Source organism: Flavobacterium sp. C3NV, assembly GCF_046825355.2.
In the GTDB taxonomy this organism is placed as follows: Bacteria; Bacteroidota; Bacteroidia; order Flavobacteriales; family Flavobacteriaceae; genus Flavobacterium.
Genome location: NZ_JBKQBJ020000021.1, coordinates 1 through 57671 on the forward strand (window position 1 = coordinate 1; position 57671 = coordinate 57671).

A 57671-nucleotide genomic window follows, 5' to 3' on the forward strand; every position below is an offset into this window, starting at 1 on the left:
GTAATTTCTTTGCGAGAATATGTTTCTACGAACTATTTAGCCGCGAATGCACTCTCATCCCTTTTCACTTTAATAATGCAAATTTAAAAAAGTAAAAACTTCTAAATTAACTTTGCAAACATAGGAGTCCGCAAAGGTTTTTTATCTTTTGGATCTTGTAAAAAACATAAAGTTCGCAAAGCTTTGCGTTGATCAAACTTTGCGAACTTTGTAAATTCATCAAAACCTTCAGCATAAAACTTTGTAAACTTTGCGTAAATCTTTGCTGACTTTGCGGTTAAATTTCAATGTAAATCATAAAATTGGCCTTAATTCCAAATTCATTTAACCGCAAAGACCGCAAAGGTTTTTTATCTTTTGGATCTTGTAAAAACATAAAGTTTGCAAAGCTTTGTGTTGATCAAACTTTGCGAACTTTGTAAATTCATCAAAACCTTCAGCATAAAACTTTGTGAACTTTGCGTAAATCTTTGCGGACTTTGCGGTTAAATTTCAATGTAAATCATAAAAAATCTATCTTTGCAAAAAATAACACTACACACAACTACACAAAATGAAGAATACACTTATTGCTCCTTCTGTTCTAGCAGCTGATTTTGCCAATTTACAACGTGATATCGAAATGATCAATAACAGCCAGGCTGATTGGTTTCATATTGATATTATGGATGGTGTTTTTGTTCCGAATATTTCTTTTGGAATGCCAGTTTTAGAAGCAATTTCAAGACATGCTAAAAAAACAATCGATGTACATTTGATGATTGTTGATCCGGACAGATACATCAAGACTTTTGCAGATTTAGGTGCAAATATCCTGAGCGTACATTACGAAGCTTGCACACACCTTCACAGAACACTTCAGGCCATTAAAGCTGAAGGAATGAAAGCCGGAGTTGCGATTAATCCTCATACTAATATCGACTTATTAGAAGACGTTATAAACGATATCGACTTAGTTTGTATCATGAGTGTAAATCCAGGTTTTGGAGGACAATCGTTTATTGAAAATACTTATGCTAAAGTAAAAAAACTAAAAGATTTAATTACTCGTAAAAATGCTTCGACAATTATTGAAATTGACGGTGGTGTAACCAGTAAAAATGCAAAACAACTTGTAGAAGCAGGAGCTGATGTTTTGGTTGCCGGAAGCTTTGTTTTTAAAGCAGAAAATCCAACTCAGACTATTGCAGAACTAAAAGCTTTGACAACTTTCTAATTTTCAAAGACATAAATACCAAGCCGGAGAGAAATCTTCGGCTTTTTTATTGATTCAATTTTCAAAATTAAATTCGCTCTAACCTGTCAAATCTACGTAAAAAAAGACCTTTACAATCCTTTAATCAATTCTGAAAAACGTTGGCTTTTCTATATCCGGTCAAGCTAATATTTCTGTGCTTTTTGAAAAATTTATTGAGATGACTTTCGTCCGAAAAACCAAATTCTTCTACAATTTCATTAATTCTCATATCGCTAAAACGCAATCGATGTTCTATTAATCTTATTTTATAATTTGAAATAAAAGACTGAATCGTCTCTCCGGAATGATTTTTAAAATAACTACTCAGATAAGTATCCGATATATCAAATTCCTTTGCTACAGCCGAAGCTTTTAATTTTTGAGGACAAAAAATATGAGCCTGAATGTAATTGATGATTTCCAGAATTCTTTTATCAGCACTTTCTTTTACTCCTGTTGGTTTTATTTTAGCAATGTTTCTGGCAGCAATTACAATTAGAGCGTTTACATAATGCGTAATTAAATCTTCATCGTAAATATCTTTATTATCTATAGCATGAATCAAGGATTCTGAAATTGATTTTACCAGGAATTCATCTGCTTTTCGCTTTAAAATACAACCCGATAAATGTGTTGCATAATGCAATAAACATCCTATATGATCGATACTTTTTGATTTGTACTCTTTTACGTACTCGCTATTAATTTTAACCAACAAAAATTCTGTCGTGGTTATAATATTAAAATTATGATAATCATTGGGTGTCAGTAACATCAAATTTCCCGTTTGATAAGAAATACAATTGCCATTGATCTTAAGAAATCCATTTCCCGAAATAACATACACCATCTGAAAAAAACTGAATTGCGAATTTACAATTGGGCATTCATCTACTTTTTTATAAAGTACCTCTACCGACTGATGCATGTTTTCTTTTCTCATAACACAAAAGTACTTTTTTATCATTTAATTGTACCGAAAAAATAACAATACTCAGTTTAATTTTGCTAAAAATAAAATATTAAAATGAAGCAAAAATTTTACTCCAGCAAAAACAACATCGCTTTAATCGCTATTTGTCTGGCAACCTTAATGTTCTCTCTTGAAATTTCAAGTGTTCCTGTCATCCTTCCAACACTCGAAAATGTACTGAATGCTAATCTTAAAGACATGCAATGGATCATGAATATTTACACCATAGGATGCACCACTGTTTTAATGGCTGCCGGAACCTTGGCCGACCGATACGGCCGAAAACGTATTCTGATTATTACTTTAATTTTATTTGGTATTTCATCATTAGTCTGCGGTTTAGCTGAGAATGTAACCCTATTGGTAATAAGCCGTTTCTTTCAGGGAGTAAGTGGCGGTGCGATGTTAATTTGTCAGGTTGCTACTTTATCACATCAGTTTCAGGAAGGAAAAGAGCGCAGCAGGGCTTTTAGTATCTGGGGAATTATTCTTGGTGTCGGATTGGGTTTTGGCCCTATAATAGGCGGTTCGATTATAGCGATATTATCCTGGCAATGGGTATTTTTAATACATGTACCAATTGCTGTTCTTGCCGTAATTTTGGTTTACGGTTATGTAGACGAGTCTAAAGATCCTGAAGCTAAAAAAATAGACCTCTGGGGAATGATCACATTATCTGTAGCTGTTTTTGGATTAACATATTATATTACGCAAGGACCTGATCTTGGTTTTACTAGCTCTATAGCTTTGGGTATTTTAGCCATTACAATACTAAGTTTTGTGCTGTTTTTATGGGTCGAAAAAACCAATCCTTATCCCATGTTTGATTTTACGGTATTTAAAATTCGTAATTTTTCAGGTGCTATTTTAGGATCTATTGGTATGAATTTCAGCTTTTGGCCCTTCATCATTTATCTTCCTATTTATTTTCAAAGTTGTTTAGGATACGATGTCGTGACAGTGGGACTTTCTTTACTCGCTTATACTCTTCCCACTTTAATCATTCCGCCTTTTGCCGAATATCTTTCGGTTCGTTATCGCGCAGGAATTGTAATTCCGTTAGGTTTGTTTGTAATAGGATTAGGTTTTATTGTTATGAGATATGGCAGCATTGCAGAAAATGCCAGCTGGCTCACGATGCTTCCTGGTTCTTTACTGGCAGGAATTGGCTTAGGCTTAACGAATACTCCTGTTACGAATACAACTACAGGTTCGGTTCCTTCTAATCGTTCTGGAATGGCTTCAGGAATAGACATGAGTGCCCGATTGATTACTTTATCTATCAATATTGCTTTAATGGGATTTATTCTGGTAAAAGGAATTTTCTTCTATTTAAATAATGCCTTTTCAGGATCTATCGATACAAAAACATTACAATCTCTTTCAGAAAAAATTGCAGCAGGAAACTTTTCATCCCTTAATCAGGATTTTCCTCAGCTGGCAACATTAGATTCGTCTCAATCCATTTTACATACGGCACTCGCCCATGGTTTTGAAATGATATTACTTTATGGCGGAATTGGCGTCTGGATTTTAGCGATTATGAGTTTTATACTTTTCAATCCAGCAAAAGCACAAAGGAATTTATCGATTTAGAAATCCTTACTGCTTTTTAAGTTTTTTAGATTGGGAAAGAAATCAATTCCGGTCATTTTTTCTAAAGTTTCAATAGGAACCACAAAATCATACAATGATTGATCACTATCCTGATTCGGAACCAGAAAAGCGATTGCTTTATGTTCTTTCCCGGTTTTAGCCAAAATAATTTTATAAAAATATTTAGGAACAGCTACTTTTTCTGTTCCTATTTTTTTATCCGAATCTTTCAAAATCCCTCCTGTTACTACATAAATATCATTGTACTTATCCGCCCAATAACGCGTTTTTTGCTCTAGCCTGTTCCAGATTCCGCTATTAAAATCATGATCCTGAGGCGAAATATTCGAGGTATAAAAAGTATCATTATAAGCCTTTTGATCAAATTCCATATCTCCGGCAGGACAAAGATGTCCTTTATCATAACCTGATTTTTTATAATTTCTCCAATCTGCAGAACCCGTCGTTACACTTGGATCTTCAATAAAATAGGGACGTTTATAATTTCCGTTTTTCAAATATTCTTTCTTCAATTCATAAGCCACCCATTCTGCCTGCTCAAATTTTTCATTATAAGAAAGTGTGTAATATTGATGTTTTACAATTTGTTTGGTTGTCGAAGTGGGTAAATAGGCATAAGTATATAACGAATCTGTATTGCTTTGATTAGAGGCAAGAGAAGTTTGTGTTTCCTGACGTAATTCATTATCGTTGCTGATTTCTTTTTTACATGACAATAACACAAAGCCTATTAAAGCTAAAACAATATAATTCTTCATTCTTTTACTATTTATTTTTCTTCTAAAATTCAACTTTAGCAAAAAGCAAGTTCTTACAAAAATACAACCTAAAAGCGTACAAAAAAAACGCTCCAGAAAATTACATTTTCTGAAGCGTTTTCTAACAAATTAATTCTTTAAAGAATTAAGATTTTACTAATTTATCCTTTTTCATTTTAGGAGAAACAGATCCTTTTACTACACCGCCTTTATTAGATTGCAAATCATCCAAAACATTCAATGCTTCTTCAACATAAACGTCTTTAGATAATGCCTGATGCCATGCATCTCTTTTCTCTTTTAAGGTAGCGTCGCTTTTCATTTCAAGTTCTTCGTAAGGCAAAGATTTAAAAACCAGACTGTTTTTGTAATCAGAAATTGGTTTGTATTTTTTACCTTCATTTTCAACTTGTTCCTGAGTAGCTTTAAAACTATTAATATTTAAGCTATAGGTGTTTTCTTTATTTTTAACGTCAATCCATTTTGCATTGTCTTCAATCAATTTGAATTGTGCATTTTGAGCGATTCTATCTTTACTATTTGCAATTGCTTTAGTAAAATTCTCGTTCGATTTCCAGGTGCTATAATCTGCAGGATCTATTTTATCCCATGGCATAGCATTGTCGATATCGCGTTCTCCCATTTTTAAGTAAGCATAACGATCCGGCATCACCACATCACTATGAACACCTTCTAACTGAGTAGAACCTCCGTTGATTCTGTAGAACTTTTGTCCTGTAATTTTCAAAGCTCCTAAATCGCCATAATTTGCATTACGAACAAACTGATTTAAGTCTAAAACGTTTTGAACTGTTCCTTTACCGTAAGTTTGTTTACTACCAATGATAACACCACGTTTGTAATCCTGAATTGCAGCAGCCAAAATCTCTGATGCCGAAGCCGAGAAGCTGTTTACCATAATTACCAATGGTCCGTCCCACTCGATTTTTTTATCTTTATCGTATAAAACTTCTTTCTTTTTACCTGCAGATTTTACCTGAACAATTGGTCCTTCTTCGATAAATAAACCAGCAATGTCTACTACTGTAGATAAAGATCCACCACCATCATCACGAACGTCAAGTACGATACCATTGATATCTTCTTTTTTCAGTCTTTCTACTTCAAGCGCAATATCTTTTCCGGCATCACGACCGTCTTTGTTTTCAAAATCGATATAAAATTTAGGTAAATAAATTACTCCGTATTTCAATCCGTTTCTTTCTACAATACTAGATTTAGCGTATGTTTCTTCAATTTCAACGATATCTCTAACAATCGAAATTACTTTAATTGTTCCGTCTACTTTTTTAACCGTAAGTTTTACTTCCGTTCCTTTATGACCTTTAATTTTTTTCACAACATCATCTAAACGCATCCCCACAACATCTACAGGTTCTTCGTTTCCTTGTGCTACTTTCAAAATTAAATCTCCTGCTTCAAGTTGTTTTCCTTTCCAGGCTGGTCCACCAGAAATTAACTCATCAATTTGAGTAAAATCATTTTTCTTAGTTAATCTTGCTCCAATACCTTCCAGTTTTCCACTGATGTTTACATCAAAACGATCTTTTTCTTCCGGGGCAAAATAACTTGTGTGCGGGTCAAAACGAGTCATGATTGAGTTTACATATACAGAAAACCAATCTTCTTTATTTAGATCTTTAATCAAGCTAAAGTTATCATCCAGCGATTTTAGAGAACTATCGCGTGTTTCTTTTTCTAATGTTTCAAAAGATTTTACTTTATAGTTAGGATCTGCTTTCTTTTTATCTTCTTCTAACTTTTGCTTTGTTACAAGCGAAGAAAGAGTCGATAATTTGATTTGTTTTCTCCATCTTTCGTTGATTTCTGTTGCATTTTTTGCATAAGGCAACTTATCATAATCAGCATTGAAAGTTTCATCAACATCATAGTTGAATGGCTGCGCTAAAATAGTCTTATAACGTTTTTTGCTTTCTTCCATACGTTTCATCAATCTTGTATAAGTAAGATTGAAAAACGTTAAATCCTTATTCAAAAACTGATCATCCAATTGCAGCTCATATTGTTTGAATTCATCAATATCAGACTGCAAAAAGAATCTTTTTGAAGGATCTAATGCATCAACATAATCTTTAAAAATTCCTTTAGAAAACTCGTCATTTATTTCTGCAGGACTATAATGTCCTTTTTCAATAACAAATGCCAATAATTCTAAAAGTGTTTTATCTCTGTTCGGGTCCGGATCTACTGACTTATCTGCATTAATTTTAAAAGCAAATAAGGTTAAAGACAAGCATAATACGGCTATAAGTATTTTATAATTTCTTTTCATAAACTTAATAATAGCATTCATCAAATTTTTTAATCTAAGTTAACGGTAAAAATTGTGCCAACATGCCAAGTTCGCTATAATTTTTTGTTAAAGATATAAAAATGTTTGAACCTCAAAAGTCTTCTTGAATTAAGTTTATAATTTTTGCTTATTTGTTAGTATTCTACCAAAATCAGTTACTACATTTGCTTTTACAAGCTTTAATTTTGATAAATTGAGATAAAAACCACAGCATGGAAAATGAAAAACCTTTAATATTAGTCACCAATGATGACGGAATTCTTGCGCCGGGAATTAGGGCTTTAATCAGCGTTATGGAAACTATTGGAGAAGTTATCGTAGTAGCCCCAGATAAGCCTCAAAGTGCAATGGGTCACGCCATTACCATAAACAATACTTTATTTCTGGACAAAATTTCGAAAGAAGAAGATCCAATAACAGAATATAGCTGCTCCGGAACTCCGGTTGATTGTGTAAAACTGGCGGTAAATGAAATTTTAAAAAGAAAACCTGATTTATGCGTTTCGGGAATTAATCACGGAACAAACTCTTCTATAAATGTCATTTATTCCGGTACCATGAGCGCTGCTGTCGAAGCGGGTATAGAAGGAATTCAGGCTATTGGCTTCTCTTTATTAGATTTTGACTGGAACGCTGATTTTGAACAAATAAAATCATTCGTAAAAAAAATAACTTTAGAAACGCTCAAAAATAAATTACCTCCCGGTGTCGTTTTAAACGTTAATTTTCCAAAACTAAAAGAAAACGAGATTAAAGGAATAAAAATTTGTCGTCAGGCAAAAGCCTATTACGCACAGAAATTTGACAAACGACAAACTCCTTTTGGAAAAGATTATTACTGGCTTACCGGAAAATTCACTAACGAAGACCAGGGCGAAGATACAGATGAATGGGCTTTAGAAAACGGCTACATATCTGTAGTTCCTGTTCAGTTTGATTTAACGGCTCACCATTCTATGCAACAACTTAATACCTGGAATCTAAATGAATAAAAAAGACTTACTTATTGGTTTTATAATCGGAATCTTTACGGCGCTACTTGGGAGTTATTTGTTTGTGACTTTTTTCACAAAATTCGATTTTGCAACGGGAATTCATACCATAAAAAGAGAAGGTTATCTGGGAAAAGTAATTACCATAGGTACCGTTTTAGATCTTGCCGTTTTTTGGATTCTGTTACAAAGAAACGAAGAACTAAAAGCAAGAGGAGTTGTTCTGGCCGTTATTGTTTTGGCCATTTCTACTTTATTTATTTAAATCTTATCTTTGCTTTGCAAAAAAAATGTTGTGTTTAAAAATTGAAACACACTTCAATACCATTAATATGAAATACTACATAATCGCAGGTGAAGCCTCTGGAGATCTACACGGTTCAAATTTAATGAAAGCTTTATACGAGGAAGATCCTCAGGCCGATATTCGATTTTGGGGAGGTGACTTAATGCAAAAAGCAGGCGGAACTTTAGTAAAACACTATCGTGAATTGGCTTTTATGGGTTTTGTTGAAGTAATTTTTAATCTAAAAACGATTTTAAACAATATCAAAATTTGCAAAAAAGACATCTTAGAGTTCCAGCCTGATGTTTTAATTTTTATTGATTATCCCGGGTTTAATATGCGAATTGCAAAATGGGCAAAAGCATTAAATTATAAAACTCATTATTATATTTCACCTCAAATTTGGGCCTGGAAAGAAAACCGTATCAAAGCGATCAAAGAAGATGTCGATAAGATGTTCGTGATTTTACCTTTCGAAAAAAGCTTTTACGAAGACAAACATCATTTTCCGGTAGATTTTGTCGGGCATCCTTTAATTGATGCTATTCAGAATCAGCCTGCGTTTGATGAAGCAACTTTTAGAGCACAACATCAATTGGGCGAAAAACCTATTATTGCCGTTTTACCCGGAAGCCGCAAACAGGAAATTACCAAAATGCTGAGTGTTATGCTAAGCGTTGTAGATGATTTTCAGGATTATGAATTTGTAATTGCCGGTGCGCCAAGTCAGGATTATGAATTTTACCAGCAATTTATAAAAAACAAAAACATTGCATTTGTTTCGAATAAAACTTATGATTTGCTTCGTTCTTCGACTGCAGCATTAGTAACTTCAGGAACGGCAACTCTGGAAACGGCTCTTTTTAAAGTTCCGGAAGTGGTTTGTTATAAAGGAAGTGCCATATCTTATCAAATTGCGAAACGTATTATTACTTTAAAATACATTTCGCTGGTTAATTTAATTATGGATCAGGAAGTTGTAACCGAATTGATTCAGAGTGATTGCAATACAAAACGTATTAAAGAAGAATTACAAAAATTATTAGAACCAACTTATCGCGAAAAATTACTTCAGAATTATGATATTCTGGAGCAAAAATTGGGAGGCGTTGGCGCAAGTAAAAAAACAGCAAAACTTATTGTAGCTGATTTAAAATAATTAAAGATTTTTGGTTTGAAAAAAATACTTCTCATACTTCTTTTAGCCGTTTTTTTTACTTCTTGTAAATCGACATCAACTGCTGTGAGCAAAAAGGAATCGAAGACAGAAAACAAAAAAGAAAACAGATATGTAGTTAATAATCTGATCAAAAAAGCGACAGACAATATTGGTGTAAAATACAAAGCCGGCGGCACTACCAGAAGTGGTTTTGACTGTTCAGGCTTGGTGTATACTACATTTGAGTCGGAGAATATTAAATTGCCAAGGCCTTCTTATGAGCAGGCAAAAATTGGAAAAATAATTAAAGTTAATGATGCTCAAAAAGGCGATTTAATCTTTTTTAAAACCAATAGAAGCAAACAAATTAATCATGTTGGCCTTATTACCGAAGTGAATTCAAATGAAATTAAATTTGTTCACTCTTCAACTTCAAAAGGGGTTATAATTTCTTCTACCAAAGAGGCTTACTATCAAAATTCATTTGTACAAGTCAACAGAGTTCTGGAGTAAATTCAATTAAACGAAATATATCTTTTTTCTTACAAAATATTTAATACTTTTAAACCATGAAAGTATTAGATTTCCCATTAACCAAAATTACAATTTGGTTTCTTTTTGGTATTTTGTTTTGTTATTATTGTCAGCCATCATTAGGCATCGTTATTTCAGCATTTATAGCTGCAATAATTGTGTTTACAATCTCGTATTTTCTTATCAAAAGAAATAAAAGATTCATTCCTTTTTTTGGAATCAATACTTATTTTATTTCGTTTGTTATTGGAATTTTAACCTTGCTGCTTCATACTAATTCCCTTCAAAAATCTAATTATATTCATTGCAAGAAAGCATTTGAAACTCCGCAAATTATAACCTTCACTTTACGGGAAAAACTAAAAAGTAACACTTACAATGATAGGTTTAATGCGATAATAAACACTATTAACGGCAAAAATTATTCCGGCAAAATCATTGTCAACATTCAAAAAGACAGCCTTAAAAATCCGATTATTGGAAATGTAATCAAAGTAAAAACAGTTTTACAACAAAATAGTATAAACAAAAATCCCAACCAATTTGACTACGGTAAATATTTGGCAGATAAGCAAATTTACGCGCAGGTCTATACTAACAAAACAGAAATCACTATTAATAAAAACCTTAAAAAAGACATTTGGTATTATTCCGGACGCTTGCATTCGCGTATTGTTCGTAATCTTGAAAAAGCCAATTTTAATAAGGAAGAAATGAATGTTGCTCTTGCACTTATTTTAGGGCAACAGCAAGAAATTTCATCAGATATTATTCAGGATTATCAATATTCCGGAGCTACGCATATATTATCAGTTTCAGGATTACATGTTGGTTTTATAATGCTTTTTATCAATTTTATTCTAAAACCAATTCCAAATACACGCAAAGGTTCTCTCACAAAATTAATTTCAATTTTAATATCCTTAGGCGCTTTTGCTATAATTTCAGGTTTATCACCATCTGTTTTAAGATCTGTTGTCATGTTTTCCTTTTTAGCCATCGGAAATCATTTACGCCGAAGCGGAAGTATTTATCACACTTTGCTGGTTTCTATGTTACTGATATTACTTTTCGAACCTTATTTTTTATTCGATGTTGGTTTTCAATTAAGCTATCTTGCATTATTTTTTATTGTTTGGCTACAACCTTTATTAAAACAAATCTGGACACCAAAACATAAAATTCAAATAACGATCTGGAATGCCTTAACGGTTTCATTTGCCGCACAAATTGGCACTCTGCCCTTGTGTTTGTATTATTTTCATCAATTTCCGGGATTATTTTTCGTGACCAATATCGTTATTATTCCTATTTTATCTTTTATCATGATCGCAGGAATTATTGTAATGATTCTGGCAATTTTTACCTCTCCTCCTTTGTTCGTTATTGAGATTTTCGAAAAAAGCATTTACCTCTTAAACAAAACGATTCATATTGTTGCTTCGTTTGAGTGGTTCGTAATACGCGATATAAGTTTCAACTCTTATTATCTTCTCACTTTTTATCTGTTTATCATTTCGGCGGTTATCTGGAGTAAAAAACCGAATTACAATAAACTCTTCTTTCTATTAGTCAGCGTAATTTTATTACAGGTTTCTGTACTCTACACAAAAAGAGAAATCGAAAGTAATCAGGAAATGATTGTTTATAATACACGAAAAAACACGCTCATTTCTCAGCGAACAGGAAAAGACATCACACTTTTTACGAATGATACTCTGGCCAAAAATGACGTTTTTAACTCGTACTTGGTTGGCAATTTTAGCCGGTTACAATCCAGTAAGAAAATAAAAAACACTTTATTTTTTAACGAAAAAAGAATACTAATTATAGATAGTTCCGGAATTTATCCAGCCAAAATCCAACCTGATATTTTGATTCTTACACAGTCGCCTAAAATAAACCTGGATCGCATATTACGAGAATTACATCCGGGAATCATAATTGCCGATGCATCAAATTCTTATACCATACAGAAAATTTGGAAAACTACTTGCCTCAAAAACAATATCCCTTTTCATGCCACAAACGAAAATGGATTTTATAAATTGAACTTAAAATAAAAGCAATCTCATTTAATCTCCGTTTAATATCGACTTAGCATCAGAGATCCATCTTTTTGCGCCACCAACATTATAATCGAGTAAACCCAATTTGTTAATCATGGGCTTATTCTTTCTGATAGATGCGGTAGCAAGACAAACTTTGGGTAATTCCTCAATTCCCAAGGCTTCCTTCAGCTTAACATTTTGCTCTCTCTCTTCTGCAGATAAGGACGTATCAGATAAATCAAGTTTTAGCAAAATAATATTTTTAGTCGACCAATCTAAAAAATCACGTGTTGCAAAAACTTCGTTCTGAATACTCTGCGAAATTCCTGATGATGTAAAGAAAATTAAAAGCGGCTTTCTTTGTTCATCACACATTTTAAGGGCGTCAATCATGTTTGTTTTCCAAACTAAATTTTGTGAGTGCAAGAAAGAGGAACCCAAAATAAATAAAAAAATAAGTAGTTTTTGCTTCATATCTAATTCAAGTTTAAATTACATTTATTTGACTAATTTAACATAAACGATATAAAAAACACAGCAAACAAACACTTAATTAAGCAAACACTATAAGAAATACGCAATAACCAATAAACAATTATTTTTTTGATGGTTTACTAAAAAGAAGTGCCCTTAATTAATAAACAACTGGTTAACAGCATAAACAGGATGTAAAAAAATATCCCTTTTCGCTTAAAAAACGAAAAGGGAATCTACAAATTAAACTAAGAAACTTAATTTAAATTTAATTTATTCACTAGGGTGCAAAATAGCATTTGATTCTGCTATCCATGCTTTTGCACCACCTGGTTTGTAGGCAATTTTTCCTAAAGCACTAAATGTTGTTTTATTTTTTCGAATCGAAGCACTTGCAAAGCATACTTCCGGCAATTCCTGCACTCCAAATGCATTTTTTAATTTGATGTTCTGTTCTTTATCACTTTGCTCTGCATTGACATCTGATAAATCCAGTTTTACAAGAACCACATTGTCACGCGACCAAACTGCAAAATCCGGAGTTTTAAAAATTTCATTCTGAAGATTTTCCGGTACACCTGAGGCAGTGAATAAAATTAACATTGGTCTTCTTAGTTCATTACTTATTGCAATCGCATCAGTCATGTTTGTTCTCCAAACTAAATTTTGTGCTTGCAGAAAAAATGAACCTAAAAAAAATAGTAGGATAAGTAATTTTTTAGTCATAATCTAATTGGTTTTGGTTAGTATAGCATGACGAAATTAACATATTATTTTAATTTTCCAATTTTTATTAATACAAAAAATACATTATATGTTTTTTTTAATATAATAAAATATCAAAGTCTTAAAAGCACCAAAACAAATGAATAACTTTTCTTACTAAACAAAAAAAACTCCTTACGCAAACGTAAGGAGTTTCTATACCTATTATAGAGTATGTATTTTTTTTAAGATTTTTTTGGATGAACAATTCCTTCAGCAACTGTTAACCAGGCAGATGGACCTCCGGCAACATATCCGGTTTGTCCCAATCCTTTAAAATTTACTTTACCATCTTTTGCTTCAGCACTTGTAAAATAAATGGTAGGAAATCCCTGGATTCCAAAAGCTTGTTGTAACTCATTATTCTGATTTTTAATCTCAGGAGTTTGAGGTGTTCTTCTCGGGTAATCTAATTCAACTAAAATAACATTATCCTTAGCCCATTTTGTAAATTCAGCGGTTTTTAAAACTTCATTTTGTAAACGAATACACCAACCACACCAATCACTTCCGGTAAAAAACATCAACATTGGTTTTTGTTCTTTATTACTTACAGTAATTGCCTCTCTTACATCAGTATACCATTTTAGTTCTTGCGCCTGCACTGCAAATGCCCCAACTAAAAACAGAGTTATTAAAAATATTTTTTTCATGGCTATTTTATTTTTTGACAAATTTAAACAAAAAAAGAATTCGTATATACGTCTACTTTACTTCTTGCATTAATTTCCTGATAATTGGCGAAATTGCTAATAAAATTACTCCCGCAACAAGCGAATAAATAGCCAGTTGATAATATCCTTCTGTATACGATTGCAGTTTAGAAACTAAAGTATCTCCGGTATTTGATCTGGAAATCTCCGCTCCCAGTTTACCAGCAGCCAATTGCCCAAAAGCACTTGCAAGGAACCATAATCCCATCATCATACCAAACAGTCTTTTTGGAGACAATTTTGTAATAATAGACATCCCGATTGGCCCTAAACAAAGCTCACCAATAGTGGTTATTAAATAAGCAAAAGTAAATACATTCAATGAAGCAATTCCCTGAGAATTTGCAAAGAATTTCGTTAGATAGAAGATATAGAACGAAGCGGCAAGGAATAAAAATCCAATTCCGAATTTAATCAAGGTATTTGGTTCAATTTTTCGTTTTCCAAGCCATATCCATAATAAACCAATAAGCGGACTTAAAACCACTACAAAAAAAGTATTCGAGCTATTATTAACAACATTAGGATCAATAGTAAAAAATAACAACTGATCATTTAGATTATCTTTTGCAAACAACGATAATGATCCTCCACTTTGCTCGTAAATAGAATTAAACAAGAAATAGAAAAACACAAACAGAAAAGCTGCAAAAAGCTTCTTTTGTAATTTAGCATCTGCTAATTTAAACAATTCATACGCAAAATATAAAACGGCAATTGTACCAATCGTATACATGAAATAATCTGTATATTTAGTATTCTTTACCATTATAAAAATAAAAGGCAAACTCAAAATAGACAAGGCATATACTGCTATTTCACGAATTCTTCTTTTATTTTTTTCTAAGTGTAATAATGGCGAATCTCCAATTGGTCCTAAATGTTTTTTAGTAAATAAAAATGTAACCAATCCTAAAAACATCACAATTGCTGCTGATAAAAAGCACAATTGCCACGAATAAAACTTCCCTAAATAAACACATAAGGCGCCACCAAAAAGTCCTCCAACATTTATTCCGGCATAGAACATTCCGTAACCGGCATCTCTACGTCCGTCATTTTCGTGATACAATTCACCTACCATCGACGAAACATTTGGCTTAAAAAAACCAGTCCCGATAATCGAAAAAGCAATTCCGTAATAAAAGAAATCATGAGGGGCAATGGCAATCAAAAGATTACCCAGAATCATAACGATTCCCCCGAAAAATAATGATTTCTTAAATCCTAAAACTTTATCGGCAAAAATACCTCCAATAAAAGTAAAGGCATATACAAAAGCCTGAATCGCCCCATATTGTTCGCTAGCATGATCTTCTTTCAAAAAAAGCTGATCTACCATAAAAATAACCAAAACACCACGCATTCCATAAAAACAAAAACGCTCCCACATTTCAACAAAAAACAAATACCACAATTGCTTTGGGTAATTGCCTTTAAAATTTTGAATTTCCTCTAAAGTGATCTTCTGCTCCATTTATTTATAAATAATTTAATTGATTCCTCGTTCTTTCATCACCTTGTTAAGCTGCTTTACCAAAACGAACATTAGTACAGTTGCAAACATTAACAATGCAAAATTAACCCAAAAAAAGTTAGCTTTATTGTCGTACGTATCCCACATACTAGCCAAAACTCCGCTCAGCTTATTTCCTATAGAAGTAGATAAAAACCAACCTCCCATCATTAACGAAGTAATATTTACAGGACTTAATTTAGATACTACTGATAATCCCATCGGACTTAAAAACAATTCTCCAATTGTTATGATTCCGTAATTTGCTACCAGCCACCAGGCACTCACTTTTTCTGCTCCGTCATGACCAATTTGTACCGCAGCTACCATAACTAAAACAGACAGCGCCGAAATTAGCAAACCAAAAGCAATTTTTGTAGGTGTTGAAGGTTCTTTTTTTCTGGATCGTAAAAAAGAGAAAAATGCAACAATCAAAGGTGTCAGTATAATTACCCAGGCAGGATTTATAGACTGACTTAAATTGGTTGCCCAAAGATGCACTTTCGCACCTTCTGCAGGTAATTTTTCAGGAGCAACATTCCTAAAATATAGTGGGTAATTTACTTCTGTTTCTACAACTCCATTTACTTTTTGCAAACGAAATTGCTCGTCATAAACCTCAGTCGAAACTTTTTTATATTCTACTTCTTTAGCTAATTTTAGTTTACCAACAAACTGACCGGCGGTTCCGGTTACTTGTCTGTCCGTATAACGATCAGCCCAGGTAGTAAGCGCCGAACCATTCAGTTTAAAAACGGCCCAAAATAAAATTACAACGCCAAAAATAGCCAACAAAGCACCAATTGGTCGCTTATCTTCTACTTTAGCTTTAAAATAAAGAGATCCGTAAAAGAAAACTATCGGAATACAGGCAAAAATAAAAGCATCTGTACTATCTGAACCAAAGATATAACTGTCTAAATTAGTTTCCGAAGCAACACCTTTTATCAACCAGCCAATCGCTCCAAAAACAAAAGAAGGCAACAAGATAAACAAGACAATTTTATAAAACGGCATATCGCCTTCCTGAACCCCTTTTTTCTGATCGTATCCTACATAGTGTTTCGTACCTAATAAAAACACAATAACACCTATAAACATCCCGACACCAGCAGCCATAAAAGCCCAATGCCATCCTAAAAGAATCTGCAATGCGGCACCAAAGAAATTGCAAATAAAAGCCCCAACATTTATTCCCATATAGAAAATATTATAACCTTCATCCTTTTTATCTTTATACTCTTCTTTAGAATAAAAACTTCCTAATAATGTAGAAATATTGGGCTTAAAGAAACCATTGCCTACAATCACCAGAGTCATGGCAATATAAAGTACGGTAATATCGTGCACTCCCATAAGGAAGTAACCAATACCCATCAAAATTCCGCCAAAAACAATAGATTTTTTGTAGCCTAAATATCTGTCAGCAACAAGACCTCCAATAAAAGGAGTTAAAAAAACCAATGCAATAAAAGTTCCGTACAAGTCAGAAGCTTCTTTTTCTGTCATTGCAAAACCATCCTTTACATCTTTTAGATATAAAGTAAAAATCCCGATCATTAAATAATAACCAAAACGCTCCCACATTTCAGATAAAAATAAATAAGGAAGTGCTTTTGGGTGTTTTTTCCACATAACTGTAATCTCTTTAAAATTAAAATTACCTACAAGCCTAAACCTGTAGGTAATTTTCATATATCATTAGTACTATTTATCGAACACCGTGCATCATCTTTTTCAAGAATGGAGTCAAAGCAAATAATATAATTGCTGCGATACCGGTTAAAACAACAAATACCATAAAGAATTCATATAAGTTGTGAATTTCGAATCCTGCAAAAAAGTGATTGTGTGCACTAATCTGATGCTGATCTAATAGAGCAATTTGCTCTTGAGTTGGCGTGATTTTATTGTCTAAAACTGCCTGAAGATCGATTCCCAATTCTTTTGCTTTTGCAAATTTATCACCAGTTGCCGGTAAGATAGAACCTAAAGTTCCTCCTAAAGCATAACCTGATGCATTCGACAAGAAGAAAACCCCATATAATAAAGAAGAAAAACGTTTTGGAGATAATTTACCTACCAATGATAAACCAATTGGAGACAAACACAACTCAGCACATGTATTTAAGAAATACAATAAGATAAGCCATTTTACCAATAATAATCCCGAAGTTCCGATATACGAAACCTGAGTAGCGATCATAAAGAAACTAATAGAAATTACGACTAAACCTACAGCTAGTTTTACCGGAGAAATTGGCTCTTTGTCTTTAGCTCTCAAAGTATCCCAAAGTATACTAAAAGGTACTGCTAAAATCACTACGAATAATCCGTTGAAAATCTGAACCATTGAAGGTGGCATTAACCAGCCAAAGAAATTTCTATCGGTTTGGTTATCTGCAATAAAAGTTAAAGACGAACCTGCTTGTTCAAAAGCCGCCCAGAAGAAAATAATAAAGAACGAAACGATATAAATTACAATAATTCTGTCTCTTTCTATTTTAGTCAAAGAAGTATCTGAAATAATTAATCCGGCCAATGATAAACCACTTGAGTAAATCAGTGTATAAATTAAGTTTTGCTCTACTACATAGTGAAAAAAGAATCCTAAAGCCACAAATGCAATTCCAGCAATAGCCAAAGCTTTGTTAGAAAAATTAGCTTTTTGCGCTTCTCCTTCTTCAAAATCAGAAGCATCGTTTTTAGAAGGCAAACCTCCTAATGGTTTTCCTTCAGGAGAAACCACATATTTATTTTTCAAAAAGTAAAAAAGTAACGTACCTAATAACATTGCAATAGAAGCCGCCATGAATCCCCATCTAAAAGCATGGATATCTCTAATTCCGCCACTATCTTTTACATCTCCTAATAAAGGGCAAATAGACTGACCTAAAAAAGCTCCGATGTTAATACCCATATAGAAAATAGTAAAAGCACTATCTAATTTTGTTTTTTCCTGTTTAGGATACAAACTTCCCACCATACTTGAAATGTTTGGTTTGAAAAATCCGTTACCAAAAACAATAACTCCTAATGCAGAATACATGATAACTTTAGCCAAAGGTAAATTTGCTTCAAAAACACTACCACTGGTAAACAATAACATTTGTCCAATTGCCATTAGCAATCCGCCTAATAAAATACAGTTTCTGTTACCTAAAAAACGATCGGCTACAAAACCTCCCAACATTGGCGTTAAATAACAAAGTCCAAGGAAACCTCCATAAATCAAAGACGCTTCTTCTTCCTTCATCAATAATGAATTCACAAGAAATAAAGTTAATAAAGCTCGCATTCCATAAAAGTTGAATCGCTCCCACATCTCCGTTCCAAACAATACCCAAAGTCCTTTTGGATGCGCAGTTTTTACTTGAGTTTCTCCCATATTATTTATTATTTGATTAAGGTTTAAAGTTTTAGATTATAAATTTTCTTTGATAAAGTTAGTCATTTTATTATAAAGCTGAATTCTCGTTGCACCGCCATAAATACCGTGGTTTTTATCCGGATATATCTGAGAATCAAATTGTTTATTGGCCTGAATTAATGCTTCCATCATCTGCATAGAATTCTGCACGTGAACGTTGTCATCACCTGACCCATGAATCAATAAAAACTTACCTTTTAATTTACTAACATGGTTTATTGGAGAGTTTTGATCGTATCCGCTAGCATTTTCCTGCGGCGTTTGCATGTATCTTTCTGTATAAACACTGTCATAAAAACGCCAGTTGGTTACCGGAGCAACTGCAATCGCCATTTTAAATACGTCATTACCCTGAAAAATACAGTTCGAAGCCATAAATCCACCGTAGCTCCATCCGAAGATTCCAATTCTTGCAGCATCAACATAAGGATAAGCTCCAATTACTTTAGCAGCATCAATCTGATCTTGCACTTCGTATTTCCCTAATTCTTTTTGAGTAACCTTTTTGAAATCAGCACCTTTAAAACCAGTTCCTCTTCCGTCAATACAAGCAACGATATAACCTTGTTGCGTAAGAGATGCGAACCAATAATCATCAGAATTATTCCAATCATTATTTACTTGCTGAGATCCCGGACCAGAATATTGGTACATGAAAACAGGATATTTTTTTGAAGGATCAAAATCTTTTGGTTTCAAAATCCAGGCATTCAATTCGTTTCCTTTAGCTGTTTTTAAAACAAAAAATTCTTTTGTTGGTAAATTATAGCTTTTCAATTTAGCAGCAAGAGCCTCATTGTTTTCGATAACCTGAATCTCTTTTCCTGTTTTAGACTCATTTAAAGTATAAGTCGTAGGCTGAGAGGCACTTGAAAAAGTATTGATAAAAAATTGAAAGTTAGGACTAAAAGTAGCTGCACTTGTTCCCACTTTTGAGGTTAAACGTACTTTACTTTTTCCGTCTAAACCAATTCTGTAGATGTCTCTGTTGATAGAACCATTTTCTGTAGATTGGTAGAAAATAGTTTTGTTTTTTTCGTCGAAACCGTAGTAAGATACTACTTCCCAGTTTCCTTTTGTAACCTGATTTTTAAGCTTTCCTGTTTTATCATACAAATAGATATGATTAAAACCGTCTTTTTCGCTTGTCCAGATAAAGCTGTTATCTTTTAAGAAAGTCAAGTTATCTGTAACATCAACATACGCTTTGTCTTTTTCATTTAGAACCACTTTTGCAACAGCTGTAGTTCCGTCAACAAACAGTAAATCAAGATTATCCTGGTGGCGGTTTAAAACCTGAGCCGACAATACATTGTTATCATTTGTCCATTGTAACCTTGCAATATAAAAGTCATTATAATTATCTAATGCTACTTTTTTAGTGCTATTTGCAGCTGCATCATATATATGTAATGAAACTACCGAATTTTTCTCTCCTGCTTTAGGATATTTGAACGTTTCTATAGTTGGATATAAATCTTTATGAAACATTGACATCGAAAATTCCGGAACCTGACTTTCATCAAAACGAATGTAGGCTAGTTTTTTACTGTCTTTACTCCAGTCAAAAGCCCGGACAAAAGCAAATTCTTCTTCATAAACCCAATCCGTAATACCATTAATGATTGCATTTTTCTTTCCATCGGTTGTAACGGCTGTAGATTTTTTTGAAGCTACATCATATACATACAGGTTATTTTCTTTTGCATAAGCAATTTTAGTTCCGTCAGGCGAAAAAGTTGGCTCCTGAACCTGAAAATCAAAAAGCTTTGTAAGTGATTTTGTCGTTATATCATATAAAAAATAATCTGCTGTAAAAGAATGACGAAAGATTTTATTTGAATTACAGGCAATTAAAATCTTTTTTTCAGAAGTATCAAAAGTATAACTGTCAATTCCTTCAGCAAGATCCTTATGATTTTTTGTATCAATTAAGTTCGATACTTTTTTTAGGGTAGCAAAGTCATACAAATCAATCTGCATACTTCTACTCGACTGGTCTACATTTAAAACTGTATATTGATCTGTGTTCTTTAGCGATTGCAACTCATCCATTCCTCTTGCACGAAATGCTCCGCTATAAATATCTTCGACAGTAATTTTTTGTTGACCAAAAACAGTAGCCACTAAAAACAAAAGTATTACAGTAATTTTACTCGTATTCATTGAGAATTATTTTAAATATAAAAAAGAGCCCAATTTTAGTAAAAAAAATGAACATAATACACATTTCAACTGTTAAATGTTAAAAAAAATAACGTTTGCGTGCTTTTCAAATTTCAAATACATTACAAACAAAACTCTTAAAATGGTATCTTTGCCGCGACATTATTATTTAAAATACTGAGAATGAACAACGCTGTTGCCGGATTTTCTAAATTATCCAAAAAAGAAAAAATAAACTGGATCGCCAATACCTATTTTTCAAGCCCTGAAGAAGCACTAAATATTATAAGAAATTACTGGAATTCAGACGAAAAGCTGCAGCAGTTGCATGACGAATTCATCGAAAACACCATTACAAACCTCTACATTCCACTTGGAGTTGCTCCTAATTTTTTAATCAACGGACAATACAAAACCATTCCTATGGCAATTGAGGAGAGTTCTGTGGTTGCAGCAGCCTCAAAAGCAGCAAAATACTGGTCTACAAGAGGAGGTTTTAAAGCAACCGTAATTGATACCGAAAAAATTGGTCAGGTTCACTTTACTTTCAACGGAGATGCCGAAAAACTTAATGCCTTTTTCGAAAATATAAAATCTAAATTTTTCTCCGACACGCAAAGCATCACCAAAAACATGCAGCAACGTGGCGGAGGAATTTTAGATATAAAACTAAAAGACAAAAGAAGTTTATTAGAAAATTACTTTCAGCTTCACGCTACTTTTGAAACAAAAGACAGTATGGGAGCTAATTTCATTAACTCTTGTCTGGAGCAATTTGCTACTACTTTAAAAGAGGAATTTCAAAATTCTGATTTATTTTCAGAAGATGAAACACTAAAAGTAGTGATGAGTATTTTGTCTAATTATGTTCCGAATTGTATCGTTAGAGCCGAAGTTTCCTGCGCTATTGAAGACTTAGCGGAAAAACATATACCGAATCCACAAGAATTTGCAGAGCGTTTTTTACAAGCGGTGCAAATTGCCGAAGTCGAACCTTTTAGAGCCGTAACCCACAACAAAGGGATCATGAACGGAGTTGATGCGGTAATTCTCGCGACCGGAAATGACTTTAGAGCTGTCGAAGCCGGAGTTCATGCCTACGCTTCAAAAAATGGTCAATATGCCAGTTTATCCCATGCTAAAATCGAAGACGGAATTTTTACTTTCTGGCTTGAAATTCCTTTAGCATTAGGAACGGTTGGCGGATTAACTTCTTTACATCCTTTGGTGAAACTGTGTTTTGATATACTCGAAAAACCATCTGCAAAAGAATTAATGCAAATTGTTGCCGTTGCAGGTTTGGCACAAAACTTTGCTGCATTGCGCTCACTAACTACAACCGGAATTCAGGAAGGCCATATGAAGATGCACTTAAACAACATCATCAACCAATTTGAAGCTACCGAAGAAGAGCGTCGTTTAATTAAATCTCATTTTAAGAAAAACGCCGTATCTCATAGCGCCGTTGTAGAATTTATCGAAACCATACGCAAATAATTACTTGCTCTGAAACTAGCTGAAGGATAAGGAGCTATTCCCGCTATCCGTTACAATCTTTTGTTTTTTAAAGAAAAAAACAAAAGGATTTTCACTACTATCGGGGCTAAAAAAATACAGAATGAAAACAACTTTTTATAGTAACGGAAAACTCCTGATTACAGGCGAATATTTAGTTTTAGATGGCGCCAGGGCTTTTGCATTACCCACAAAATTTGGACAAAATTTAATTGTAGAAAATGGCTCAAACCATGAAATTCAATGGGAAAGTTATGATTTTGACGAAAACATCTGGTATCAGGACACGATTTCATTTTCTGAAATAACAAACAAAGTCGATGCAAAAATCGAAACCGTAAAAACAACTTTACTGCAGATTTTACATGAAGCGTATCTTTTAAATCCTGGTTTCATCAATAATTCAGAAGGATATAAAATCAGCACCAACCTTACATTTCCTAAAAAATGGGGACTTGGGACTTCTTCTACTTTATTAAACAATATTGCCCAATGGACCAATATTGATGCTTTTACGCTCTTAAAAAATAGTTTTGGCGGAAGCGGTTATGACATTGCCTGCGCACAAAACGACACTCCTATTATATATCGCCTGGAGCAGAATTTACCTGTAGTAGAAACAGTCAGCTTTAATCCTGATTTTACCCAAAACATCTATTTCGTTTACCTTAATAAAAAACAAAATAGTAAAGCGGCTATTAATGCGTATTACAACAATAAAAATCAACATTTAGCGCATAACATTATCGATAATAATAAAATTACCGATGCTATTCTAAATGCAAAAACCGTAAAAGAATTTGCTCTTGCAGTAGAAAAGCATGAAATTCATATGAGTGATATTCTCGAAATACGCACTATAAAAGAAGTTGCTTTTCCGGATTTTAGCGGCGTTGTTAAGAGTCTTGGAGCCTGGGGAGGAGATTTTGTAATGGCAATTGCAAAAGAGGATCCAAAAGATTATTTTGTTTCAAAAGGATACGAAACGATTCTTACTTATGATGAAATGATATTACAGCAATAAAAAATATTTATCTGCAACCTTTATAAAAGCAAAAAAGTAAACTATTCGTTTACTTTTTTTTATTTTACGATGTCTTCTCCAGATGTCGGACTTTTTGAGTTTCCAGTTCGTTTGATTCTATCAAAGTATTGTGTAGACGTTCTGCCATTTTTTCGATACTGTTATTAATAGAATCATACACAACTTCCATTCTGCGATGTTTCTCCTCCTTTACGGCTTTCAAAACATCTTCAACAAAAGCTTTATCATATTTTTCAGCAACAGAATCACGAGTATTGGTAAGTCTGATCACATAATCGTTACTCATAATCGTAACTTTAAAATGCTGCTCTTCATTACTCAAATAATACTTACCAGCCAGCTCATCACTATTGATATCAGTACTGCTCAGTTTTAAAAGCTCATTAATTATTCCAAAAATGTGATTTTCAATTTTGGTATAAACCCTGGGTCTCTTTTTCAACAAATTAAACATAAACATTACATGTTTGATTATTAAAGTATTTATTCATTATTCTTTAATACTTTTATTTAAATTATAAAAATGGAAATTCATATGTTAAAATAAAAATTCTGAACAAATTAACTGTAATATTCTGAATATCACAAACTTTTTAAGTATTATCCTATAAAATAAGTCGTAATTTTACATAAAAAAGACTTATCCTGCTGTCCTTAAATAAAAAATCCGAAACATTCAGAGGATGTTTCGGATTTTTATATTTTAGATTTAATCTACTAAAAAACTAGTAGTTAAATTGTAATCTGTTATCTTCAATTTTAGCGTTAGCTTTTAATGCAGGTAAAATTCTGCTTGCATCAGATGCACTTTGAGCTTTTACTTTCGCTACATATTCTGCGTGATTTGCAGCAGCCGGAGCTTTTATAGTGCTAATGTTTTTCACAACATATACTCCTGTATTTCCTTCGATTGGAGCAGAAATTTTGTTTGCTGTTAATGCAAATGCATTACCAACAACTTTAGGCTCTTGTCCAACTCCACCAGGTAAAACCGGATTATCCATAGTAACATTTGCTGCTTGTTGAACTGCTACACCAGCGCTTTTAGCAATTGCCTCAATAGTAGAACCCTTCATTTTATCTTTTAGCATTTCAGCTTTTTTCTTGTTTTTCAAGATAGACTCAACGTATGGTCTTGCCACTGTTACAGATACTAAACCTGATTTGTTTTCGCTTTTGTATTGAGCAATTACGTGTCCAATATTAGCAATTTCAAAACGTTTTACATCTCCTACACTAGTTTCTTTGTCATAAGCCCATCTGATGATGTTACGTTGGTTTCCTAAAGGACCAAACGCTTCATCCATAGCTTTTGCAGTTACAGGAGGAGCTACTTTTAAACCTAACTCTTTTGCTGTAGCATTAAAATCTTTATTAGCAGCATCCATTTCGAATTTAGTTGCTAATGTAAATACTTTATCAGAAGTAGTTTCAGAAGGCTCAATTTTTTGAGCAATTGTAGCTAAACGAATTCCGTCTTGTTTATCAGTAATTTTGATAATGTGAAATCCAAAAGGAGTTTCTACCAAACCAACTTTTCCAATTCCGTTATTGAATACAAAATCATTGAATGGTTTTACCATTTGGTTTGGACCAAAATATCCTAAATCACCACCTTGTTGTGCAGATGAATCATCAGAACTTGTAAAAGCCAACATCATGAAACTATCCGGATTTGCCTGAACCTGAGCCAAAATTTCTTCTGCTTTAGCTTTAGCTTCTTCTTTAGTTCTTTTTTCTTTTTGGTTTGGAGTTTGAGATCCTTCGTAACCAATTAAAATATGACTTGCTTTTGCGTTAACACCAGCTTTAAATCCTAAAGATTTAGAAATAGCATAATATCTTCCGTAAACGTATGGTCCGTAAATTGCTCCTGCTGGTAAGCTGAATAATTTATCAGCATCAACAGCCGGTAAAGCATTTTTAGGAACATAAGTAGAATCGTAAGGAACATCAGAATTTGAGTTTACAAATTCAGCGATGTTGGTTGCACTTCTAAAACCTGGCAAAGTATCGTTTTTACCTGTTTTTGCGTTGTACTCTACTCTACCGTTTAATAAAGCAGTGATTTTAGATTTGATTTCAGCCTCATCTTCTTTTGAAGCTTTGTCTTCTACTAAAACATATTGAATTTCACGAGTTCCATCCGCTTTGAATTTTTTCTCGTTTTTCTTCATATAATCTACAATTTCTGAATCAGAAATTTTTACTTCGCTATCTTTAATTGAAGAATATAATGCAGCAGCATAAGCAAAGTTTACTTTGTTAGCTTCCATTTCATATTTCAATTTTCCTTCGCTTACAGTAGTATAAAGACCTGCTTTTACTAATGTGCTGTAGATTTGGAATTTTGCGTTTAATTCAGCATCTTTTTCTTTTTCAGAAATAAATTGTGCTGCTTCAGGATTAGCTTTAAAGTATTCTTTAAATTTAGCTACATCAAAAGCACCAGCAGCATTTAGGAACATTGGATTTTTACCAATATTTGGATCTGATTTTAAAACTTCAAGTAAGTGTTTCTCACCTACTCTTAATCCTAATTTATCAAACTGAGAAGATAATAATGCGATTGAAACTTCTTGATCCCAAACTCTGTTTGCAGCTTCAGTGGAAGTAATTCCTTGTCCACTTTTTTCAACATTACTAACTTTAACTCTAAAGTCTTCAAATGAAATATCTTTTCCATCGATGCTTCCCACATCCTTTGAACTTTGACCGAAACTCCCTCTAGTGAATAGATCTTGTATTATAAATGCAAATAATGCAAGTGCAATAACTCCTATCAATAAAGCGGAACGCTGTCTAATTTTTGCTAAAACTGCCATTTTTATTATCGTTAATTTTATATTCAGTTTGCGAAAATACAATTATCTAGTTAATAACAATACAACTAGCGTTTTATTTTCAACATTTTTTTTTATTAATTTAAAAAATCACTCTTTTATTGTCAATTTAACCAATTCAATTTTCTTGTTTGTGGCTTCTTCAATCACAAAATGATAGTTGTCAATCACTATTTCCTCGCCTTTTTGAGGGATTTCTTTTGTCGAATTAACAATAAAGCCACCTAATGTTCCGTAAGAATCTTCTTCAGGAATTGCTAATTTATAAGTTTCATTCAAATATTCAACATCTAATCGTGTAGAAAATAAATACTTGCCTTCTCCCAGCTCCTTTTCGATGAGTTCTTCTTCCTCTGAATCGTGTTCATCTTCAATTTCACCAAAAAGTTCTTCGACTATATCTTCTATCGTAATTATACCTGAAGTTCCGCCATATTCATCTAAAACAACCGCTACGTTTTTTCGTTTTTTAATCAGCAAATTCAAAGCATCTTTGATCAAAATCGTTTCAGGCACAAATTCCACCGTCATCAAAACTGATTTTATTGTTTTGGGTTTCTTAAACAAATCAAAAGAATGCACATAACCCACGATATCATCAAGAGAATTTTGACTGACCACAATTTTAGAATACCCTGTTTCTATAAATAAAGCTTTAAGATCCTCGATACTATCAAATAAATCGATGTCGACTATTTCTGTACGTGGCGTCATAATATCACGCGCTTTTACGCCCGAAAACTCTAATGCGTTCTGAAAAATCTGAATTTCCGAATCGACTTCTTCATCATCTTCAACAGAATTCATTTGCTCTGTGATATAATTTCCAAGCTCGATTTTACTAAAATACAATTGCACCTGATCGCCTTCTGTTTTGAAAAATTTTCGCAGTACAAAATCCGAAATCCAGATAAAAAAAGTAGAGATATAGTAAAATAACCTGTAAAACAAATAGGCCGGAATGGCAAAAATCTTAATTAACGAATTGGCATAAATTTGAAAAAATACCTTTGGGAAAAACTCTGCCGTTATTAAAACGACAAAAGTCGAAATTATGGTTTGAACCAATAAGCTCGTAAGATTAGAAAAATGAAATCCTAAATTGCCAATACATTTTAGAATTAAATCTCCCATAAAAAAACCATACACTACCAACGCTACATTGTTACCAATAAGCATTGCAGCGATAAATTTTGAGGGATTTTCTGTAAGTTTGGTTAGGATTTGGGATAAAAAATTATCTTGTTTTTTCTCTATTTCAAGATAAATTTTATTCGAAGAAATAAAAGCTATTTCCATTCCTGAAAAAAAGGCTGATAGTATTAAACATAGTATTATAATACTAATTTCCATTTTTTACTGTTTTTTATAATGATCATCAAATTTCTTCGCATATTTTCTCCTGAAGAAAAACATAAAAACACTCACACCTGCAATTATAAAGCTCAACCACGGATTTTCACCCGGCGAATTTAGCTTTGTAACTCCATCATAAATGAAAGCAGCTGCAATTAATAAATAAAGATATTGTGTGTATTTTAAAACGCCCATAATTTATAATTTTTCATCTGATTCAAATTCACCACTAACACGCTGCGAATTAATCACTTTAAAGTCTTTACTAAAATCGATTCCCTGACCATAAGAAATACCTTTAGCATCTGTAAGCTTAAATTTTCTTTCGGTATAAAACCATTCGTTTTTCTGATCAAAATACAGCTGCTCAGTTTCAAGCATCTGTCCTGTTTCTGAAGTAATCTTAACCTTTCCCTGCAAATCTATTATACCAGTCAATTTATATGAAACCGCATAATTTGATACTATAAAAGTACGCTTTTGTTTTTTATCATATAAAGTAACATCAATTCCTTTTGGGAATTCTGTAAATGGAAAATCCAGATTAGAATAATCCAACATTTTAGGACTTTTCAAAACACCGGTGATAAGTCCGGAATCTGTATATTTTATATTTACAGTGTCTGCATCACTTCCGGGAACAAACTCTGAGAAGTTAATTTTTTGAACTTCTTTAAAATTACTTTCGCATCCAAAAAACAGTGCCACAGTAAAAACTGTGACAACTGCTATAATATATCTTTTTGGTAAATTCATTTGCCAAATGTAGTAAATTGTATGAGCTTATAAAAACACAATTTTTATGCTTAATTGAATTTACTTTTCACGAACCATCTGTCGTTGAAAGAAAAACTCAAACTAAAGTTGAAATAATTCTCTTGTACTAAAGCTGCAGAGGTAGTTCCTCTTTTACCATATTCAATTCCAACGTTTACGTTTGAAAAAGTTCCGCCACCAATAGGAATTCCTGCTCCTAAAGACATCCCTAAATCATTAATTGACTCATTATTAACAATTAGACCTAATTTCTCATATTTCAAACCAGCTCTATAGGTAATCCTGCTTAAGTAACTGGTAAAAGAAGCATAGTTAGGAATAAAATATCCACCCACTGCATATTTTTGATACTTTTCGTAACGTACATTAGGAGCCGCATTGTAATAATTAGCAAGTTCTCCGTTACCCTGAAAAGCAAGTGTTGTACCTACCAACCATTTTCTTGCCTGTCCAATACCGGCACCAATTGTAATTTTATTTGGTAGTTTTAATTCATTTTCTTGCGAAGGAACCTGATAAGGATCAGGATCACCGTCTACTGCAATAACTCTTGTACTATTAGAATTTAGAGTACTTGCAAAAGTGTAAGCTAAACTTGTAAATACGCTTAATTTTTTATTGATTTTTGTTTGATACATGGTACCAATATTAAAACTAACACCTGACAATTCAGAAGCATTAGTTTCTCTTGTACCATTTTGAACTCCTGTAGCAAGCTCTATAGTTGTAGTTGTGATTTTACCAAAATTATATTGCACATCACCTCCAATATTCCACTTAGGTGTAATTTTATATCCTAAACCAAGAAAAACTTTATTCACACCACCTTTTCCCTGAAGTTGTGAACTTGTTCCGTCTGGTATAGCAGTCTGATCATTTAAGATTCTATAATCAACAGAAGTTACAGGAACCAAACCAAAAGCTGCACCAAATTTCCCCATAGGAATTCCTAATGCCAAATAATCGAAAGTAGATCTTTGTGATTTTGCAGATTCTTCTGTCGTTTTTAGTTTTGCACTTGCAAAAGTCCCCCCAACTGTAAAAGTAGTTTGTCTCAAACTGGCATAACTTGCCGGATTTTCAATATTCAAATGGATACTATCCTGCTCTACAGAAACTCCTGCCATAGACCTATTTTCAAGAGTTCCTTTAAATCTAACATCCCCAATTCCGAAGAAAGAATAAGGAGACGCACCCTGTTGAGCAAATGAAACGAACGAGATAAGCAAACAAGCGCTTACTATAATTTTTTTAATCATTGTCGATTTTTATATTGAAATGTTTGATTCAAACTTTCTAAAAGGAAATTTGAATTGGCAAATATGGTATTTTTTAATCGTTTAGCCAAAAAAACTGCATCTCCTCCCGTTAAAATTATTATAAAATTTGAAAAGTTTGCCCGATATTCATCGATAAAACCATCAATCTCATAGACGAACCCATTTGCAACTCCCGAATGAATGGCCTGTTTTGTTGAGTTTCCTATATAGTTTTCAGGCGTTTCAAAAGTCAGTAAAGGCAACTTGGCCGTGTAGTTATGTAATGCCTCATAACGCAATCGTAAGCCTGGAGAAATTGCTCCCCCCAAATAATTGTCGTTTTCGTCGATAAAATCGTAGGTAATACAAGTTCCCGCATCGATTACCAACCTGTTTTGTTTAGGAAACTGCAAAGTAGCTCCGGAAGCCAAAATCATCCTGTCGATTCCTAACGTTTTTGGAGTCGCATATTTATTTACGAAAGGAAAAGCATCTTCATGAGTAAAAAAATGAACATTTAATTCTTTTTCGAAAGCCAAAAAAGATTCTTTTTCTATTTTTCCGACCGATGCAACGACCAAATCGGAGCAGTCTGAAAATTTTTTTAAAATTTTTTTAATTTTTTCTTCAAGCTCATTTTTCTCAAAAACAAAATTTTCAAGAACAGTACTCTCCTCAAAAACAGCAGCTTTAATTCGAGTATTACCAACATCAATTGTTAAAATCATATTTATTTCTTTACCATTGCGAAGATACGAATTGATTTTTTTAAAAAAATGTTTTGGATAAACGAAAAATGATTCTATCTTTGCACCCGCATTGAGCACAAAACGGTACCTTAGCTCAGATGGTAGAGCAATGGACTGAAAATCCATGTGTCCCTGGTTCGATCCCTGGAGGTACCACCACAACCCGAATAGCAATATTCGGGTTTTTTGTTTTTAACACTTTCCTGACTTTACCGCTATTTTTTTTTACCGCAAAGATCACTAAGATTTTCACCTAACGTTATGTTGAGAAAACACAAAGTTCGCAAAGCTTTACGATAAAAAGTTTTGCGAACTTTGTGTTTTTTTTTAGTTTTTGATTGCGCCAAAAAGCCTATTGAATCTTACCAATATTGTGTCCCAACGGTCAAAACCGTTGGCTATGTTTATATTGTACTAAAAAAATTCCAGCATTAATATATACTCTACACGCTGTTGCATTTCAAATACAGCCCGTGGTTTCAACCACGGGACACGTTATAATACACAAAAAAAGGTTCACAAAGCTTTATAATAAAACTTTGCGAACCTTTGCGTAAATCTTAGCGTTCCTTGCGGTTAAATTTTTTCGCAGTTAAATCACCTTCAAAAAAAATTATTGATGAAATACAGAAACCGCCGGGAAATAATATCCCGAATAATTTACCGAAGCTGTTTTAACTCCTGAATCAGCATTAAATAAATAAAGATTATTAATAGAGAAATTCACCCCAAAACCTTCATTTAATGTATTTAGAACCAAAGTATTTTTCTTTCGATCATAACCAATTCCTGCACCATATAAGATATTCGAATTTGTTAATGTAATAAAAGGTGCCGTCAAGGACTCCGGAGTTCCAGTGTATTTGTAAACTTCTTTACCACCGCTAAAACTTCCGTTTTTAGCAATAAAAATATCATTTTTAGCCGCTGTAATAGATCCCGGATGCCATGCTCCCCAACTTCCGTAAGCCTGAAAACCTAATGGAATTTCTTTTACTTCAAGAGTATTTGAATCTATACTAATAAGGTTTTTACCTCCTGCTGCCCATACTTTTTTATCATCGGTTACAGCAAATCCTAAAACCATACCCGGAATAGTTTTTTCGATGGCCAATGTCGAAGCATTAATAACAATCACTCCTTTTGAAGCAGACAATGCAAAAACATACCCGTTAGACTTCACGATATCTCCTACCTGACCGGTAATACCATCAATTTGTCCGCTCACTTCCATCGTATTAAGATTAAGCTTAAATATCCCTTTACTCGACGTCAAAAGAGCCTGATTTTCATCAAGACCAACCACAGCGCGCCAGTCGTTTCCACCTTTAGCCGCAATTCTTTTTTCTTCTTTAAGCGAATAAGCATCAGCAACTACCACTGGTCCGCCAACTTTAGAAACTAAAAATAGTTTTTTATTAATGATCGTTCCAAATTCTAATGTAGACGATGTCGGTTTTAAATCCTTATCCGGATTTACTTTTACAAAAACACTGTCTTCTACCGCTTTTGTATCATATCTGTAAAACCCTACCGTTCCCGTTCCGTGACCAAACCATCCTTCGTTGATCATAAAAAAACCGTTTTCATAAGCTCCCCATGCATGAATATCATAAGTAAGAGCTACGTTTCCGCCATCATTTTTGGCCGTCATTGTAATTTTAAAATCTCCTCTTGTTTCTGGTTTAAAGATATAAGTAGAATCAGATCCTACTACTTTTCCGTCTACGGCCCATTCAAAAGAAACATTCTTTCTATCTGCTAATTTCGAGCTTAATTGTAGCGTTTTTCCAATGGTCAAAGTATCTTTTAGTTGCTGTTCGCCTTTTATTACAGGCGGCGCTGTAAAATCATCATCATTATTACACGAAACTGTCAGCAGCATCAAAGAGGCGATTGCAATTAATGGTTTGGAAAAAAATTGGTTTTTCATTATTAAATATTTAAAAAATTATATTACTTAAATCTTTAAATCGAAATACAATTTACCCTTTCAAAAGTTATATAAATAAACTTTTGTAAAAGCAACATCTTGTACAACAATACGTTTTAATGATTTTTTTTTAATGAAGAAAAAGAATGAATCGCGTAGAAAAACATCTTGAAAGAAATTGTTTTGACGATATCATATTTGCAGAAAAAAAATCTCATAAACTCTATTTTTGGCTTACGAGAATAGAATAATTAAACCATACATGATCACACAAAGTGAAATGTATTGTTCTTAATTCAAGCTTCAATCCCCGAAAGCTATTTATTACTATAAAAATGGCAGGTCTTCTGACTTGCTCCCTACACCCAGCCTTCCCTTTCAAAATGAAAAGTGACGTATTAAAGGGTTTCAGTTAATGAGCTTACAGCTGCGGGACAGTTTTGGATTTACACCAAATTCCCTTTTAATGTCAATATTGTATCAATATGACAACCATTTTCTGTTCTAAAATTTGAGCTGCAAAACTAGTGTTTTCTTTCGTAATAAAGCAAGAGTTCTTTATTTTAAAGGCCTTGAGCATTTGTTGCAAACTATAACTTATTCAATTTATAAAGCTTTGATTTACTGAATAAATGTTAAATCAACAAATAAACACTATTTGTTAAAAAAGTATCAATTAAATAAAAAATTATCTTTTATATTCGTTAAAAAATATTTAATAATTTTAATTATTACCAAGTATACAAATTAGTTTATGAGTAAAACTTCTACAAAAGGCATCTGGAAAGTAATTTCAGCCTCATCAATGGGTACTATGATCGAATGGTACGATTTCTATATTTTTGGGAGTTTGGCGGTTGTAATTTCAACTAAATTTTTCCCTAGCGATAATCCAACCGCGGCTTTTTTATCGACTTTAGCCACTTTTGCTGCCGGATTTGTTGTGAGACCTTTTGGCGCTTTGTTCTTTGGAAGACTCGGAGATATTATTGGCCGAAAATATACTTTTATGGCTACCTTATTATTAATGGGAGGCTCTACTTTTTTAATAGGCTGTATTCCTAGTTATGAAACGATTGGTTTTATGGCTCCTTTATTAGTATTGATTCTGCGTTTATTACAAGGATTAGCGCTTGGTGGAGAATACGGCGGGGCAGCAACTTATGTTGCAGAGCATGCTCCTGTTGGACAAAAAGGATATTGGACGTCATGGATTCAGACTACAGCTACGGTTGGTTTATTCATTTCGTTAATGGTTATTCTGGCCACCAAAAATGTACTTTCTCCTGAAGATTTTGATTCCTGGGGATGGCGTGTACCATTTTGGGTTTCGATTGTTATGGTGGGTGTTTCTTATTTAATTCGTAAAAACATGGACGAATCTCCGGTTTTTGCCAAAGCTAAAAAAGAAGGTACAACAAGTACAAATCCTCTAAAAGAAAGTTTCGGAAACCGATACAACCTTAAATTTGTGTTACTCGCTTTATTTGGAGCCACAATGGGGCAAGGTGTTGTTTGGTACACCGGTCAGTTTTATGCCATGAGTTTCATGAAAACCGTAATGAATATCGATTCTTCGCAAGTCGATGGATTACTAGGTATTGCATTATTATTAGGTACTCCGTTTTTTATTTTCTTTGGATGGCTGAGTGATAAAATAGGACGAAAATATATCATGATGGGCGGAATGCTTCTTGCCATTTTGTTCTACAGGCCTATTTATAAAATGATGTACAATACCACAGATGTAAGCTACAAAACTGAACTTACTCAGGCCACAAAAGAAACAATCGAGGTCAATAAAGACAACGATTCTATCTATACCACACATAAAAAATATTCAGACGGAACTTCTTTCTTAGAGAAAAAGACGCATTTTTCAGGCAAAAAAGATGCTCAGATTACCACTTCGATTACTATCAATTCAAGCGATGAGTGGACTTTAATTTTCTTAGTTTTCATTCAGGTTTTATTTGTTACGATGGTATACGGACCTATTGCGGCATTTTTGGTCGAAATGTTTCCAACAAAAATCAGATACACTTCAATGTCTCTGCCTTATCATGTTGGTAATGGGATTTTTGGAGGTTTGCTTCCTGCTATTTCAACCTATTTTGTAACGCATTCTAAAGCAGCCGGAAAAGCGGAATTTTATCTCGACGGACTTTGGTACCCTATTATTATAGCTTCAGTCTGTTTTGTAATTGGAATGATTTATATCGATAATAAAAATAAAACTAATCACCTTTAATATTATAAACTATGAATGCGATCAAACAAATTTTAGGTGTTTTGTGGATTATCCTTGCAGTTGCAGCGGCCTATTTTTGCATATTCGAATTTGGCTTACCCAAACTCCTGTCAGACCAACAGGATGATTTAGTATTTGGAATCATTATCCTTTTTATTCTTACTCCTCTCATTGTGTTAGGATTGGGAACTTTTGGCTATTTTGCCGTAATTGGAGAATACAACAAAGAGAAATAATACTACGATTAATGAGAAAAGGGCTGTCTATATTACATAGAACAGCCCTTTTGCATTACTAACCAAACCAAAATCTTTACTTAGCAAGTATATTTTAAAAAGGGCCATCTCAAAGAGATAGCCCTTTTTTTAATTATCAGAAAACATTAGTTTTTTGTAATCGTGTATTTTTTTCCAATAAAATCAACAATGATTGTATAATCTCCTGCAACAGTAACTGGAATATTAGCACCTCCGGCTTCTAATGATAAATTATTACCATCATCACCATAGTTAGTATCCCATTTATCGTCAAGTCTGAATTTGTACTCCCCAACTACCAGTGGTCCTGTATAGGAGTATGTTTTAGTTGCTAAATCATACTCTAGATTAGTATCCGGATCATTCCATCCATTAGGCGTTGCAGAACCAATCATTCCCCAATTGTCCCAGGCAGAATAAGAAGTAACAGCTATTTTGATCACATTTGAATACTGAACAATACCTCTTGCCCCAACATATGACTTAATACGAATATCAGCATCTTGAGATTCAAAAGCCGTTAATCCGGCATTAAGCGCTGCTGCATTAAGTTCTCCACTTGTTACCGCTACCTTATTTGTTGTTGTTACAGAAACTACAACTACATCTTTAAAGTCTGTTCCTGATTTTGCCATTTGAAGTTCATAACTTATAGCCATTGGAGCACCTCCATATTGCGCAGCATCCCATGTAAAGGTCGCAACTACTTCATTAGGTGTTAGTTTATCAAGAACAAAAACTGATCCTTCGGCAGGAATTGCCAGTACAGCTGCTTTTGATGGCGTAACTACAGTAAGATCATCATCTGAATCACAAGCTGTAGCTGATATAAATAACAGTGCAAATACACTTAGTTTTAATATATTTTTCATATTTCTCGTATTAAGATGAATAACCTGGATTTTGAGTTAACTGTGAATTCGCCTGTAACGCACTTGTAGGGATTGGGTACAAGTTGTAAGTTTCAGGAATTGCAACTCCATCTTTTACTCCACCTTTCCATGGCCATAAGTAAGATCCTCCAGTGAATTTTCCAAATCGAATTAAATCTTGTCTTCTGTGTCCTTCAAGGTTCAATTCTCTACCTCTTTCTTTCAAAATGAAATCAAGGTTTAATTCTCCTGCATTTATTTCTCCTGCATGTGATCTTGTTCTCACTTTATTCACATATTCTAAAGCTAATCCTGCAGAACCTCCACTTGCTCCTCTTACAACACACTCAGCATACATTAAGTAAGCATCAGACAATCTGAACAAAGGAAAATCTGTGTTCGCAAAACTTGTTGCATTTGTAGTTCCTACAAAGTTTTTGTTTGTAAATTTTACACTAGGATAACCGTCTGTCCATTTTTTATAATCATTCATTTCATACGAATGTCCTGTTGTAAAGAATAATTTTGCTCTGTCATCCGGAGAATCAACAAGATTTCCATTATTAAACAGTCCGTACCAGGCTTTTGTAGCCCTATGACCACTCCAACCATCAGTTGCACCATAATTATTAGGATTCATTGTTTCTGTACTTAAATTTCCATTGATGATATAAGTTGTGTTACCATAACCCTGGCTTACCACAGCATCTGCAATTAAAGTATAGATAATTTCCGGTGAAGTATTGTTGTCTCCTGAAAACACACTTGCAAAACTTGGAGCAAGAGTATAACCGCCTTCATCAATTACTTTTTTAGAATACAATAAAGCATCATCATATCTTTGAGTTCCTGTATACACTTCTGCATTTAGGTATAATTTTGCCAAAAGCATTCTTACTACATTTTTATCTGCTTTACCGTAAGATTTTGTTGCTGTAATAGTACCTTCAACTTCTTTCAATTCAGACTCTATAAAAGCAAAAAGTTCTTTTCTTGTTGATTCCTTTTTTGGAGTAGAAGTATTAATATCATCTTCAGTCGTAATAGCTCCTTTACCAAAACAATCTGTAATGTAATAATAAGATAAGGCTCTTAAAAAACGCAATTCAGCAATATGGTTTTCTCTGTCCGGAATATTCGCTTTAGATGTTTTTAAAATTTTAATTAAATTACTTGACTGAGAAATAGTATAATAAGCCCTGTCGAATAAGTATCTAAAGAATTTATTATTCCCATTCCACCCAGTTGTTGTTGTTAACTGATCTAAACCATCATCTCCCCAACGGTTTTTCATACCATCTGCAGAGAAATCCTGTAAGTTGATAATACTTCTTAAAAAAGCAGCTTCTCCATTATCTTTTGTAGTAATATCTGAAGAATCTGGGCCATCAGGACCTGAAAGAGCAAAAGTTCCGTAAATTTTAGAAACTAAACCGTCTACAGCATTTGGATCCTGCTCTAAAAGCTTATCCAATGTCAATTCTACTTTTGGTTCTGTATTTAAGTCATCTACACAAGCAGTGAATAAGAATAGAACAAAAGCAGCTCCTATAATCTTAAATTTAAATTGATTCATCTTTATATTTTTTTATTAAAAGTCTAAATTCAGACCAAAACTGAAAGTTCTTGATCTTGGATAGAAATTATTATCAATTGCATTGAAATTCTCCGGATCAACCCCTGTATAATTAGTTACAATAAATACATTATTAGCTGAAGCATACAATCTTAAAACAGCACCTTTAATTGCTTTGTCAAAATTATACCCAAGAGTTATGTTCTGGCAACGTAAAAAGCTTGCATCTTCTAAGTAATAATCAGAAAATGGAACGTTTCCGTTTATAGTTTGAAAATCAAATTCAGTATTCAAAACATTCGTTAAACTAGTTGAATTTGCAGGCAATGCCTTATCAATAAATCCAGACTGAAGTTTTCTTGCATTGTACACTTTTCCTCCTATCTGACCATTGAAAGTCGTTGATAAATCAAACTGTTTGTACGAAGCTGTTAATCCTAAACCATAGGTCCAGTTTGGTCTTAAAGCCACATAATATCTATCGCTATCATTGATAACACCATCTCCGTTTTTATCAACAAAAGCATTTTCTACCGGTCTGTTGTTTGAATCATAAACTTGTTGAAATACCCAAGCCGAATAAGGTTGCTGACCAACTGTATTGTAAGCAATCTTTTGTCCTGTTCCTACCGGAATACCTGATGCATTATCAACGTTTGTAGTTCTGTTATTCAAATCTGTAATTTCACCAATATTATAAGCAATGTTTCCGTTTAGAGATAAATTGAAATCCTCACTATTGATCACTTTAACATTTAAGTTTCCTTCGACACCTTTATTTTTCATGCTTCCTACATTAGCAACAAACTCATTTGTTAAAGCTTGTCCTGGAGCCGCTGAAACTACAGAAAGTAAATCTTTTGTATATTTTTGGTAAGCATCGATACTACCGGTAACAATACTTTTTTCAAAAAGATCAAAATCAATTCCTACGTTATAAGTCGTTGTCTTTTCCCATGTTAAATTCTCGTTATAAGGTTTAGCAGAATAACCATTTACTCCAGGAATATAAGTACTTGAGGTACTAGTTGGCGCAAATAACGCACTGTAAGGATAAGATCCCGCAACACCCGTTATATCCTGTTGTCCTGTAATACCGTAACCTAATCTTAATTTTAAGTCTTTAAAAGTCTTAGAATCTTTTAAGAATGATTCGTCTTTCATTCTCCATGCCACACCCGCTGCTGGGAAATAACCCCATCTTTTATCCTCTTTAAACAAAGACGATCCATCTGCTCTTAAAGTAAACGTAAATAAATATTTGTCTACTAAATCAAAATTAGCTCTTCCAAAAAACGATTGTAAGTTTCTCTCGTTATAATATCTGTTATTAGCATTATTTGCCGGGTTTGGAGTTAACTCTCTTAAACCATTTACGGTACTATATCTATAATTTTCCTTAGTTCCGTCAGTTTTAAAGTTTTGATAAGAATAACCAGCCTGAGCATCAACTCTGGTTACAAATCCTGTCAAACTTTTGTTATATACAAAATAAGCATCTAATGTTTTATTCGTAACAGTTTGATCTTCGGCATAATTTAAACCTGGATTAAACACATAAGTTGGAGGAGTTGTCGCTGCAGAATTATCTATCTTATATGTCTGAAGAGCATTATCTGTATATGACTCTCTAATTTTTGATTTAGATGCTTCGATACCACCATTCACAACAGCTCTTAAAGATTCCAAAAATGGCATTTTATAATCTAATTCAATGTTTCCTAATAATTTCTGAACTTCCTCAGGACGAGATCTCTGATTCAAAATTGCTAACGGATTTTGTGCTCCATTGATAGATTTATTAGTATTAAGCAACTGATAATATCCGCCAAATATATTATTTGGTGAATTAGGATCTGCATATGCCGGTTTAGTAGGATCCATTCCTAAAGCACTACCAATAACAGCATCAGCATCTATAGCATTCTTTTTAACAGAAATACCTTTAGCATTCACATCAATTTTCAAATGATTATCTAATAAAACCGGTGAAAGTTTGATAGATCCTGTATATCTTTCAAGATCATTTGTTCTTACAACACCTTCATTTTTAGCATAACCAACAGAAGCTCTAAATGGAATTTTACCAAATAAGTTTGCTCTTGCACTAAAGTTATTGTCACTAGAGAAAGAGGTTCTGTAAATTAAATCCTGCCAGTCTGTATTATACAACTTTCTTCCTTCGATTTGAGGAGTTGCCGGATTATCAAGCGCACCACTACCATCAGGTACACCTAATAAATTGGTGTAATCAGGATGATACTTTTGCATAAAAGAAGTAAATTGAGTTCCAGTCATCATATCAACAGGATTATTTACCTTACCAATAGTTATATTAGACGAGAAAGTAAATTTTGGAGCACCACTAACACCTTTTTTAGTCGTAACAATGATCACACCATTTGATGCTCTTGAACCATAAATAGCAGTAGCTGATGCATCTTTTAAAATCGTAAACGAATCAATATCGTTAGGGTTTATCAATGTTAATGGATTAGAAATTCCTGCCGGATTGGTATTATCAATTGGCACACCATCAATAATAATCAACGGATTGTTATTTCCTGATAATGAACTTCCACCTCTAATTCTAATATTTGGGTTTGCATCTGGCATACCACCATCTGTAGTAATTCTAACTCCAGAAGCTCTACCTACAAGCAGCTGATCTGCAGAACCAACCGGTCCTTTATTAAGCTGATTGGCAGATAAAACCGTTACCGCACCTGTAGCATCTTTTTTCTTAACAGTACCGTAACCTACTTGCACCACAACTTCTTTAAGCTGATTGGTATCTTCTTCTAAAGAAATCGATATAGTTTTTTGACCATTAAAAACTACAGTTGACGTTTTGTATCCAATAAATGAAACCAAAATTTTGTCTCCATTTTTTAAATTAGATAACTGAAATTTACCGTCAAAATCTGTTGATGATCCGCCTGGAGCACCCTGTACATTTACGTTTACTCCCGGGATTGGTTGCCCCGTTGCCAGATCGGCAACTGTTCCTGTTAAGGTACTTTGAGCTAGTACACTAAACGGTAACAGTAGGAATAAAAATAACAACTTTTTGTAAATTGTTTTCATACTTTTTGTTTAAATTAGTTTGAGTTTTTGAATGTTAGTTAAGTTTTTAATTTTACTTCGAATTTCAAAATTATGAATTTATTAACGTGCTCGACCAGAGACAATTTATATTGAGTTACGAAAACGTGATAGTGTTGAAAACTTTCTATTTTTTGTAATCTTTTCAGTCAAAAAATGACAAATCAAAAAATAAAAGATACCTTTATTAATAATTAGATTTTTTTCAACAAATACCATGAAACGTAAAATCACCTTAAAACAGATTGCAAAGGAACTTGATGTTTCTATTTCAACTGTCTCAAAATCACTCAGAAACAGCTTAGAAATAGGAGAAGAAACGCGTCTTAAAGTTCAGGCTTTTGCAAAGTTTTACAACTATAAACCCAACAACATTGCCCTTAGTCTAAAAAACCGAAAAACCAAAAGTATTGGTATTATCATTCCGGAAATTGTACATTATTTTTTCTCTACCGTAATCAACGGAATAGAGCAGGTTGCAAACGAAAATGGATACAGTGTTGTCATTTGTTTATCTGATGATTCTTTCGATAAAGAAGTCCTAAACATGGAAATGTTAGCCAACGGAAGTATCGATGGTTTTATCATGTCTCTTTCTAAAGAAACCCAATACAAAGGTGATTTTCACCATATTACCGAAGTGATCAATCAGGGAATGCCGGTTGTAATGTTCGACCGCGTTACCAATGATATTTTATGTGATAAAGTAATTATTGATGATAAAGCTGCCGCTTATGAAGCCGTTCAAAGTTTGATTGATAATGGCCGAAAAAAGATTGCGCTTGTTACTACTGTCGACTATGTAAGTGTTGGAAAACTAAGAACCGATGGTTACGAAAAAGCACTTCTGGACAACGGATTACCATTCAACGAAGATTTGATCATTAAAATTGAAGATGTAGATACTTGCGAAATTACCATTAGCCAGCTTTTACACGACAGAGCTTTTGATGCTGTTTTTGCTGTAAACGAGCTTTTTGCCGTAACCATTATCAAAACAGCCAATAAAATGGGACTTAAAGTTCCTGAAGATCTTGCGGTAATTGCTTTTACTGACGGAATTATTTCTAAATATTCTACCCCAACCATTACTACGGTAAGCCAGAGTGGTGAGAAAATGGGCAATAAAGCAGCTAAAATGCTGATCGAAAGACTCGAAGCTGAGCATGATGACGACGATGAAGAAAACGAAAATTACACTACAGAAGTTATAGAAACACATCTGATAGAAAGAGAATCTACTGACTAATTTTCTTAAAATCAATACATTCTAAAGCCATAAATGTTATTTATGGTTTTTTTATGATTTGAATTAAAAAAATAATTTATACTTTTACGCCTGCTCAAAGCTTTTACTTTTACTTCGAAACCATAAGTAAGTTTTGATAAGCAAAGCGCTTATCGTCTAATTAATTTTTTAATTACGATAATGGAAAAGCGTAAATTAAGTTTCTGGGAAATTTGGAACATGAGTTTCGGTTTCTTGGGAATACAGTTTGGTTTTGCACTGCAAAACGCAAATACTTCAAGAATTTTTGAAACCCTAGGTGCTAAAATTGATGAAATCCCTATTTTGTGGATTGCTGCTCCAGTTTCAGGATTAATAATTCAGCCCGTAATTGGTTATTTTAGTGACAGAACCTGGACTCGTTTAGGAAGACGTCGCCCCTATTTTTTAATTGGAGCAATTCTTTCTTCAATCGCATTGTTCATAATGCCCAACTCACCAACTTTATGGATTGCAGCAGGTACTTTATGGATAATGGATGCGTCGATAAATGTATCAATGGAGCCCTTTCGTGCCTTTGTTGGTGATAATTTACCCGAAAAACAACGCACTCTGGGCTTCGCAATGCAAAGTTTTTTCATCGGAACTGGTGCTGTTGTAGGTTCTGTTTTACCTTATCTTTTTACAAATGTTTTTGGCGTAAGCAATACTGCACCTGAAGGAATTATTCCTGATTCTGTAAAATGGTCGTTTTATATTGGCGGAATTGTTTTTTTGCTTTCTGTCCTGTGGACTGTTTTTAAAACAACTGAATATACTCCGGAAGAATTACATGCTTTTGAAGCTCAAAACAAAAACAAAGAAGATATTATTATAAATTCTGAGACAGAATCTAATAGCAATATCAAAAGACAATTTTCCTTAGGATTACTATTGACAATAGTTGGTGCATTGGTATCCTTTTTAATTTTCGAAAATAGCCTTGCAAAAGAATTATACATTCTATTCATAGGTTTAGTTTTTATGGGAATTTTATTCATCATTGCATCACAACTACGAAAATCTAAAGTTCATAATGGTTTCACCATAATCATGAGCGATTTATTGAGTATGCCTGTGACAATGAAAAAACTGGCCTGGGTTCAGTTTTTCTCTTGGTTTGCACTTTTTTCGATGTGGATTTATACAACGCAAGCAGTTACACAACATATTTTTGGCACAACAGATACAACTTCTAAAGTATATAATGATGCTGCCGACTGGGTTTCTGTTTTATTTACAGTTTATAACGGAGTCGCAGCTGCAGTAGCTTTCTTATTGCCAATTATTGCAAAAAAAGTAGGTGTTAGAGCAACACATTTATTAGCATTATGTGCTGGAGGTGTTGGTTTAATTTCGATTTATTTTATTGGTGATAAACAAATGCTGATTCTTCCAATGTTGGGAGTTGGTATTGCATGGGCAAGTATTTTATCAATGCCATATGCAATGTTATCAGGCGCTTTACCGGCAGCAAAAATGGGTTACTATATGGGAGTTTTTAACTTTTTTGTAGTAATACCACAAATTGTAGCCGCAACAATATTAGGATTTGTAATCAAACAATTCTTTCATAACGAACCTATTTATGCCTTAATAATTGGAGGAGTATCCATGATATTCGCCGGATTACTAACCCTTAGAGTAAATAGTAGAACTAAAATTGAAATTCATGCATAACAAAAAAGCATTCATATTCGACCTTGATGGCGTAATCGTTGATACCGCCAAATATCATTTTTTAGCTTGGCAGAAAATTGCAAAAGCATTAAATATAAATTTTACACATGAAAATAACGAATTATTAAAAGGTGTAAGCCGTGTACGTTCGTTAGATATAATTCTTGAATTAGGAAATGTTCAGGCTTCACAGGAAGACAAAGACAAATGGCTGATTCAAAAAAATGAAGATTACTTATCTTATTTGGTTGATATGGATGAAAGTGAGATTCTTCCGGGAGTTTTTAAAACGCTACAACTATTAAAAGAAAAAAATCAGGGAATTGCTTTGGGATCTGCGAGTAAAAATGCCAGGCCAATCCTTGAGAAAACAGGAATCATTTCGTATTTCGATGTTATTGTTGACGGAAACGACGTTACCAATGCCAAACCGGATCCGGAAGTTTTCCTGAAAGCGGCTCAGTTATTAAACATTGATCCAAAAGATGCCATTGTATTCGAAGATTCTGTTGCAGGAATTCAGGCAGCAAACATTGGCGGAATGGTAAGTGTAGGAATTGGTGAGGAAACAATTTTACATGAAGCCCAATACATTTTTAAAGATTTTACGGTAATAGACGAAAGCTTTATCGACAAGTTAATTCATTAGAAAATGTGATAATTAGAGAATGCGTCAATTAGAAACGAGATAATTCACTACAACTGAATTATCCAATTGAAACAAACTCACAAACAGTTAAAAATCATCAATCAAAATAGTAAAACAATCAGCAATTAGAAATCGATCAAAAAAGTAATTATCTCATTACCTAATTGACACATTATCTAATTGCCCAATTATCTAATTAAAGAAAAAATGAATCAAGATTATATAAAACCAGACAACTGGTCCATCATAGAAGAAGGATTTGATGCCAGCAGCGTAAAGTCGTCTGAAAGTCTTTTCAGTATCGGGAACGGTGCTATGGGACAACGCGCCAATTTTGAAGAAACATACTCTGGAGAAACTTTTCAGGGAAGTTATATTGCCGGAATTTATTATCCGGACAAAACCAAAGTGGGATGGTGGAAAAACGGTTATCCAAAATATTTTGCAAAAGTATTAAACGCTCCAAACTGGATTGGAATTGACGTTGAAATCAACGAAGAAAATCTTGATTTAAATACGTGTACCGAGGTTAGAAACTTCCGCAGAGAATTGAATATGAAAGAAGGATGGTACAATCGTTCTTTTGAAGCTACGCTGAAAAACGGAACCGAAATTGCCGTAAACATTCGTCGTTTTCTTTCTTTGGATCTGGATGAAGCCGGAATTATCAAATTCGAAATTACGCCTTTAAACAAAGATGCAAAAATTGTTTATAAACCTTACGTAGATGCCGGAGTTACGAATGAAGATGCCAACTGGGAAGAAAAATTCTGGGAGCCTCTGGAAGTTAAAAAAGGTACAAACGAAGCTTTTGTAACGGCTCAAACGTTCAAAACGCATTTTAAAGTTACGACTTTCATGCAAAATACGATTTTGGCAAACAATGAAGACATTCATGTTTCGCCTTCTACAATCGATTCAACGGCAGATAAAGTTCAGTACACTTACGGAACTATTATTGCTAAAGGACAAACCTCAGCAATTCAGAAAATTGGTGGATATACCGTTTCTTTAAACCACGATAATACTTTGGCTGCAGCCGAAAAAACTATAAAAGCTGTCCTTAATTTAGGATACGATGCTTTACTTCAAAATCAAATTGATGCCTGGGCAAAAATCTGGGAAATGTCAGATATTACAATTGATGGCGATGTAAAAGCACAACAAGGAATTCGTTTTAATATCTTTCAGTTAAACCAAACTTATTTAGGAAAAGATTCTCGTTTGAATATTGGTCCAAAAGGTTTTACAGGAGAAAAATACGGCGGATCTACTTATTGGGATACTGAGGCGTATTGTATTCCGTTTTACATGGCGACAAAAGATCAGCAAGTTGCACGTAATTTATTGACGTATCGTTTCAATCAATTAGACAAAGCGATAGAAAATGCCAAAGACAATTTAGGTTTCAAAAATGGTGCAGCTTTGTATCCAATGGTTACGATGAATGGTGAAGAATGTCATAATGAATGGGAAATCACGCACGAAGAAATCCACAGAAATGGTGCGATTGCTTTTGCGATTTTCAACTACAACCGTTTCACCGGAGATTACTCTTATATTCCTGAAAAAGGATTAGAAGTTTTAATTGGAATTGCACGCTTCTGGCACCAAAGAGCTTCTTTCTCTAAAGAAAAAAATCAGTACGTAATTCTTGGCGTTACAGGTCCAAACGAATACGAAAACAACATCAATAATAATTTCTACACCAACTATATTGCAAAATGGTGTATTGATTATACTGAGGAACAAATTAAAAAAGTAGCTGCAGAATATCCTGCAGATCACAAACGCATTTTAGAAAAAGTAAATCTTGCTGAGGCTGAAATTCAGGAATGGAAAAAAGTAGCCAATAATATGTATTTCCCAAAATCTAAAGAATTGGGAGTTTATCTACAACAAGATGGTTTCTTAGACAAAGATCTGGTTCCGGTAAAAGATTTAGATAAATCTCAGCGTCCAATCAACCAAAAATGGTCTTGGGATCGTGTTTTACGTTCGCCTTATATCAAACAAGCCGATGTTTTACAGTGTTTTTATTTCTTTGAAGATCATTTTTGTAAAGAAGAACTAAAACGCAATTTCGAATTTTACGAATCCTTTACCGTTCACGAAAGTTCACTTTCGCCTTGTGTACACTCGATTCAGGCTGCCCATTTAGATAAAATGGATATGGCTTATACTTTCTACTTAAGAACTTCTCGTCTTGATCTTGATGATTATAACAAAGAAGTTGAAGAAGGTTGTCACATTACCTCAATGGCCGGAACATGGATGAGTATCGTAGAAGGTTTTGGTGGAATGAGAGTAAAAAATGATCAATTGCATTTTGCTCCAAAAATTCCAAAAGAATGGAAAGGGTATTCTTTTAAAATAAACTTTAGAAATCAAATTCTTAAAGTGTCTGTAAATCATGACGAAACCACTTTTACTGTAGATGGAGATCAAGATTTAACAATTGTGGTGAACGGAAATCCTGAAATTGCAAGTAAATTTGTACAAATTAATTAAATTACAATACTCTAAAAAATTAAAAACATGAAAAACTTATTTTTCGCAAGTTTAATCTTGTTTGCTTTTAGCTCCATTGCAGAAGCACAACAATTAAAATCACCCGAAGGCAAGTTCGTAATGGAATTTTCGCTTCAAAACGACGGAACTCCAACTTATAATCTGAAATACAAGAACAAAGAGGTTATCAAAACCAGTAAATTAGGTCTTGAACTAAAAGATGATAAAAAATCTTTATTGAATGATTTTACAGTTGTTGATTCTAAAACTTCCACTTTTGATGAAACCTGGAAACCAGTTTGGGGCGAAGTAGACAAAATTAGAAATCATTATAATGAATTGGCTGTAACTTTAAATCAAAAAGGAACCGACAGACAAATCGTAATTCGTTTCCGTTTGTTCGATGACGGACTTGGATTTAGATATGAATTTCCAACTCAAAAAAACCTTACCTATTTCATCATCAAAGAAGAAAGATCTCAATTTGCTATGGCGGGCGACCACACAGCTTTTTGGATTCCGGGAGATTATGATACTCAGGAATACGATTATACAAAATCTAAATTGTCTGAAATCAGAGGTTTATCTGAAAAAGCATTTACAGCAAATGTTTCGCAAAAATCTTTTTCTCCAACAGGAGTTCAGACGGCTTTAATGTTAAAAACAAATGACGGTTTATACATCAACTTGCACGAAGCAGCTTTGATCAACTATTCTTGTATGCACCTGAATCTTGATGATAAAACCATGACTTTTACTTCTTGGTTAACACCGGATGCAAAAGGCGACAAAGGATACATGCAAGCACCAAGTCACTCGCCTTGGAGAACGATTATGGTAAGTGATGACGCAAGAGAAATCTTAGCTTCAAAAATGACTTATAACTTAAATGATCCATCAAAAATTGAGAATACGTCTTGGATTAAACCCGTAAAATACATTGGTGTTTGGTGGGAAATGATTACAGGAAAAAGCTCTTGGTCATACACAAACGATTTTCCAACAGTACAATTGGGAGTTTCTGATTTCTCTAAAGCAAAACCAAACGGTACTCACGGAGCAAATAATGCCAACGTAAAAAAATACATTGATTTTGCTGCTGCAAATGGTTTCGATGCCGTTTTGGTCGAAGGATGGAACGAAGGTTGGGAAGACTGGTTTGGTCACTCAAAAGATTATGTGTTTGATTTCGTAACGCCTTATCCTGATTTTGATGTAAAAGGTTTACACGAATATGCAAAATCTAAAGGTGTAAAAATGATCATGCACCACGAAACTTCAGGTTCTGTTCGTAACTACGAGCGTCACATCGATGCAGCTTATAAATTCATGAACGACAACGGATATGATGCTGTAAAAAGCGGTTATGTTGGAGATATTTTACCTCGCGGTGAAAACCATTACAATCAATGGATTGTAAATCACTATCAATACGCAATCGAAAAAGCAGCTGACTATAAAATTATGGTAAATGCTCACGAAGCAGTTCGCCCTACAGGAATTGCGAGAACATATCCTAACTTAATTGGAAACGAGTCTGCAAGAGGAACAGAATACCAAGCTTTTGGAGGTTCTAAACCAAATCACGTTACCGTTTTACCTTTTACCCGTTTAATTGGCGGACCAATGGATTATACTCCTGGAATCTTCGAAATGGATATCAGTAAAATGAATCCTGATAACAAATCTCATGTAAACAGTACCATTGCAAACCAATTAGCTTTATACGTTACCATGTACAGCCCATTGCAAATGGCGGCAGATACTCCTGAGAACTACAACCGTTTTCCGGATGCATTCCAATTTATTAAAGATGTTGCTGTAGATTGGTCAGAAAGTAAATATATCGAGGCTGAGCCAGGAGACTTTATCACTGTTGCCCGTAAAGCAAAAGGAACAAACAACTGGTTCGTAGGAAACGTAAACGGAGAAACTGCCCGTACATCAAACATCGATTTCAGTTTCCTTGAAAAAGGTAAAAAATATACGGCTACAATTTATGCTGATACAAAAGATGCGCATTACAAAACAAATCCGCAAGCTTATACCATCAAGAAAATTGCTGTAACAAACAAATCAAAATTATCGCAGTTATCTGCTCCAGGCGGAGGTTATGCTATTAGCATTATCGAAACCAAATAATTTTTTAAAGACAAGTAATTTTACTGAGAATTACTTGTCTTTTTTTTAAGATTAAATAATACCTAAAAGATCTTCGAGACCTGTTAGGAAACCTTACAATATCCTAACAGCTTTTTTAAACCTGTTAGGTATTTAATACACATTAGATTATGAACATCCAAAAAACAAGAATCCAAACAACTCATTTTCTCTATAAAATAATACTATTTGTTTTATTGTTTTCCGCTTCCGCGAAAGCGCAAATCCAGAAAGTAGAGCCGCCATTTTGGTACGCCGGAATGAAAAATCCGGAACTACAAATCATGTTCTACGGAAAAAACATTGCACAATATGAAGCTTCGGTTTCAAACAATGTGGTGATTAAAAATGTAGAGAAAACAGAAAATCCAAACTACCTTTTTGTAACGATTGATACTCAAAACTTAAAAGCTTCTGAATTGGTTTTCTCTTTCAAAACCAAAAACAAAGTTGCTTTTACGCAGAAATATTCGCTTAAAGAAAGAAGAGCAAATTCAGCAAACAGAAAAAGTTACGATGCATCGGATATGATGTATTTGATTATGCCGGATCGTTTTGCTAATGGAAATCCGAAAAACGACAGCAATGCTGCTTTAACAGAAAAAGGAAATCGTCAGGATCCAAGCGGTCGTCACGGCGGAGATATCGAAGGAATTATCAAAAACTTAGATTATATTTCTTCTCTTGGTGCAACCACAATCTGGAATACGCCTTTATGCGAAGACAACGACAAACAACATTCGTATCATACTTACGGACAATCTGATGTTTACAAAATAGATCCTCGTTACGGAACCAATGAAGATTATGTTCGTTTGGCTGCCGAAATGCACAAAAAAGACATGAAACTGGTTATGGATTATGTGACCAATCACTGGGGAATCACACATTGGATGATCAAAGATATGCCAACTAAAACCTGGTTCAATCAATTCGAAACTTTCACACAAACACATCACCGTCGTGAAGTTATTACTGATATTCACGCTTCAAAAGTAGATCAGGAAGTTTGTGTCGATGGATGGTTTGTTCCTTCTATGCCGGATTTAAACCTAAGAAATCCTTTAGTTGCAAAATACTTAACGCAAAATGCTATCTGGTGGATTGAATATGCAGATCTTGACGGATTTAGAGTAGATACTTATAATTATTCTGATCAAACTGCTATGGCAAATTGGGCAAAATCAATTACAAATGAATACCCAAACTTTAATATTGTGGGTGAGATCTGGATGCACAATCAGGCGAATTTAGCGTATTGGCAAAAAGACAGTAAAATTGGCGCGATTGAAAATTATAATTCGAATTTACCAAGTGTAATGGATTTTACACTTCAAAGTCAGGTTACATCTGCTTTCAGCGAAGATCAACCAAGCTGGGACAACGGAATGATTAAATTCTACAACAACTTTGCAATGGATTTTTTATATCCAAACCCAAATAACATTTTGGTTTTTGCCGAAAATCATGATACAGATCGTATGAATGAGAAGCTTAAATACGATTTTCCAAAATACAAACTGGCCATGACTTTATTGGCAACAGTTCGTGGAATTCCGCAATTGTATTACGGTTCAGAAATTGGAATGGGCGGCGACAAAGGCAAAGGTGGCGACGCAGACATTCGTCAGGATTTTCCTGGTGGATGGGCTGGTGATAAAAACAACGCGTTTACCGCAACAGGAAGAACCGCTGATCAGGCCAAATACTTTGATTTTACCTCTAAATTATTCAATTGGAGAAAATCGAATGAGGCCGTTCATTTCGGAAAAATGACACACTATATTCCGGAAAATAACACGTATGTTTATTTTAGATATACCGATGCTAAAACAGTAATGGTCGTTTTCAATAACAACGCTACAGCGCAAACCATCAAAACAAATCGTTTTAAAGAAAACATCAAAAACTTTAAATCCGGTAAAGATGTTCTAACCGGAAAAACATTCGATTTAGCTTCTGAAATTAGTTTAGAACCAAAATCAGCTGTTGTTTTAGAATTGGAGTAAAGCTATTGCAAGCAAAGTTTTTTAGCCACAAATTAAAAGATTAAAATGATTTTTTTAAATCTGTGTTAATCATTTAATCTGTGGCTATTATTTTTTTTCCGCCATGAATTCACGAATTTTATTAAACAATAATTCGTGAATTCGTGGCGTTTTTTTTTACCTAATAGCTATATTTAAATGATTTGTCATTTATTTTGATCTAAATCGAAAGAATAAAAATCTATGTTTCTATGTGTTTAAAAAATTACACACAGGATTCACAACACTATAAAGTTTTTTTAGCCACAGATTAAAAGATTAAAATGATTTTTTTAAATCTGTGTTAATCATTTAATCTGTGGCTATTATTTTTTTTTCGCCACGAGTTCACGAATTTTATTAAACAATAATTCGTGAACTCGTGGCGTTTTTTTTACCTAATAGCTATGTTTAAATGATTTGTCATTTATTTTGATCTAAATCGAAAGAATAAAAACCTATGTTTCTATGTGTTAAAAAATTACACACAGGATTTGCAAAACTATAATTCGTGCATTCGTGGCGAAATTTCCTCCTACAAATTACAAATACATGTTAAATTTGAAATAATTAAGAATATAAACTTTCCTTTTTTTATCTTTAATATTCTGACTTAAATCAGTTGCAATGGATAATGACAATACTTTGAAAGTTCCTTTCGTTTGGGAAGGAGCAAATGTTTACTTTTTACTTACCGATCGTTTTTATAACGGAGATACTTCAAACGATTTAAACTTTAACCGAACCAAAACTCCCGGAAAATTACGCGGTTTTGAAGGTGGAGATCTTATCGGAATTATCAAAAAAATAGACGAAGGTTACTTTAATGAATTAGGAATAAATGTTATTTGGCTTACGCCAATTGTAGAGCAAATTCACGATGGCGTCGACGAAGGAACCGGACTTAGTTATGGCTATCACGGTTATTGGGCAAGAGACTGGACGTCTTTAGATCCTAACTTTGGCACAAAAGAAGATCTTGCCAATTTAGTCAAAAAAGCACACGAAAAAGGCATCAGAATCATGCTTGACGGTGTTATCAATCATACCGGACCAGTTACTCCCGAAGATCCTATGTGGCCCGAAGACTGGGTAAGAACCGGAGTTGTTTGTGATTACAAATCATTCGAAAATACTACAATGTGTACCTTAGTAGATAATCTGCCGGATGTGAGAACCGAAAGTGATCAGGAAGTACCAATACCCTTTTTTTTAATCGAAAAATGGAACAAGGAAGGCCGCTATGAAAAAGAAATTGCTTCAATAAATGAATTTTTCAGAAGAACCGGCTATCCCAGAACGCCCAAATATTACATCATAAAATGGTTAACTGATTATATTCTGGAATTTGGAATTGACGGTTACAGATGTGATACTGTAAAACATACTGAAGAAATTGTTTGGCTCGATTTTAAAAAAGAATGCGATTATGCTTTTGAAACCTGGAAAAAACACCATCCCTTACAGGTTTTAGATCAAACCCCATTTTACACTATTGCAGAAGTTTACGGTTATGAAATCAGCAGTGGACAAGATTATGATTTTGGAGATCGAAAAGTAAATTATTTTGAACATGGTTTCAACAGCATGATCAATTTTGAATTTAAACTGGATGCTCAAAACGATTATGAAGCCATATTTTCGAAATATTCAGCCAAACTTCAAAATGAATTAAAAGGTTATAGCGTTCTTAATTATGTATCGTCGCACGATGATCCCGATCCTTTTGATGCGCATCGTAACCGAACTTTCGAATCCGGAACCAAATTGTTGCTTTCTCCCGGAATGTCCCAGGTGTATTATGGTGACGAATCTGGTCGTGCTCTAATTATAGAAGGTACACAAGGCGATGCTACTTTACGATCTTTCATGAATTGGGATGATATTCAAAACAATCCTGAAACACAAAGAATACTCTGGCATTGGCAGAAACTAGGGCAATTTCGAAGAAATCATCCCGCAGTTGGTGCAGGAATACACAACATGATTTCAGCAAAACCATATATTTTCTCCAGAAGTTATACAAATGGAAATTATACCGATCAGGTTGTAATTGGTTTAGATCTTGGCGTTGGTCTAAAAGAACTTCCCGTAGCATCTATTTTTCAGGATGGAACCAAATTAAGAGATACTTTTTCTGGTGAAGAAACAGAAGTTCAGGACGGAAAAGCATTTGTACATTCTGAATTTGGACTTGTTTTATTGGAACTTGCTTAACCGCAACGAACGCTAAGACATTCGCAAAGGTCGCAAGGTTTTTTAGCCACAGATTAAAACGATTAAAATGATTTTAAAAATCTGCGCTAATCTTTTTAATCTGTGGCTAACTTTTTTTCTAATCCTTGCGACCTTTGCGTAAAACTTTGCGACCTTTGCGGTTAAACGGTTAAACTCTCCATACATGCTAAAAATAGCTCATCGCGGTGCCAAAGGATACGAATCTGAGAATACGCTAAAGTCTTTTCAAAAAGCATTAGACCTAAATGCTGACGGAATCGAACTCGATGTTCACCTTAGTTCTGACGGACATATTATAGTCATTCACGACGAAACAATCGACAGAACAACGAACGGCAAAGGTTTGGTAAACAGTTTTTCTTTAGCTGAATTAAAGACGTTTTTAATTGACGGAGAATATCAAATACCAACTTTAAACGAAGTATTTGATTTGGTAAACAAAAAATGCCTTATCAATATCGAATTAAAAGGTTTAGGAACTGCTGATAAAGTTGTTGCCTTAATCGAAGAATATATTGCTGATAAAAACTGGAATTACGGCCATTTCATCGTTTCGAGTTTTGAATGGAATATGCTACAAGAAACATCAAATCTAAATTCAAATATTGCAATTGGAGTTTTAACCGAAGAAGATATAGATAAAGCTTTGGCTTTCGCCGAATTAATACAAGCAGAAGCCATTAATCCCGATTATCAGTTATTGAATGCTGAAAACGTAAAACAAATACAAGAAAAGGGATTTCTGGTTTTGCCCTGGACAGTTGACAAAGAAGAAGACATTCAAAGAATAAAAAGCTATAATGTAGACGGAATCATCAGTGATTTTCCAGACAAACTATAAAGTAAAAAAAATTAGCCACAGATTAAAAGATTTACACAGATTTTAAAATCCTTTTAATCTGTGAAATCTGTGGCAAAAAAGAAAAAACCACAACATTTAAAATTTGTGCGAATTCGTGCAATTCGTGGCAAAAAAATCAGCGGCAAAAAAATAAAATATGATCAAAAATTTCGACATAATCATTGTTGGCGGAGGCGCTGCAGGATTTTTTACAGCGATTAATATTGCAGAGAAAAATCCGAAACTGAAAATTGCCATTTTAGAAAGAGGAAAAGAAGTACTTTCTAAAGTCCGTGTTTCCGGCGGTGGAAGATGTAATGTAACCCACGCTTGTTTTGAACCGAATGAACTGGTCAAATTTTATCCGCGTGGAGAGAAAGAACTTCGTGGACCTTTTCATCAGTTTTGTTCCGGAGATACTATCGAATGGTTCGAAAAACATGGAGTAGAACTTAAAATCGAAGATGATGGAAGAATGTTTCCAGTCTCAAATTCCTCTCAAACGATTATCGATTGTTTCTTAGAAGCAACCGGAAAACTAGGCATTAAAGTATTAACCGGACAAAGTGTACAATCGATTTTTAAAGCCGAAAATCATTGGAAAATTGATACTCAGGATGAAAATTACGCTACCGAAAAATTAGTTCTGGCAACAGGAAGTAATCCTAAAATTTGGGAAATGTTACAAACACAAGGACACGCCATTGTGAGCCCTGTCCCTTCCCTATTTACATTTAACATAAAAGATTCAAGAATAAAAGAATTACCAGGCGTTGCGGCACAAGTTACCGTAAATGTAAAAGATACCAAACTTGAATCGACCGGACCTTTGCTGATCACGCATTGGGGAATGAGCGGCCCTGCAATTTTAAAACTTTCGGCTTGGGGAGCTCGTACTTTATTCGATAAAAATTATCAGTTTACAATCTATGTCAATTGGTTAAATGATGTTGATACCGATGATGCCGAGAAAATTCTGAAAGACCTAAAACAGGAACATGCTAAAAAAGCCGTTTCGAAAAAATCACCTTTCGAATTTCCGAATCGTTTGTGGGAAAGTCTGGTTTTAGCGTCAGGAATCGAAGCGGAAACCAAATGGGCCGATTTATCTAAAATTCAATTGCAAAATTTAACTTCTCAACTTACAAAAGCCGAATTTAAAGTAAACGGAAAAAGTACTTTCAAAGAAGAATTTGTAACTGCAGGCGGAATCGATTTAAAAGAAATCAATTTTAAAACCATGGAAAGCAAATTGCATCAAAACCTTTATTTTGCCGGAGAAATCGTTAATATCGATGCCATAACGGGAGGTTTCAATTTCCAAAATGCCTGGACAAGCGGGTTTATTTTAGCAAACAATATATAATACAATGAAATTTAAAGGAATTATTTTTGATTTAGACGGAACGTTAGTAAACTCATTAGAAGACATTTCAGATGCAATGAATACCGTTCTTACAGGTTTAAATTATCCCACTCATACTTACGAAACTTATCAATATTTTATTGGAAGCGGCTTACGAAATTTGGTTAGCAAAGCACTTCCCGCAACAAATAATTCAGACGAACAAATCGAAATCTGTTTTGATTGCATGATCAATGAATACCGTGAGGTTTGTACATTCAAGACAAAACCCTACGAAGGCATTCTTGAATTATTAGATCAGTTAGTCTCACAAAACATTAAACTAGCTGTATTTTCAAACAAAGCCGATGAATTGACCAAAAAAATAGCATCAGAAATATTCCCTGATTATTTTGAAGCTGCAATTGGTTTGAGTACCGAAGAACTTAAAAAACCGAATCCGTTTGAAGCTTTAGAAATCAGTAAAAAATGGAATTTTAAACCCGAAGAAATCATTTTCATAGGAGATTCTGATATTGATATGCAGACGGCCCTAAATGCAAATATGTTTCCTGTTGGGGTTTCCTGGGGTTATCGAACAAAAGACGAGTTGATAGCAAGCGGAGCGAAATTGGTAATCAATAATCCTTCAGAATTAATTGAAATTTTATAAAAAGTATCTGGTTTCAGTTACAGTTTTCACACTGAGACTGAGACTGAGACTGCAAACTATAAAAACCCGAATTAACAAGAATTTACAGATTCGATAAGTTTTCGTTAAGACAATTCTAATAATTTTACGCTCAGCTAAATACCATTAGATGAAAGTAAAATTACTCACTACAATTTCTTTTTTAACCTATCAGTTTTCTATTTCTCAAACAGAAAAACTATTAAAGGGCAAAGTTTTATCTGAAACGTTTGCGCTTAAAAATGTAGAAGTAATCAATAAAACGTCTAAAACAAGCACCACCACTAATGAATTGGGAGAATTCTCCATTTTAGTTAATGCTAAAGACAGTTTGATATTTTTCTCGAAAGATTATTTCTTCAAAAGAATAAAACTTACTCAAACAGACCTCAATAAAAATGATCTTGTAGTAAATATGATTTTAAAACCCGAAGAATTAGAAGAAGTTGTAATTACAAATATCAAATTCCCCCATGTTGGTGCCGCGGGTATAGGTTCTACTGTATTCCCTTCTTCTTCTTTGCATAAATATACTGGAGTTTACGACGGAAGTATTGTAAATGGTATGAATTTTATTGCAGTAGGCGGCTTTATTGCTGATTTATTTAAAAAAGAAAAAGATACACCCAAAAAAAAAGTTTCTAAAGTTGATTTTAAAAAATTAGCAGCTTCAATTCCAGAAGATTTTTTTACTAAAGATTTAAAACTTAAACCAGAAGAAAAACAATTATTTATAGAACTATGCGATGCTGATCCTAAATCGAAAATGATTTTAGATCACAACAATATCCTAACAACAATGGATTTTTTATATGCTAAAAACATAGAATTCCAGAAACTGAAAACGGAACTTAAAAATTAAAAAAGATTAAAAAAACTTTTCAAATGAAAGTAAAATTACTCACCACAATTTCTTTTTTAACGTACCAGCTTTCTATTTCTCAAACAGAAAAACTGCTTTATGGAAAAGTTATTTCTAACAATTATCCGCTTAATAAAGTTGAGGTTATCAACAAAACAACTAAAACAAGCACGAGAACTAATGAATTGGGAGAGTTTTCTATTTTAGCAAAAGAGCAGGACAGTCTATTGTTTTTTTCAAAGGATTATTTATTTACAAGATTGAAGCTAACTTTGAAAGATCTGGAAAAAAGCTATCTCATTGTTGAGATGACTCAAAAAGCCGAGGAATTGGAGAATGTTGTAGTTTCCAGATCTGTTTTTAAAAAAACTGAAATTAAAAAAATCGCCAATGATAGAGAAGAAATAAATAAAATCAAAATTCGCAAGCAATTTGATGATGTTACTAATAAGGTTACTGTTTATGATGGTAAAATTAAAAATGCTATAAATATTATTTACCCTATTTTTGACAAACCGAAGAAAAAGATTGAGCCACGTGACGATCATTTTAAGAAACTTGCCATCGCTTCTTGTCCTCCAGATTTTTTTATCAAAAATTTAAAAATAAACCCCGAAGAAAAAGAAATTTTCTTAAACTTTTGTAATGCCGATCCAAAATCTAAAACATTTTTAGAAAAATCAAATGATTTGGAATTGATAGACTTTCTATATGCTAAAAATGAAGAGTTTAAAAAGTTAAATACAGGATTTAAAAACTAAAATTCATTCATGAAAGTAAAATTGCTCACTATAATTTCTTTTTTAACGTATCAGCTTTCTATTTCTCAAACAGAAAAGTTAATCCAGGGAAAGGT

General features: G+C 33.6%; 45 protein-coding genes, 1 tRNA gene and 1 riboswitch (1 of these 47 running past the window's edge). Of the genes, 25 read left to right on the forward strand and 21 right to left on the reverse strand.

The genetic code is table 11. From position 1 onward, the window contains the following. Positions 1–553 precede the first annotated feature (553 nt). On the forward strand, positions 554–1216 hold the full coding sequence (rpe, locus tag ACIDC4_RS22520; protein ID WP_065449235.1) for a ribulose-phosphate 3-epimerase: 663 nt from the start codon (positions 554–556) through the stop codon (positions 1214–1216). A 124-nt stretch (positions 1217–1340) separates the two neighbouring features. Here the strand turns inward: rpe and ACIDC4_RS22525 are convergent, their stop codons facing one another. Next, positions 1341–2180, reverse strand: coding sequence for a helix-turn-helix domain-containing protein (locus tag ACIDC4_RS22525; protein ID WP_412045315.1), 840 nt, complete (start codon positions 2178–2180; stop codon positions 1341–1343). Between the two features lie 84 nt (positions 2181–2264). Between ACIDC4_RS22525 and ACIDC4_RS22530 the strand changes: the two genes are divergently transcribed. Further along, positions 2265–3806, forward strand: coding sequence for an MFS transporter (locus tag ACIDC4_RS22530; protein ID WP_412045314.1), 1542 nt, complete (start codon positions 2265–2267; stop codon positions 3804–3806). On the opposite strand, the gene ACIDC4_RS22535 is transcribed toward ACIDC4_RS22530, so the two are convergent. Continuing rightward, complete coding sequence (locus ACIDC4_RS22535; RefSeq protein ID WP_412045313.1) at positions 3803–4585, reverse strand: DNA/RNA non-specific endonuclease; 783 nt, start codon at positions 4583–4585, stop codon at positions 3803–3805. The genes ACIDC4_RS22530 and ACIDC4_RS22535 overlap by 4 nt on opposite strands. A 145-nt stretch (positions 4586–4730) precedes the next feature. Next, positions 4731–6920, reverse strand: coding sequence for a carboxy terminal-processing peptidase (locus ACIDC4_RS22540; protein WP_078006331.1), 2190 nt, complete (start codon positions 6918–6920; stop codon positions 4731–4733). 212 nt (positions 6921–7132) lie between these two features. Between ACIDC4_RS22540 and surE the strand changes: the two genes are divergently transcribed. The 5 genes from surE to ACIDC4_RS22565 all read left to right on the forward strand — a co-directional run bounded on the left by surE (position 7133) and on the right by ACIDC4_RS22565 (position 11954). Continuing rightward, positions 7133–7912, forward strand: coding sequence for a 5'/3'-nucleotidase SurE (gene surE / locus ACIDC4_RS22545; RefSeq protein ID WP_412045312.1), 780 nt, complete (start codon positions 7133–7135; stop codon positions 7910–7912). Continuing rightward, a complete protein-coding gene (locus tag ACIDC4_RS22550; protein ID WP_412045311.1) occupies positions 7905–8177 on the forward strand; it encodes a hypothetical protein in 273 nt (90 codons plus the stop codon). The genes surE and ACIDC4_RS22550 overlap by 8 nt, the downstream gene beginning before the upstream one ends. Before the next feature lie 67 nt (positions 8178–8244). Then, positions 8245–9357 carry a lipid-A-disaccharide synthase gene (lpxB, locus tag ACIDC4_RS22555; protein ID WP_412045310.1) on the forward strand — a complete coding sequence of 371 codons (1113 nt, stop codon included), beginning with the start codon at positions 8245–8247 and terminating at the stop codon, positions 9355–9357. Between the two features lie 15 nt (positions 9358–9372). Next, positions 9373–9870 carry a C40 family peptidase gene (locus ACIDC4_RS22560; RefSeq protein WP_412045309.1) on the forward strand — a complete coding sequence of 166 codons (498 nt, stop codon included), beginning with the start codon at positions 9373–9375 and terminating at the stop codon, positions 9868–9870. A gap of 56 nt (positions 9871–9926) precedes the next feature. Continuing rightward, positions 9927–11954: a ComEC/Rec2 family competence protein gene (locus ACIDC4_RS22565; protein WP_412045308.1), complete on the forward strand. Its 2028-nt coding sequence runs from the start codon at positions 9927–9929 to the stop codon at positions 11952–11954. A gap of 12 nt (positions 11955–11966) precedes the next feature. On the opposite strand, the gene ACIDC4_RS22570 is transcribed toward ACIDC4_RS22565, so the two are convergent. The 7 genes from ACIDC4_RS22570 to ACIDC4_RS22600 form a co-directional block, all read right to left on the reverse strand. After that, the gene (locus ACIDC4_RS22570) at positions 11967–12335 is read right to left on the reverse strand and encodes a thioredoxin family protein (RefSeq protein WP_412045307.1); all 369 of its coding nucleotides are present in this window, start codon (positions 12333–12335) and stop codon (positions 11967–11969) included. Between the two features lie 354 nt (positions 12336–12689). After that, positions 12690–13142, reverse strand: coding sequence for a thioredoxin family protein (locus ACIDC4_RS22575; protein ID WP_412045306.1), 453 nt, complete (start codon positions 13140–13142; stop codon positions 12690–12692). A 224-nt stretch (positions 13143–13366) separates the two neighbouring features. Next, the gene (locus tag ACIDC4_RS22580; RefSeq protein WP_412045305.1) at positions 13367–13834 is read right to left on the reverse strand and encodes a thioredoxin family protein; all 468 of its coding nucleotides are present in this window, start codon (positions 13832–13834) and stop codon (positions 13367–13369) included. A 52-nt stretch (positions 13835–13886) separates the two neighbouring features. Next, positions 13887–15371 (reverse strand): peptide MFS transporter, encoded by a 1485-nt coding sequence (locus tag ACIDC4_RS22585; protein ID WP_412045304.1) that lies wholly within the window; start codon positions 15369–15371, stop codon positions 13887–13889. Between the two features lie 15 nt (positions 15372–15386). Next, a complete protein-coding gene (locus ACIDC4_RS22590) occupies positions 15387–17045 on the reverse strand; it encodes a peptide MFS transporter (protein ID WP_412045316.1) in 1659 nt (552 codons plus the stop codon). Between the two features lie 76 nt (positions 17046–17121). Continuing rightward, positions 17122–18798, reverse strand: coding sequence for a peptide MFS transporter (locus ACIDC4_RS22595; protein WP_412045303.1), 1677 nt, complete (start codon positions 18796–18798; stop codon positions 17122–17124). 36 nt (positions 18799–18834) lie between these two features. Beyond that, positions 18835–21006, reverse strand: a complete 2172-nt coding sequence (locus ACIDC4_RS22600; protein WP_412045302.1) for a S9 family peptidase — start codon at positions 21004–21006, stop codon at positions 18835–18837. Between the two features lie 183 nt (positions 21007–21189). Between ACIDC4_RS22600 and ACIDC4_RS22605 the strand changes: the two genes are divergently transcribed. Continuing rightward, positions 21190–22503 (forward strand): hydroxymethylglutaryl-CoA reductase, degradative, encoded by a 1314-nt coding sequence (locus ACIDC4_RS22605; protein WP_412045301.1) that lies wholly within the window; start codon positions 21190–21192, stop codon positions 22501–22503. 121 nt (positions 22504–22624) lie between these two features. Continuing rightward, the gene (locus tag ACIDC4_RS22610; RefSeq protein ID WP_412045300.1) at positions 22625–23545 is read left to right on the forward strand and encodes a GYDIA family GHMP kinase; all 921 of its coding nucleotides are present in this window, start codon (positions 22625–22627) and stop codon (positions 23543–23545) included. A gap of 64 nt (positions 23546–23609) precedes the next feature. Here ACIDC4_RS22610 and ACIDC4_RS22615 read toward each other — a convergent pair whose 3' ends face one another. The 7 genes from ACIDC4_RS22615 to ACIDC4_RS22645 all read right to left on the reverse strand — a co-directional run bounded on the left by ACIDC4_RS22615 (position 23610) and on the right by ACIDC4_RS22645 (position 30529). Beyond that, positions 23610–24020: a hypothetical protein gene (locus ACIDC4_RS22615; RefSeq protein WP_412045299.1), complete on the reverse strand. Its 411-nt coding sequence runs from the start codon at positions 24018–24020 to the stop codon at positions 23610–23612. A 271-nt stretch (positions 24021–24291) separates the two neighbouring features. Then, positions 24292–26391 carry a peptidylprolyl isomerase gene (locus tag ACIDC4_RS22620; protein ID WP_412045298.1) on the reverse strand — a complete coding sequence of 700 codons (2100 nt, stop codon included), beginning with the start codon at positions 26389–26391 and terminating at the stop codon, positions 24292–24294. A gap of 108 nt (positions 26392–26499) precedes the next feature. Continuing rightward, entirely contained in the window at positions 26500–27762 is a 1263-nt protein-coding gene (locus tag ACIDC4_RS22625; protein ID WP_412045297.1) for a hemolysin family protein, read from the reverse strand. 3 nt (positions 27763–27765) lie between these two features. Beyond that, the gene (locus tag ACIDC4_RS22630; RefSeq protein ID WP_412045296.1) at positions 27766–27960 is read right to left on the reverse strand and encodes a hypothetical protein; all 195 of its coding nucleotides are present in this window, start codon (positions 27958–27960) and stop codon (positions 27766–27768) included. 3 nt (positions 27961–27963) lie between these two features. Continuing rightward, the gene (gene lptC, locus ACIDC4_RS22635) at positions 27964–28521 is read right to left on the reverse strand and encodes an LPS export ABC transporter periplasmic protein LptC (RefSeq protein ID WP_412045295.1); all 558 of its coding nucleotides are present in this window, start codon (positions 28519–28521) and stop codon (positions 27964–27966) included. 50 nt (positions 28522–28571) lie between these two features. Next, positions 28572–29801 carry a BamG family beta-barrel-assembly machinery protein gene (gene bamG, locus ACIDC4_RS22640; protein WP_412045294.1) on the reverse strand — a complete coding sequence of 410 codons (1230 nt, stop codon included), beginning with the start codon at positions 29799–29801 and terminating at the stop codon, positions 28572–28574. Next, on the reverse strand, positions 29798–30529 hold the full coding sequence (locus ACIDC4_RS22645; RefSeq protein WP_412045293.1) for a type III pantothenate kinase: 732 nt from the start codon (positions 30527–30529) through the stop codon (positions 29798–29800). Before ACIDC4_RS22645 ends, bamG begins: the two co-directional genes overlap by 4 nt. Before the next feature lie 104 nt (positions 30530–30633). On the opposite strand from ACIDC4_RS22645, the gene ACIDC4_RS22650 reads away from it, so the two are divergent. Next, positions 30634–30709: transfer RNA gene (locus ACIDC4_RS22650), tRNA-Phe, on the forward strand. Positions 30710–31163: 454 nt separating this feature from the next. On the opposite strand, the gene ACIDC4_RS22655 is transcribed toward ACIDC4_RS22650, so the two are convergent. Then, complete coding sequence (locus ACIDC4_RS22655; RefSeq protein ID WP_412045292.1) at positions 31164–32483, reverse strand: DUF5074 domain-containing protein; 1320 nt, start codon at positions 32481–32483, stop codon at positions 31164–31166. A gap of 320 nt (positions 32484–32803) precedes the next feature. Further along, positions 32804–32995: riboswitch (cobalamin riboswitch) on the reverse strand. Positions 32996–33237: 242 nt separating this feature from the next. Here ACIDC4_RS22655 and ACIDC4_RS22660 point away from each other — a divergent pair. Both ACIDC4_RS22660 and ACIDC4_RS22665 read left to right on the forward strand, forming a co-directional pair. Further along, positions 33238–34734, forward strand: a complete 1497-nt coding sequence (locus ACIDC4_RS22660) for an MFS transporter (RefSeq protein ID WP_412045291.1) — start codon at positions 33238–33240, stop codon at positions 34732–34734. 11 nt (positions 34735–34745) lie between these two features. Further along, entirely contained in the window at positions 34746–34970 is a 225-nt protein-coding gene (locus ACIDC4_RS22665) for a DUF6814 family protein (protein WP_412045290.1), read from the forward strand. 146 nt (positions 34971–35116) lie between these two features. On the opposite strand, the gene ACIDC4_RS22670 is transcribed toward ACIDC4_RS22665, so the two are convergent. From ACIDC4_RS22670 to ACIDC4_RS22680, 3 genes are read right to left on the reverse strand one after another with little or no spacing between them, the layout of a single operon-like run. Continuing rightward, on the reverse strand, positions 35117–35863 hold the full coding sequence (locus ACIDC4_RS22670) for a SusE domain-containing protein (protein WP_412045289.1): 747 nt from the start codon (positions 35861–35863) through the stop codon (positions 35117–35119). A 10-nt stretch (positions 35864–35873) separates the two neighbouring features. Then, entirely contained in the window at positions 35874–37439 is a 1566-nt protein-coding gene (locus ACIDC4_RS22675) for a RagB/SusD family nutrient uptake outer membrane protein (RefSeq protein WP_412045288.1), read from the reverse strand. 15 nt (positions 37440–37454) lie between these two features. Further along, entirely contained in the window at positions 37455–40526 is a 3072-nt protein-coding gene (locus ACIDC4_RS22680; RefSeq protein WP_412045287.1) for a SusC/RagA family TonB-linked outer membrane protein, read from the reverse strand. A gap of 235 nt (positions 40527–40761) precedes the next feature. Between ACIDC4_RS22680 and ACIDC4_RS22685 the strand changes: the two genes are divergently transcribed. From ACIDC4_RS22685 to ACIDC4_RS22745, 13 genes are all read left to right on the forward strand, one after another. Continuing rightward, entirely contained in the window at positions 40762–41793 is a 1032-nt protein-coding gene (locus ACIDC4_RS22685) for a LacI family DNA-binding transcriptional regulator (RefSeq protein ID WP_230034766.1), read from the forward strand. Between the two features lie 180 nt (positions 41794–41973). Further along, positions 41974–43491 carry an MFS transporter gene (locus ACIDC4_RS22690; protein ID WP_121322626.1) on the forward strand — a complete coding sequence of 506 codons (1518 nt, stop codon included), beginning with the start codon at positions 41974–41976 and terminating at the stop codon, positions 43489–43491. Beyond that, the gene (pgmB, locus tag ACIDC4_RS22695; RefSeq protein WP_412045286.1) at positions 43484–44140 is read left to right on the forward strand and encodes a beta-phosphoglucomutase; all 657 of its coding nucleotides are present in this window, start codon (positions 43484–43486) and stop codon (positions 44138–44140) included. The genes ACIDC4_RS22690 and pgmB overlap by 8 nt, the downstream gene beginning before the upstream one ends. A gap of 207 nt (positions 44141–44347) precedes the next feature. Further along, entirely contained in the window at positions 44348–46651 is a 2304-nt protein-coding gene (locus ACIDC4_RS22700; protein WP_412045285.1) for a glycoside hydrolase family 65 protein, read from the forward strand. A gap of 27 nt (positions 46652–46678) precedes the next feature. After that, a complete protein-coding gene (locus tag ACIDC4_RS22705; RefSeq protein ID WP_412045284.1) occupies positions 46679–48793 on the forward strand; it encodes a glycoside hydrolase family 97 protein in 2115 nt (704 codons plus the stop codon). Positions 48794–48942: 149 nt separating this feature from the next. Then, complete coding sequence (locus ACIDC4_RS22710; protein ID WP_412045283.1) at positions 48943–50820, forward strand: glycoside hydrolase family 13 protein; 1878 nt, start codon at positions 48943–48945, stop codon at positions 50818–50820. 645 nt (positions 50821–51465) lie between these two features. After that, positions 51466–53055: an alpha-amylase family glycosyl hydrolase gene (locus ACIDC4_RS22715; RefSeq protein ID WP_412045282.1), complete on the forward strand. Its 1590-nt coding sequence runs from the start codon at positions 51466–51468 to the stop codon at positions 53053–53055. Between the two features lie 184 nt (positions 53056–53239). Further along, positions 53240–53917: a glycerophosphodiester phosphodiesterase gene (locus ACIDC4_RS22720; protein WP_412045281.1), complete on the forward strand. Its 678-nt coding sequence runs from the start codon at positions 53240–53242 to the stop codon at positions 53915–53917. A gap of 157 nt (positions 53918–54074) precedes the next feature. Then, positions 54075–55283 carry a BaiN/RdsA family NAD(P)/FAD-dependent oxidoreductase gene (locus ACIDC4_RS22725; RefSeq protein WP_412045280.1) on the forward strand — a complete coding sequence of 403 codons (1209 nt, stop codon included), beginning with the start codon at positions 54075–54077 and terminating at the stop codon, positions 55281–55283. Positions 55284–55287: 4 nt separating this feature from the next. Continuing rightward, on the forward strand, positions 55288–55935 hold the full coding sequence (locus tag ACIDC4_RS22730; protein WP_412045279.1) for an HAD family hydrolase: 648 nt from the start codon (positions 55288–55290) through the stop codon (positions 55933–55935). A 148-nt stretch (positions 55936–56083) separates the two neighbouring features. Next, positions 56084–56815 (forward strand): hypothetical protein, encoded by a 732-nt coding sequence (locus ACIDC4_RS22735; protein ID WP_412045278.1) that lies wholly within the window; start codon positions 56084–56086, stop codon positions 56813–56815. A gap of 23 nt (positions 56816–56838) precedes the next feature. Continuing rightward, positions 56839–57576 carry a hypothetical protein gene (locus ACIDC4_RS22740; protein WP_412045277.1) on the forward strand — a complete coding sequence of 246 codons (738 nt, stop codon included), beginning with the start codon at positions 56839–56841 and terminating at the stop codon, positions 57574–57576. A gap of 9 nt (positions 57577–57585) precedes the next feature. Then, positions 57586–57671 carry the 5' end (the start) of a hypothetical protein gene (locus tag ACIDC4_RS22745; RefSeq protein ID WP_412045276.1) on the forward strand. It continues 664 nt past the right edge of the window, so 86 of the gene's 750 nt are visible here — the first part of the coding sequence; it begins with the start codon at positions 57586–57588; the stop codon falls past the right edge of the window.

Coding starts and splice junctions, on each gene's coding strand:
- ACIDC4_RS22535 (WP_412045313.1), bottom strand. CDS start 4,585: ATGAAGAATTATATTGTTTTAGCTTTAATAGGCTTTGTGTTATTGTCA.
- ACIDC4_RS22730 (WP_412045279.1), top strand. CDS start 55,288: ATGAAATTTAAAGGAATTATTTTTGATTTAGACGGAACGTTAGTAAAC.
- ACIDC4_RS22595 (WP_412045303.1), bottom strand. CDS start 18,798: ATGGGAGAAACTCAAGTAAAAACTGCGCATCCAAAAGGACTTTGGGTA.
- lptC (WP_412045295.1), bottom strand. CDS start 28,521: ATGAATTTACCAAAAAGATATATTATAGCAGTTGTCACAGTTTTTACT.
- ACIDC4_RS22660 (WP_412045291.1), top strand. CDS start 33,238: ATGAGTAAAACTTCTACAAAAGGCATCTGGAAAGTAATTTCAGCCTCA.
- ACIDC4_RS22610 (WP_412045300.1), top strand. CDS start 22,625: ATGAAAACAACTTTTTATAGTAACGGAAAACTCCTGATTACAGGCGAA.
- ACIDC4_RS22720 (WP_412045281.1), top strand. CDS start 53,240: ATGCTAAAAATAGCTCATCGCGGTGCCAAAGGATACGAATCTGAGAAT.
- ACIDC4_RS22565 (WP_412045308.1), top strand. CDS start 9,927: ATGAAAGTATTAGATTTCCCATTAACCAAAATTACAATTTGGTTTCTT.
- ACIDC4_RS22685 (WP_230034766.1), top strand. CDS start 40,762: ATGAAACGTAAAATCACCTTAAAACAGATTGCAAAGGAACTTGATGTT.
- ACIDC4_RS22705 (WP_412045284.1), top strand. CDS start 46,679: ATGAAAAACTTATTTTTCGCAAGTTTAATCTTGTTTGCTTTTAGCTCC.
- ACIDC4_RS22735 (WP_412045278.1), top strand. CDS start 56,084: ATGAAAGTAAAATTACTCACTACAATTTCTTTTTTAACCTATCAGTTT.
- bamG (WP_412045294.1), bottom strand. CDS start 29,801: ATGATTAAAAAAATTATAGTAAGCGCTTGTTTGCTTATCTCGTTCGTT.
- ACIDC4_RS22600 (WP_412045302.1), bottom strand. CDS start 21,006: ATGAATACGAGTAAAATTACTGTAATACTTTTGTTTTTAGTGGCTACT.
- ACIDC4_RS22645 (WP_412045293.1), bottom strand. CDS start 30,529: ATGATTTTAACAATTGATGTTGGTAATACTCGAATTAAAGCTGCTGTT.
- ACIDC4_RS22630 (WP_412045296.1), bottom strand. CDS start 27,960: ATGGGCGTTTTAAAATACACACAATATCTTTATTTATTAATTGCAGCT.
- ACIDC4_RS22715 (WP_412045282.1), top strand. CDS start 51,466: ATGGATAATGACAATACTTTGAAAGTTCCTTTCGTTTGGGAAGGAGCA.
- ACIDC4_RS22570 (WP_412045307.1), bottom strand. CDS start 12,335: ATGATTGACGCCCTTAAAATGTGTGATGAACAAAGAAAGCCGCTTTTA.
- ACIDC4_RS22670 (WP_412045289.1), bottom strand. CDS start 35,863: ATGAAAAATATATTAAAACTAAGTGTATTTGCACTGTTATTTATATCA.
- ACIDC4_RS22665 (WP_412045290.1), top strand. CDS start 34,746: ATGAATGCGATCAAACAAATTTTAGGTGTTTTGTGGATTATCCTTGCA.
- ACIDC4_RS22725 (WP_412045280.1), top strand. CDS start 54,075: ATGATCAAAAATTTCGACATAATCATTGTTGGCGGAGGCGCTGCAGGA.
- rpe (WP_065449235.1), top strand. CDS start 554: ATGAAGAATACACTTATTGCTCCTTCTGTTCTAGCAGCTGATTTTGCC.
- pgmB (WP_412045286.1), top strand. CDS start 43,484: ATGCATAACAAAAAAGCATTCATATTCGACCTTGATGGCGTAATCGTT.
- ACIDC4_RS22655 (WP_412045292.1), bottom strand. CDS start 32,483: ATGAAAAACCAATTTTTTTCCAAACCATTAATTGCAATCGCCTCTTTG.
- ACIDC4_RS22585 (WP_412045304.1), bottom strand. CDS start 15,371: ATGGAGCAGAAGATCACTTTAGAGGAAATTCAAAATTTTAAAGGCAAT.
- ACIDC4_RS22675 (WP_412045288.1), bottom strand. CDS start 37,439: ATGAATCAATTTAAATTTAAGATTATAGGAGCTGCTTTTGTTCTATTC.
- ACIDC4_RS22690 (WP_121322626.1), top strand. CDS start 41,974: ATGGAAAAGCGTAAATTAAGTTTCTGGGAAATTTGGAACATGAGTTTC.
- ACIDC4_RS22625 (WP_412045297.1), bottom strand. CDS start 27,762: ATGGAAATTAGTATTATAATACTATGTTTAATACTATCAGCCTTTTTT.
- ACIDC4_RS22530 (WP_412045314.1), top strand. CDS start 2,265: ATGAAGCAAAAATTTTACTCCAGCAAAAACAACATCGCTTTAATCGCT.
- ACIDC4_RS22590 (WP_412045316.1), bottom strand. CDS start 17,045: ATGTGGAAAAAACACCCAAAAGCACTTCCTTATTTATTTTTATCTGAA.
- surE (WP_412045312.1), top strand. CDS start 7,133: ATGGAAAATGAAAAACCTTTAATATTAGTCACCAATGATGACGGAATT.
- ACIDC4_RS22550 (WP_412045311.1), top strand. CDS start 7,905: ATGAATAAAAAAGACTTACTTATTGGTTTTATAATCGGAATCTTTACG.
- ACIDC4_RS22680 (WP_412045287.1), bottom strand. CDS start 40,526: ATGAAAACAATTTACAAAAAGTTGTTATTTTTATTCCTACTGTTACCG.
- ACIDC4_RS22540 (WP_078006331.1), bottom strand. CDS start 6,920: ATGAATGCTATTATTAAGTTTATGAAAAGAAATTATAAAATACTTATA.
- ACIDC4_RS22525 (WP_412045315.1), bottom strand. CDS start 2,180: ATGAGAAAAGAAAACATGCATCAGTCGGTAGAGGTACTTTATAAAAAA.
- ACIDC4_RS22575 (WP_412045306.1), bottom strand. CDS start 13,142: ATGACTAAAAAATTACTTATCCTACTATTTTTTTTAGGTTCATTTTTT.
- lpxB (WP_412045310.1), top strand. CDS start 8,245: ATGAAATACTACATAATCGCAGGTGAAGCCTCTGGAGATCTACACGGT.
- ACIDC4_RS22710 (WP_412045283.1), top strand. CDS start 48,943: ATGAACATCCAAAAAACAAGAATCCAAACAACTCATTTTCTCTATAAA.
- ACIDC4_RS22605 (WP_412045301.1), top strand. CDS start 21,190: ATGAACAACGCTGTTGCCGGATTTTCTAAATTATCCAAAAAAGAAAAA.
- ACIDC4_RS22700 (WP_412045285.1), top strand. CDS start 44,348: ATGAATCAAGATTATATAAAACCAGACAACTGGTCCATCATAGAAGAA.
- ACIDC4_RS22620 (WP_412045298.1), bottom strand. CDS start 26,391: ATGGCAGTTTTAGCAAAAATTAGACAGCGTTCCGCTTTATTGATAGGA.
- ACIDC4_RS22740 (WP_412045277.1), top strand. CDS start 56,839: ATGAAAGTAAAATTACTCACCACAATTTCTTTTTTAACGTACCAGCTT.
- ACIDC4_RS22615 (WP_412045299.1), bottom strand. CDS start 24,020: ATGTTTAATTTGTTGAAAAAGAGACCCAGGGTTTATACCAAAATTGAA.
- ACIDC4_RS22580 (WP_412045305.1), bottom strand. CDS start 13,834: ATGAAAAAAATATTTTTAATAACTCTGTTTTTAGTTGGGGCATTTGCA.